Genomic DNA, 55181 nt, shown 5'->3' with positions numbered 1-55181 from the left:
CGCAGTGCGGCCTGCTCGGTGGTCTCGCCAGCTTCCATGAACCCGGCCGGCAAAGTCCAGGTGCCAGGGCGCGGCGGGATGGCGCGCTGGCACAGCAGGTACTTGCCATCACGCTCGATGATGCAGCCGGCGATGATCTTCGGGTTGATGTAGTGGATATAGCCGCAGCCGGTGCAGTGCAGGCGTTCGTGGGTGTCGCCTGTGGGAACGCCCCGGGCCAGTTCCGTGGTGCAGTGCGGGCAGTAGCGCGGGGCGTTGGGCATCGTCAGCGACCTATACGTGGTTCCTTCAGGGCCAGGGGCTCGACGATGTCGCGCACCTTGGTGTTGTCATCCTGCTTCTGGCGCAGGTAGTCCAGGGCCACCTTGGCGGCGGCGCGGACGTGGTCGACCGAGGCCTGGTGGGCAACCAGCGGGTCACCGCTCTTGATCGCCTCGACGATCTTTTCCATTTCGCGGTTGCTGGCGCCGCGTCGGTTCTCCTGCGACACCGAGGTGGCGCGCAGGTAGCTGATGCGCGCCTGCAACTGGCGCAGCTGCTGTGCCGCCACCTGGTTGCCGGAGCCTTCCAGCAGCACATCGTAGAAACCTTGTACCGAATCCAGCACCTGTTGCAGCTCGCCTTCTTCGAGGGCTTCGCGGTTGACCTCCAGCGCGCGTTCCAGGGCACGAATGTCCTTGGCCTTGGCGTTGAGGGTGAACAGCTGCACGATCAGGCCTTCGAGCACGCAGCGCAGCTCGTAGATGTCGCGGGCGTCTTCCAGGGTGATGATGGCCACGCGCGGGCCCTTGGCGTCGGCGAATTCCACCAGGCCTTCGGACTCCAGGTGGCGCAGGGCTTCACGCACCGAGGTGCGGCTGACGCCGAGGCGGTCGCAGAGGTCGCGCTCGACCAGGCGGTCGCCTGGCAGCAGGTGGAAGTTCATGATCGCGGCGCGCAGCTTGTCGAGCACGATTTCGCGCAGGGTAACGGGGTTGCGGTTGACCTTGAAGCTGTCGTCGAGTGGCTGGCGTTTCATCAAGTGCGCTCTTAAAGAGGCTGCCCGGCCGCAACCGCAACAGCACCACGAACCTGGGTGCTCCTTGCGTGGGTTCGAACAGCCCGGTGTTAACGGGTTGACTCCGCATCGGCTTCAGCGAACGCTTCGCGGGCCAGGCGGAAACTGTCCACCGCCGCGGGCACGCCGCAATAAATGCCGACCTGGAGCAGGATCTCGCGAATCTGTTCACGGCTCAGGCCATTACGCAAGGCGCCGCGAATGTGCAGCTTGAGCTCGTGGGGCCGGTTGAGCGCGGAAATCATGGCCAAGTTTATCATGCTGCGCTCTTTGAGCGACAAGCCTTCGCGGCCCCAGACGTGGCCCCAGCAGTATTCGGTGACCAGCTCCTGCAACGGCCTGGTGAAGTCGTCGGCGTTCTGGATCGAGCGGTTGACGTAGTCCTCGCCCAGCACCTGGGTGCGGATCTGCAGGCCTTGTTCGTACTTTTCATTGCTCATGGGCAGTACTCCGGATTTAAACAGGGTCTTTTGCGTTGGCTTCTTCGCGGGTGAACCCGCTCCCACAAGTACTGCACAGGTTTCAGCATCTGTGCGATCCCTGTGGGAGCGGGTTTACCCGCGAAGAAGCCAACGCCGAGCTCAAGGTCTATCAGCCCAAGGGCGGCAGGGCGCCCAGCTTGCCTTTGTGGTAGACCATCGGCGTTACCGGCTCGGCCGGCAGCACCAGGTTCTTCACCGCACCGACAATGATCGCGTGGTCACCGCCGTCGTACTCGCGCCACAGTTCGCACTCGATGATCGCCGTGGCCTTGGCCAGCAGCGGGTTGCCCAGTTCGCTCAGGTGCCAGTCGATGCCTTTGGCCTTGTCCTTGCCCTTGCCAGCGAAGGCATAGGCCTCGGCGGTCTGGTCGGCGGACAGCAGGTGAATCGCGAACTGCTTGCTGTCACGCAGGATGGGGTAGGTGTCGGAGGCGTAGTTGGGGCAGAACAACACCAGCGCCGGGTCGATCGACAGCGCGCTGAACGCGCTGGCAGTGATGCCGACGATGGCACCGTCGGCGTCGAGGGTGGTGACCACCGTGACGCCGGACGGGAAGGAGCCCATCACGTCTTTGTAGATGCCTGGTTCGATCATCTTGTGCTACCTCTTAGCGCATCACAAACGGGTCGGGCATCGGCGCGGTGGACAGGTTGATCCACACCGTCTTCAGCTCGGTATAGGCCAGCACCGAATCGATGCCGCTCTCACGGCCGTAGCCGCTGTTCTTGAACCCGCCGATCGGCGCCATGGCCGACACGGCACGGTAGGTGTTGACCCAGATGATCCCCGAACGCACGTCGCGGGCCAGGCGGTGGGCACGGCCCAGGTCGCGGGTCCAGATGCCGGCGGCCAGGCCGAACTGCGAGTCGTTGGCGATGGCCAGGGCTTCTTCCTCGGTCTTGAAGCGGATTACCGCGGCAACCGGGCCGAACACCTCTTCCTGCATGATGGTCATCGAATTGCTGTCGCACTCGAACAGGGTCGGCTCGTAGAACCAGCCGTCACCCTCGACCTCGGCACGCTTGCCGCCCATGTGCAGCTTGGCGCCTTCGGCCTTGGCCGCGGCCACCAGGCCTTCGACCACTGCCAGCTGTTGCGCGGTAGCCATGGGGCCCATTTCGCTGGCGTCGTCCTGCGGGTTGCCGATGCGGATACGCTTGGCACGGGCGATCAGGCGTTCGACGAACTCGTCGAAGATTTCGTCCTGCACCAGCAGGCGCGAGCCGGCCACGCAGCTTTGCCCGGAGGCGGCATAGATGCCGGCCACGGCGCCGTTGATGGCGCTGTCCAGGTCGGCGTCGGCGAAGATGATGTTCGGCGACTTGCCGCCCAGCTCCAGCGACAGCTTGGCGAAGTTCTCGGCGCTGCTGCGCACCACGTGGCGGGCGGTGGCGGCACCGCCAGTGAAGGCGATCTTGCGCACCAGCGGGTGACGGGTCAGCGCCGCGCCGGTGCTGGGGCCGTAGCCGGTGACCACGTTGACCACACCGGCCGGGAAGCCGGCCTCGAGGGCCAGGCGGGCCAGTTCGAGGATGGTCGCCGAGGCGTGCTCGGACGGTTTGAGCACGATGGTGTTGCCGGCGGCCAGGGCCGGGGCGAGCTTGATTGCGGTGAGGTACAGCGGGCTGTTCCACGGGATGATCCCGGCCACCACGCCGATCGGCTCGTGCACGGTGTAGGCGAACAGGTCGGGCTTGTCCAGCGGCAGGGTGCCGCCTTCAAGCTTGTCGGCAAGGCCTGCGGTGTAGTGGAAGAACTCTGGCAGGTAGCCGACCTGGCCGCGGGTTTCGCGGATCAGCTTGCCATTGTCACGGCTTTCCAGCTGGGCCAGGTGTTCCTTGTTTTCGGCAATCAGGTCACCCAGGCGACGCAGCAGCTTGCCGCGCGCGGTGGCGGTGATGCTGCGCCATTGCTTGCTGTCGAAGGCGCGCTGGGCGGCTTGCACGGCCAGCTCCACATCGGCCTCGTCGGCGTCGGGCAGTTGCGCCCAGGCCTGGGCGGTGGCCGGGTTGAGGCTGTCGAAGGTCTTGCCGCTCTGGGCATCGCGCCATTGGCCGTCGATGCACATCTGGAAACGAACGAGGGTCATGCAACAATCCCCTTGGCGGATTCGGTGAGGGTGCGGGCTTGCGCGAGGAAGTCCAGCAGCATCTTGTTGACTTCACGCGGTGCTTCCACTGGCATCATATGCCGTTGCTCGGCGAGGACCACGCTGCGTGCACCAGGAATGCTGGCGGCGAGCTGGCGGGTCATGGCCGGGGTGGAGCCCGAGTCGAGTTCGCCAGTGGCGATCAGCGTCGGTACCTGGATACTGGCCAGGTCGGCGGCGCGGTACATGTCCTGGGTGGCGAACAGCGAATAAGTGGTGTGGTAGCCCTGCGGGTCGTTGCTCGCCAGCACCTGGCGAATGGCGGCGACCTGCGCCGGGTTGGCAGCCTTGTATTCGCGGCTGAACCAGCGGTCGAGCGCGGCGTCGACGTTGGCGTCGGGGCCCATCTGCGCAGCCTGGGCGGCGCGGGCGATAACCCCGGCACTCTGCTCGGGGGTGCGGTTGAACACGCTGTTGAGCACTACCAGTGCCGCCAGGCGTTGTGGGTAGCCGAGGGCGAACGCCCGGGCGACCAGGCCGCCCATGGAGAAGCCGATCACGGTGGCTTGCGCGATCTGCAGGTGGTCGAGCAGTTCGGCGAGCTGGGCGGCATAGCCTTCCAGGCCGATGTCGGCGGCTGGCAGCGCGCTCTGGCCGTGGCCGAGCATGTCGTAGGCGATGACGCGGTAGTCATTGGCCAGGCCAACGAACTGACCGCCCCACATTTCCTTGTTCAGGCCCACGCCGTGGATCAGTACCACGGGTTGGCCCTGGCCGACGGACAGGTAGCTGGTGCCGGCGGGTGTGCGTTCAGCGACAGGCTGAATCATGGAGGGCGCTCCTTGAAGGTCGGGCGCGGCGGGTAAGCACGCCACGCCCCGGCCCGTCTTGGTTGTTGTTATTGAGCGTTGGCTTTTTCGGCAGCCAGTTCTTCCAGGTCGATGTAGCGGTTGCCGATGCGCGGGTGCAGGCGGCCACCGTCGGAGGCGCCCAGGACCACGACGATTTCATCGGCGCGCGGGGCGTCTTCGATCTGCATTTCCAGGGTGATGTAGTGCGAACGCAGGCCTTCGTCGTCCTTCTGCATCATCGGGATCTGGATCGAAGTGCCCGGGCCACCGCGCTTGTTGGTGAAGCTCAGGTAGCTCTTGGCCTGTACCGCTTCGCGGTAGTGGTTGCCGAAGCGCAGGGTGTGGATTACTGCCGAGGCGTGTTCGATTTCGCCGTCGGCACCAACGACTGCGGCCTTGCCGTAGGCTTCGATCTTGTCGGCGCCGCCGATGGCTGCGGTCAGGCGCTCGACCATCAGGGCACCCAGGTCCGAGCAGTTGGCACGGATTTCCGGCTTCAGATCTTCAACAAAACCGCGCCCGGCCCATGGGTTCTTGATCACGACGGCCAGGCCGACCATGGTCACCGGCTTGTCGGTGGCCTTGCCGCCTTCGATGCGGGTCTCTTCGGAGTAGGTGACGATCTTGCGGATTTCGAAACTCATGGGTGGCTCCTGGTGAGGGTTATCAGCTCTTGTTGTCTGATGGTATACCATAATATTTGTTGTGCAAGAGGCGGCTGGAAATTTCTCTTGCGGGGGGACGAAAGGTGGGCTGATGCCTTGATTTTTGTGCTGTCTGTACCGGCCTCTTCGCGGGTGAACCCGCTCCCACAGGTACCCCACAGGTTTCATGGTCTGCGCCATACCTGTGGGAGCGGGTTTACCCGCGAAGAGGCCGGTACAGGCAACGGATCAATACTCAAAAAAAAGCCCGCTCACGCGGGCCACAGGGCCCACGGGAGCGGGCGTGTCCCGCAATGCTTCAGGTAATGGGAAATCAGGCGAACGCCGGCACCACTTCCTTGATGAACAGCTCCAGCGATTTCTTCTTCTCGGCGTGGGGCAGGCTGTTGTCGCACCAGAAGCTGAACTCGTCGACGCCGAGTTCCTGGTAGTACCTGATACGCGCGATGATCTCTTCCGGCGTGCCGATCATGGTGTTCTTGCGGATGTTCTCCAGCTCGAACGCCGGCACTTCGGCGAACTTCGATTCCGGGCTTGGCTCGAGGAAGCCGTTGACCGGGGTGGTCTTGTTGCCGAACCAGGCATCGAAGGTGCGGTAGAAGCGCGAGATGGCCTGGGCGCCGACTTTCCAGCCTTCCGGCTCAGCCGGGCTGTGCACGTGGGTGTGGCGCAGCACCATCAGTTGTGGGCGCGGCACGCCCGGGTTGTTGTCCAGGGCGGCCTGGAACTTGTTCTTCAGGTCCAGCACTTCCTCGTCACCCTTCATCAGCGGGGTGACCATGACGTTGCAGCCATTGGCCACGGCGAAGTTGTGCGAGTCCGGGTCGCGGGCGGCGATCCACATCGGTGGGGTGGCGTTGAATGGCTTCGGCACGCTGGTGGAGGTCGGGAACTTGTAGACTTCGCCGTCATGGGCGTAGTCGCCTTCCCACAGCTTGCGCACCACCGGCACCATTTCGCGCAGGGCCTTGCCGCCGTCGGTGGCCGGCATGCCACCAGCCATGCGGTCGAATTCGAACTGGTAGGCGCCACGGGCCAGGCCCACTTCCATGCGGCCGTTGCTGATCACATCGAGCAGGGCGCATTCGCCCGCCACACGGATCGGGTTCCAGAACGGCGCGATGATGGTGCCGGCGCCCAGGCGGATCTTGTCGGTGCGCGCAGCCAGGTAGGCCAGCAGCGGCATCGGGCTTGGTGAGATGGTGTATTCCATGGCGTGGTGTTCGCCGATCCACACGGTGCTGAAACCGCCGTTCTCGGCCATCAGGGTCAGTTCGGTCAGGTCTTCGAACAGCTGGCGGTGGCTGACCTGTTCATCCCAACGTTCCATGTGCACGAACAACGAAAATTTCATGGGGCTTTCCTCAACGCTTGAAAGGGGCTGGCGCCTGGCAGGGTTGGCGCCAGCGGTCTCGATTCAGAACAGGCTTCAGGCAAAGGCCGGCAGGCTGGCCATTTTGCCGCGGCAATACACCATCGGCCGTGGCGCCTCTGCAGGGACGATCAGGTTGTGCACCTTGCCGACCATGATGGCGTGATCGCCACCTTCATACTCGCGCCACAGTTCGCATTCGATGACCGCGGTGGCACCGGCCAGGATCGGGTTGCCCAGTTCGCTCAGGGACCACTCGATACCGCTGGCCTTGTCCTTGCCCTTCTTGGCGAACGCGTAGGCTTCGGCCTGCTGTTCACCGGACAACAGATGAATGGCGAAGCGCTTCTGCCTGATCAGCACGGGGTAGGAGTCGGAGGTGTAGTTGGGGCAGAACAGCACCAGCGGCGGGTCCATCGACAGGGACGAGAAGGCGCTGGCGGTCAGGCCGACGACCGAGCCGTCGTCGTCCTGGGTAGTGATGACGGTAACGCCGGACGGGAAGGAGCCCAGAACCTGCTTGTAGATGGTTGCGTCGATCATCTGGTGTACCTCTATAGGGCTGCGGTGGTCCGCGGTTTTTATCGTTGATGTGTCTGATGGTATACCGTAATACCTATTTTGCAAGCGGAATTTTCAAGCAAGGGTATTGCGCGATGAACGGCTCAAGCCCACGTATGCCGTGGGTTTGAGCGGTGTGGCGGTTTGCCGCAGGGCTTGCGCGAGCGGATCAGTGGCCGTTTTTTCCTACGGATCAGTGTTGTCAAAAGTTTGGAATACCATAATATGGTCCGCAGCTGAGAGGCCGCCTAGATGCGGTTTCCTTACAAAGATAAAAACGACCTTTCGAGCTGAATCCTATGTCCCAACCGTCGTCGCAACACCAGTTTGTCGAGAATCACACGGTCGATTACGTTCCACCTGCCGAGCGCCACGGGAAGGCGCGCGACCTGTTCACCCTCTGGTTCAGTACCAACATCGCGCCACTGCCCATCGTCACCGGCGCCATGGTGGTCCAGGTGTTCCACCTGAACCTGTTGTGGGGCTTGGTCGCCATCGTGCTGGGCCATCTGGTCGGGGGCGTGGTCATTGCCCTTGCCTCTGCGCAGGGACCGCAGCTGGGCATTCCGCAGATGGTGCAGAGCCGCGGCCAGTTCGGCCGCTACGGTGCCTTGCTGATCGTGTTCTTCACCGCGCTGATCTATGTCGGCTTCTTCATTTCCAATATTGTCCTGGCGGGCAAGACCATTCACGGCATTGCCCCGAGCGTGCCGATGCCGGGCGCGATCGTGATCGGTGCGCTGAGTGCCACCGCCATCGGCGTGATCGGCTACCGTTTCATCCACATCCTCAACCGCATCGGTACCTGGGTGATGGGTTCGGCGCTGCTGGCCGGCTTCATCATGATGTTCGCCCAGGAACTGCCGGCCGACTTCTTCAGCCGTGGCGCGTTCAACCTGTCGGGCTTCATCGCCACCGTGTCGCTGGGCACCATCTGGCAGATCAGCTTCTCGCCGTACACCTCCGACTACTCGCGCTACCTGCCGCGTGAAGTGGGCATTGCCAAGCCGTTCTGGGCCACCTACTTCGGCGCTACCCTGGGCACCATCCTGTGCTTCAGCTTTGGTGCGGTGGCGGTGCTGTGCGTGCCGGAAGGTACCGATGCGATGGATGCGGTAAAGCAGGCCACCGGCTGGCTGGGCCCGATCCTGATGGTGCTGTTCCTGCTCAACATCATCAGCCACAACGCGCTCAACCTGTATGGTGCGGTGCTGTCGATCGTGACCGCGATCCAGACCTTCATTGCCGAGTGGACACCGAGCATCAAGGTGCGGGTGGTGCTGGCTGGGGTGATTCTGGTGGGCTGCGGCATGGTGGCGCTGAATGCATCGGCGGACTTCATCGGCCAGTTCATCGGTTTGATCCTGGCGCTGCTGCTGGTGCTGGTGCCATGGGCGTCGATCAACCTGATCGACTTCTACCTGATCAAGAAGGGCCAGTACGACATCGCCTCGATCTTCAGGGCCGACGGCGGCATCTATGGCCGCTTCAACCACCACGCGATCATTGCCTATGCCTGCGGCATCCTGGTGCAGCTGCCGTTTGCCAATACGTCGCTGTATGTGGGGCCGTACTCCAATATCGTCGAAGGGGCTGACCTTTCGTGGCTGTTCGGCCTGCTGGTGACGGTGCCGCTGTATTACTGCCTGGCGACCCGGGGCAAGGCTGCCGAGAAGGCGGGGCGGGTCGTGAGTGTGAATGACTGATAGAGCGTTGTTGCTGTAACCGGGGCTGCGTTGCAGCCCATTCGCAGCACAAGGCTGCTCCTGCAAGGGAATCACGATGCATGTAGGAGCAGCCTTGTGCTGCGAATGGGCCGCAACGCGGCCCCGGCTATTTCAGCTCAAACCTTGAACTGCGCCACCAGGCCATTCAGGTCCACCGCCAACCGCGACAGATCCTGCGCCGCCGCACTGGTCTGGTTGGCCCCCGCCGAGGTCTGCATCGCCAGGTCGCGGATGTTCACCAGGTTGCGGTCCACCTCCCGCGCCACCTGCGCCTGTTCCTCCGAGGCGCTGGCAATCACCAGGTTGCGCTGGTTGATCGAGGCTATCGCCTCGGCAATCACCTCCAGCGCCTGACCGGCGCCTTGCGCCACCTCGAGCGTGCCGCTGGCGCGGCCCTGGCTGCTGTGCATCGCCGTCACCGCCCGCTCGGTACCGTTCTGGATACCGGCAATCATCTGCTCGATCTCTGCGGTCGACTGCTGGGTGCGGTGGGCGAGGGCGCGTACCTCATCGGCAACCACCGCAAAGCCACGGCCCGCCTCGCCGGCGCGGGCCGCTTCGATGGCGGCATTCAGCGCCAGCAGGTTGGTCTGCCCGGCAATCGCGCCAATCACGTCCAGCACACGGCTGATCTCGTTGGCATTGTTGGCCAGCTGTTCGATCTCGGCCGAGGTGCCGGTCACGTCAGCCACCAGATGCTGGATGGAAGCCAGCGCCTGGTTGACCCGGTCGCGGCCATCACGGGTGGTCTGGTCGGCACCCTTCGAGGCGTCGGCGGTGCTCACGGCGTTGTTCGCCACTTCCTCGACCGCCGCAGTCATCTGGTTGACCGCGGTGGCCGCCTGGTCGATCTCCGCGCTTTGCTGGTGCAGACCGCGGCTGGTGTCTTCGGTGACGGTGTGCAGTTCCTCCGAAGCCGAGGCCAACTGGTCGGACGAGGCGGCGATCTGGCGGATGGTGTCGCGCAGGCTGCCCTGCATGCGGCCCAGGGCGCGCAGCAGCAAGGCAGGCTCGTCGCGGCCGACTACACGGATGTCCTGGGTCAGGTCGCCGGTCGCCACGCGTTCGGCCACGCTCACTGCATCGGCCAGCGGCACGACGATGCTGTGGGTGAGCACGGTGGCAAGGGCGACCAGCGCCAGCATGATCACCAGCAGCGAGACAATGATCGCGATGAACGCCTCGTCAGCCACGTCGCTGCTGCGCTGCGAGGCTTGTTCGGCACCTTTGCCGTTGTAGGCGATCAGCGCCGCCATGGCTTGCATCATGCTGTCGGCGCGCTGGCTCAGAGGGCCGGTGATCTGCTGCTTTGCGTCTTCCATGCGGCCAGCAGCAATGTCCTGCAGCACGCGTGTCTGCAGTTCGAGGTATTGCTGGTGCGCGCTATCGAAGGTGTCGAACAGGGCGCGGTCATCGGCGGCGGTGATGGTGCCTTGGTATGCCTTCAGGCCATCCTTCATCTTGGCATTGGTATCGTCGAGCAGCTGCAGGTTGCGGTTGCGTTCGCTGGGGTTGTTGTCCAGTGCGGTACGCAGGGTGAGGGCGCGGGAGCGGCCAAGATTGCTGCTGATCTCGCTCAGTGCCACCACGGCGGGCATCCAGTTGACCCGGATTTCGTCCGTGGCCTTGTCCATCTGCCGGGTTTCGTAAAGTGCGGCAAGGCCCATGAACAGGACCAGGATGCCCAACAGGGCGAACACGCAGGCAGCGCGAATGCCGATCTTCAAATTCCTTGATTGCATGACATGCTCCTTGATGGTGGCGTGCAGGCCTCAGGAGCTTGGGCGGATGGCCGGGTCACCGGAAGTGGCGCCAGGCTCTGGAAGCGCTGCGGATTCAGTTGTGTGCCTCACCTCTTGATTTCTTTTTGTCTTGAATGATGCCATATGGCCATCATTCTCGAAAGGTCATTTCATGTCATGACACTAATTGACAAAACCGCCATCAGGCGGCGGTTTTGTCAGGTTTATGGTCAAGCGATCGCGATCAGCGGGTCGGCAGCGGCCAGTGCCAGGGCGCGATCGGCCGCTGGCGGGTAGATCCATACCGAGTTGATCTGGCGCTTGAGGTCTTTGCCTTCCTGGCCATGCAGTTTCAGTTCGCGTTCCCAACCCTCGCTGTAGGCCGCGCCCCATTCGCCCAGGTCCAGGCAAGTGACGTACTTGGGCTGGCGGTACAACACCGGCTGCAGGCCGAGCAGGTCAGCCGCTGCGTTGTTGCCGGAGTGGCGGCCCATGGGGATGGCGTGCTGGCAGGTCATCAGGGCGTGGTTGCCCAGCTCGTCCACAGCGGCCCAGGCGGTGTCGCCCGTGGCGTACACATGGTCCTGGCCCAGCACCTTCAGGTGGTCGTCCACTTTCAGCCGGCCGAAGTTGTCACGCTCGCCGGCAACCTGTGCAGTCAACGGGCTGGCCTTGACGCCAACGGTCCAGATCACGGTGTTGCTGGCGATATGGTCGCCGTTGTCCAAGGTAACGCCACCGGCATCGACGGCCACCACCGAAGCCCCGGCCTTCCACTCGACCCCGGCCTGTTTGCAGGCGGCGATGATCGACGGCGTGATACCCGCGCCCAGCGCCGCGCCAACGTGCGCACCGCGGTCGACCACCACCACCCGCAATGCTGCACTGGCGCCAAGGATGGCACGCAGGCGGGCAGGCATTTCCGTGGCCGTTTCAATACCTGTGAAGCCACCACCGCAAACCACCACAGTGTTGCGTGCGGGCGAAGCGGGCAGGGCGGCCAGGCCGACCAGGTGCTGTTCCAGGCGCATGGCCGATTCCATCTGGTCGACATCGAATGCATGTTCGGCCAGGCCAGGCACTGCCGGGCGTGCGACCTGGCTGCCAGCGGCGAGGATCAGGCGGTCGTAGGCGATCTGTTGGCGGTGCCCCTGGGCGTCGGTGTAGCTGACGCTGCGCCCTTCGGTATCGATGCTGTCGGCGTTGCCCGGAATGAAATGAATGCCCACGGCTTCGAACAGCTCGCCCAGCGGGGCCTTCATGCCGTGCACGTCGGCCTCGTAGAAGCGTGGGCGGATACGCAGTTCAGGCTGCGGAGCAAGGACGCTGATGCTGATGTCGGCACGCTGGGCCTGATCGAGCAGGCGCGCAGCGCTCAGGGCGCTCCATACACCGGCAAAGCCGGCACCGATGATGAGGATGTTCGAGTTCATGAAGGTGCTCCGCAAGGTTCGAAAGGGGGCTTCGAGGGCGGGTTGTGTGCCTCTCGAGTAACTACGACTGTATTGATCGTAGTTTGTGCCTGCAAGTCTTTTTTTCAGAAGGGCGACACTTCGCACCGCCATTTCCTGGCCGGAACAGCCGTATTTACTGGAATAAATGGATGAAAGCGGCCGGCCGTCGGCAGCTGCGCACTTTGCGGAGCAGGTACTACAGGCGTATCATTTGCGACAAGATTGGTCGGAGATAGATATGTCGCTCTACAGTGCTGGCGTCGAATACGGTATCCATTGCCTGCTGTTCCTGGTGGACGAGCGGGGCGACTCGCGCGAGTCCAGCGTGCGCGACCTGGCCGAGTTGCAGGGGGTGCCCCAGGAGTACCTGGCCAAGGTCTTCACCAAGCTGGCCCGTGCCGGGCTGGTGGCTGCCACCGAGGGCGTGCGCGGTGGCTTCCGGCTGGCGCGGCCGTCGGATGAAATCACCGTGCTGGATATCGTCAATGCCATCGACGGGCCGAAGAAGATCTTCGACTGCCGCGAAATTCGCGAACGTTGCAGCCTGTTCGAGGGTTCGCCGCCGGCTTGGGCGACCGAGGGCATGTGCGCGATCCATGCGGTGATGCTGGGAGCGCAAAAGCGCATGGAAGAGGCCCTGGCGCAGCAGACCATCCTTGACTTGGCGCGGCGGTTCGGGCGCAAGGCGCCGGCCGAGTTCGGGCAGAAGGTCAATGCGTGGATGGGTGAGCGGCGGGAGGGTAAAGGGGCAGGAGATATTCCGCTCACCGAGGTCTGAATTGTCGCCCGCGCTGGCCTCTTCGCGGGTAAACCCGCTCCCACAGGTACCCCACAAGTTTCAGAGATTGTGATACCCCTGTGGGAGCGGGTTCACCCGCGAAGAGGCCAGTGCAGGCTAACGCCCTTCATGCTGCCGCCGATACGCCCCCGGCTGCACCCCCACCGCCTTGGCAAACGCCCGGGTAAACGCCGCCACCGACTGATACCCCACCTGCGCCCCCACCTGCTCCACGGTATGCCCCGCCCGCAGCAACTGGCTGGCATGGCGCATGCGCAACGCCAGCAGTACTTGCCCAGGCGACTGTCCGGCCAGTTCGTTGAAACGCTTGAAAAACGCCGACCGCGACAACCCCGTGCAGGCGGCCATGCTTTCCAGCGTCCACGCATGCCCCGGTTGCTCGATCAACTGCTCCAGCAACCCGGCAAACGCCGGTTGCCGGGCGAGGGCGACCAGCCCGCCCAATGGCTGCTCGGCATGCACCTGTTGGCGTAGCACATACAGGAACAACAAGTGCGTCAGCCGCTCCAGCAACGTCTGTGACGGCCCGGCGGCGCGCCGGCATTCCTCCAGAATGAGCTCGAACAACGCCCGCGCTGCATGGCCGGCCGGTTCATCGGCGCGTAGCAATATCCAGTCGGCCAGGCCGTCGACGATCAGCGCCGACAAGCCCGGCCTGAAGTGGAAGAAACCACATACCAGCCCCACGCCATCGACCGCGTCGACGTCCATGGCCTGCATCTGCTGGCGCGGCTGGGTGCAGGCACTGGCCGGGTCCTGGTCGCTGGCCAGGCGATAGCCGAGGTCGCGCAACAGGAACACCGCATCGCCGGCCTCCAGGCGCAGTGCCTCGGGCTGGCCGTCGATGTGCAGCCAGCAATGCCCTTGCACCACCAGGTGGAAGCTGGCCCTGCCCATGCCTTCGGTGCTGGCGTGCCAGCCGCCGCAGTAGCGGCCTACATGGAACAGGCTGGCATCGAGCTCCAGGCCCTCTAATAACCAATCGACAAGGTGGCTGGATGAAATCATCTAATGCAAAGACTCTAGAGCAAGGAAAGGCGACTGATGAATATGGAGGGTAGTTCTTATAACCAACAGACTGTAGTGACACCCATCAAAGGAGACTACTCCATGTCCGCGCGCATTACTTTACACACGCTGCAAAGCGCCCCGGAAGCGGCCCGCCCGTTCCTCGAGAACGCGCAGAAGAATTCCGGCTTCATCCCCAACCTGCTGGGCGTGCTGGCCAATGCCCCGGCGGCGCTGGAAACCTACGTGACCGTTTCGGCACTCAACGGCAAATCCGAACTGAGCCTGGCCGAGCGTGAAGTGGTGCAGCTGATTGCCGCCACCCAGCATGGCTGCGACTTCTGCGTGGCCGGCCACACGGCCGTGGCCCTGAACAAGGCCAAGCTGCCGCAGGAGGTGGTCGATGCCCTGCGTGCCCGTGGCGAGCTGCCCGATGCCCGTTATGAAGCCCTGGCCGCGTTCGCCCGCGAAGTCATCGCCACCCGTGGCAATGTCAGCGAGGACACTTACCAGGCCTTCCGCGCCGCCGGCTTCAGTGAAGGCAACGCCCTGGAGGTGATTCTGGGCGTAAGCCTCGCAACCCTGTGCAACTTTGCTAATGTGTTCGCCCAGACGCCGCTCAATGACGAGCTCGGCAAGTACCGCTGGCAGCCATCTGCATAGACCCTGTTTGCTAGCGGCCATGATGCGGTCGTTGTAGGAGCGGCCTTGTGCCGCGAACGGGCCGCACAGCGGCCCCGGCGTCCCAAAAGGAGCAAGACCATGCAAGATTGTGCATTTCGACACTGGCTGGATGCCAATGCCGAGGCCATTGACCGGGGCCACTGCGAGCCGCAGCTGGTACTGGCGCAAATCGCCGAATCGCAGCTGCTGCGCGTCGGTGTCGACCCGGCCCTGGGCGGCACGGGCGGGCAAGTGACCAACGCGGTCGAGGCCATCGCCGCAATCGCCAGCCGCTCGCTGGCAGCGGCGTTCGTCTGCTGGGGCCAGCGCGCCTTCATCGAATACCTGCTGCACAGCCCCAACCAGCCCCTGCGCGAGCACCTGTTGCCGCGCCTGCTGACTGGCGAACTGGCCGGCGCCACCGGGCTGTCCAACGCCATGAAGTTCCTGTCCGGCATCGAAGCGTTGCAGGTGCGCGGCCGCCCGGCAGCCGATGGCTGGCAGCTGGAAGGGCGCCTGCACTGGGTGACCAACCTGCGCAAAAGCGGCTTCGTGGTGGCTGCGGCTATCGAAGACGAAGCCGGTGGAGCACCGTTCGTGCTGGCCATTCCATCCGACGCGCAGGGCCTGGAGCGTTCCGACGACCTGCAACTGATGGGCCTGCAGTCGAGCAACACCGCGGCACTGGCCTTCCACCAGGTGCAATTGCAGCGCGGCTGGTTGCTGCACGAAAATGCCCGCGAGTTCCTGCCTCGGGTACGCCCGGCTTTCCTGGCGCTGCAGTGCGGCATGGCCATTGGCCTGGCGCGGCGGGCACTGGCGGAAGTGCAGGCACACCTGCATGGCCGTGCATCCTTCCTCGACGAAGCACGCCAGGTGCTCGGCGAGCGCCTGGAAAACACCGTGAGCGAGCTCAAGCAGGGCCTGCTCGATGGCCGCTTCCAGCAGCAGCCGGCAGCCTTGTTCAAGCTGCGCATCACCCTGGCCGAAAGCGCTGCCGACGCCGTACAGCTAGAGTTGCAGGCCAGTGGTGGCAAGGCTTACCTCAGCGAGTACGGTGAAGGCTTTGCCCGCCGCTGGCGCGAGTCGGCCTTCGTGCCGATCGTCACGCCCAGCCTGGTGCAACTGCGCGCCGAACTGCAACGCCAGGCGGGCGCGGCATGAGCCCAGTGTTGCTCGAAGCCCGCGACATCAGCCTGGGCTACCCGCGCGAGGGTGGCTGGCAGGCGGTGCTGGCGCAGTTCGACCTGCAACTGGCCCCCGGCGAAGTGGTGACCATCCTCGGCCCCAGCGGGGTCGGCAAGTCCAGCCTGCTGCGGGTTCTGGCCGGCCTGCAGCAGCCCCGCGGTGGCAGCGTGACCCTGCACGGCCAACCGCTGCAAGGCCCGCACCCACGCCTGGCGGTGGCCTTCCAGGACCCCAGCCTGTTGCCGTGGTTGAACCTGGAAAAGAACGTCGCCTTCGGCCTGGACTTTGCCCGCCAGCCAAAACTTGCCGCCGCCGAACGGCGCGCGCGCATCGACCATGCGATTGCCGCCGTGGGCCTGGCCCATGCCCGCGGCCAGTACCCGGCGCAGTTGTCTGGCGGCATGGCCCAGCGCACCGCGCTGGCCCGCTGCCTGGCCCGCCAGCCCGAAGTGCTGTTGCTCGACGAGCCGTTCGGCGCGCTGGATGAAGTGACCCGGGCCGACATGCAGCAACTGCTGCTGCAACTTATCGCCACCCACAACACGGCGGCGGTGCTGATCACCCACGATATCGACGAAGCCCTGCTGCTCTCCGACCGGGTACTGCTACTGGGCAACCACCCAGCGCACACCCTCGGCCAGTGGCACATCGACCTGCCGCAACCACGGACGCAGCGGGTCGAGGAGCTGGGCGCCTTGCGCATCGAAATACTCAAAACCCTTCGGCGGGCAAGCCGCACAGTCGAACCTACTCCAACCCCATTGCCCTCGGAGGCTGTCCATGTGCATGGATGACTGCTGTTCCTCTTCTTCGCGTCGCGATTTCCTCAAGCTCGGCGCCATGCTCACGGCTGCCGGTGCACTGCCGTTGCTGTCGAGCCTGCAGGCCCGTGCCGCCGCCGAGCCCGACGCGCCAGTGCGTATCGGCTATCTGCCAATCACTGACGCCACGCCGCTGCTGGTCGCGCACAACAACGGCCTGTTCGAGGCCGAGGGCATCAAGGTCGAGCGCCCGGTGCTGCTGCGCAGCTGGGCCCAGGTGATCGAGGCGTTCATCTCTGGCCAGGTCAATGTCATTCACCTGCTGTCGCCGATGACCGTATGGGCCCGTTACGGCAGCAAGGTGCCGGCCAAGGTGGTGGCCTGGAACCATGTGGGCGGTTCAGGCCTGACCGTGGCCCCGGATATCAACGACATGAAGCAGCTGGGCGGCAAGACCGTGGCCATCCCGTTCTGGTACTCGATCCACAACGTCGTGCTGCAACAGATGCTCAACGACAACGGCCTGACCCCGGTGTCGAAGCCGGCCAATGCGCCACTGGCCGGCAACGAAGTCAACCTGTTGGTATTGCCGCCATCCGACATGCCGCCGGCGCTGGCCAGCAAGCGCATCGCCGGCTATATCGTCGCCGAGCCATTCAACGCCCTGGCCGAGAACCTCAAGGTCGGCCGGGTGCAGCGCTTTACCGGCGATGTGTGGCGCAACCACGCCTGCTGTGTGGTGTTCATGCACGAGCACGACCTTAACAACCGCCCGGAGTGGTCGCAGAAGGTAGTCAACGCCATCGTCAAGGCCCAGCACTGGACCCGTGACCACCGCGCCGAGGCCGCTGCATTGTTGTCCAAAGCCGGCCCCAACAAGTACACCCCGCATGAACCAGCAGTGCTTGGCAAAGTGCTGGCCCCGGCCGCGGAGGACCGTGCCGGTTACATTGCCAGCGGCGCCATTCGCCACCAGCAGTGGGACGAAAAGCGCATCGATTTCCAGCCTTACCCGTTCCCCAGCTACACCGAAGAACTGGTCAAGCGCCTGAAAACCACCCTGATCGAGGGCGATAACGCGTTCCTGGCCGGCCTGGACCCGGCACATACCGCCCGCGATCTGGTCGACGACCGCTTCGTGCGCAACGCCATCGCCAGCGTTGGCGGGCCGTCGGTGTTCGGCATCGCCGATAACTTCGAGCGTAGCGAGGAGTTCGCGGTCTGATGCGCACGCATGTCGTTCATGCCGGCCTGGGGCTGGCCGGGTTGCTGGGTTTGTTGCTGTTGTGGTGGGCCGGTGTCGCGCTGTTCGGCCAGGCCGATGGCTTGTCGGCACGCTTTTCGCCAGCAGCGACCCTGGCCAGCCTGATCGAGTTGCTTGGGCAGGGCGAGGTGTACGGGCATATCTGGGTCAGCCTCAAGCGTATCCTGGTCGGGCTGCTGCTGGCGCTGCTGATCGGCGTGCCACTGGGCTTGCTGGTGGGCAGCTACCGGCACCTGGAGGCGGCGACCACGCCGGCGTTCCAGTTCCTGCGCATGATCTCGCCGCTGTCGTGGATGCCGGTGGTGGTGATGCTGATGGGCGTGGGGGACCAGCCTGTCTACTTCCTGCTGGCATTTGCTGCGTTGTGGCCGATCTTGCTGAACACGGCGGCCGGGGTAAGGCAGCTGGACCCGCGCTGGTTGCAGTTGAGCCGCAGTTTGAGCGCCACGCGCTGGGAAACCTTGTGCAAGGTGATCGTGCCCGGGGTGATCGGCCATGTGCTGACCGGCGTGCGCCTGGCCATCGGTATACTGTGGATCGTGCTGGTGCCGTGCGAAATGCTCGGGGTCAGTGCTGGGCTGGGGTACTTCATTCTCGATACCCGCGACCGGCTGGCGTATTCCGAGCTGATGGCGATGGTGCTGTTGATCGGGGTGCTGGGGTTCGTGCTGGATGCCCTGGCGCGTGGGCTGCATCGGCGTTGGGTGCATGGCTGACGGGCCGTTGCGGCTTCTTCGCGGGTAAACCCGCTCCCACAGGGATATCACCGGGCCTGTGGGAGCGGGTTTACCCGCGAAGAAGTCCTTGGATCAATGCACGGTCTTGCGCTGCCGTACACACTCCTGCGCCTGAGCGGTCAGTTCGTCCAGCCGCTCATCCCGCATCTGTTCCGCTTCGATCATCGCATCCTCACCCTGCTGGTTGAGCAGGTAGGTATGGATCTGCATCACTTCCGCCGTCTGGTAGATCGGCGCAATATCCAGTCGCCCGATCAGCGCGCCGCTAGCCTGGCCGGTACTGCTCATCAGTACCTGCGGCCCGTTGGCGGCCACCACCTGCATGCCCATCGCTTCGAACCACGGTACCTGGCCGGCGAAGGCATTCAGCTCGACGCAGGCATGGCGTGCCTGCAGGTCGCCCAGCAGGGCGCGGGCGATGCCCTGGCGACGATGGCTGGCGCGCACGGCCAGGAATGCCAGGGCGCACGCCTGTTCATCGTCCTCGGCCGGCAATGACAGCGCAAAACCCAGCAACTGGTCTGGCGCCTCGGCGTCCAGCGCCAGGGTCAGCGCCACGGCCAGGCCGCGGGTGCCGTCCAGCGCTTGCAGGTACTGGTGCACCTCCATGCCGACGCCGTACTGGTACAGCGGGTACAGCGGGTTGTCGGCGCTGATTGCGACGCTGCTCAGTTCGCCAACGTGGTGGATCACCAGTTCGCGGATCTGGTTCTGGAAAGATTCAGGCGGCACGCTGTCGAGGCGGCTCAGGATGAACATCGGGGGGTGGGCTCCGGCGGGTAGATGGACGGCCCGCGCCATGCGGGCGCGGGCTGTACAGTCTAACCGGTTTTGTCGGTCAGCCTTGTACCTGCAATGCACCGAGCATCAGGTCGAGGTTCTGCACCGCCGCACCGGAAGCACCTTTGCCGAGGTTGTCGAACACTGCGGTCAGCAGCACCTGGCCATGCTCAGGGTTGGCGTAAAGCGCCAGGCGCAGGTCGTTGCTGTCGTTCAACGCCTCGGGGTCGAGGTTCGGCGCTGCGCCGTGCTGGTGCAGGGGCATCAACTGGACATGGCGGGCACCCTGGTAGTGCTGCTGCAGACAGGCCTGCAGCTGTTCGGCACTGACCTGGCCGGGCAGCAGGCGCAACTGCAGCGGGATGCTCAGCACGATGCCCTGGCGGTAGGCACCGTAGCCGGGCATGAACATCGGCCGCGCCGACAGCCCGGCGTGCTGCTGGATCTCCGGCACATGCTTGTGCGCCAGCTCCAGGCCGTACAGTTGCAGGGCCGGGGTTTTGCCGGCGGCGGGCTGTTCATGCCGTTCGACTGCGGCGCGGCCACCACCGGAATAGCCGGAGATGGCGTGGATGTTCAGCGGGTAATCCGCTGGCAACAGGCCGGCCTTGACCAGTGGGCGCAACAGGGCGATGGCGCCGGTAGGGTAGCAGCCGGGGTTGCTGACGCGCTTGCTGTGCGCGATGCGCTCGGCTTGTTGCTCGTCGAGCTCCGGCAGGCCATAGACCCAGCCTGGGCTGGTGCGGTGCGCGGAGCTTGCGTCGATCACCCGCACCTGCGGGTTATGGATCGCCGCCACGGCCTCGCGGGCGGCATCGTCGGGCAGGCACAGCAGGGCGATGTCGGCGCTGTTGATTGCCTCGCGGCGCCGTTGCGGGTCTTTGCGTTCGGCTTCGGGCAGGGTCAGCAGGCGCAGGTCGCTACGGCCTTGCAGGCGGGCATGAATCTGCAGGCCGGTGGTGCCTTGGTCACCGTCGATGAAGACAACAGGGGTGTGCATGGTCAAAGTCCGGTCGGGGAGGGATGGCCTATGTTCGCTTTTGGCTTTGGTAAAGAAAATTTGAATATGATGATCGACATGTTCATCTTTTCTGAATGAGTTTGGCCCATGCGCGAAATCAGCCTCGACCGCCTCCGCACCCTGGTGGCCATCTCCGACCTGGGCTCCTTTGCCGAAGCCGCTCGCCAGCTGAACCTGGCACCGCCCACCATCAGCCTGCACGTGGCCGAGCTGGAGGCGCGCATCGGCGCCCCGTTGCTTACCCGCACTCGCGGCCAGGTGCGGCCCACGGCCATCGGCGAAACCCTGCTGGCACGTGCCCGCCGCCTGCTGGCTGACGCCGACCTGGCGTTGGATGAAGTGCGCCGGCAGGTCGAGGGCCTGACCGGCCGGGTACGCCTGGGCGCTTCCACCGGTGCCATCGCGCACCTGCTGCCGCAGGCGCTGGAGCACCTGCGTACGGTGCACCCAGGGATCGATGTGCAGGTACAGGTGCTGACCTCCCAGGCTTCGTTGGCGCGCCTGCGCGAGGGCACGCTGGATATCGGCCTGGTGGCCTTGCCACAGGTGGCCGGCAAAGGGCTTGCGGTTACGCCCTGGCGGCGCGACCCGATCCTGGCCTACGTGCCGGCCGACTGGCAGCCGCCGGCCAGGGTCACGCCGGCCTGGCTGGCGCAGCGGGCGTTGATCCTCAACGACAGCAGCACCCAGCTTTCGCGGGTGACCGGTGAGTGGTTCGCGGCCGCGGGCTTGTACCCCGAGCCGCGAATCGAGCTGAACTACAACGATGCGATCAAGAGCCTGGTCGGGGCCGGGTATGGGGCGACGCTGCTGCCGCAGGAGGGGGAGGCGGCCGAGCTGGACCGGCGCATTGCCCGCCGGCCGTTGCGGCCGGGGTTGTGGCGGCAATTGGGTATTGCTTGCCGGGAAGGGCAGATGGAGCGGGCCACGGGGTATGTGTTGCAGGCGTTGGAGCGGTTGCGCCAGTAGGGGGCTGCTGTGCAGCCCATCGCCGGCAAGCCAGCTCCCACAGGGACCCCACAATGTTCAGGCCTGTGGTGATCCTGTGGGAGCTGGCTTGCCGGCGATTGGGCCGCAAAGCGGCCCCTGGGTCACCCCCGCTCTCGCGCCCGCACCGCAGTCACTGTCTCCCCGCCAACCCCCCAGTTATCGGTCGGCACCTCCTCGATCACCACAAAGGTACTGGCCGGCGGCTTGCCCAGCACCTGCTGAAGCATGTGGGTCGTCTGTTCGATCAGCTGGCGCTTGTGCTCAGCGCTCACGCCTTCATCGGTCACGCGAATATGGACATAGGGCATGGTTGCTCGCTCCTCGGTTCAATGCCAGATGCCAGCGGTGCTACCGCCATCCACCGGCAGGATCACGCCGCTGACGAAGCGTGAGTCGGCCAGGTACAACACTGCATCCACAACATCCTGTGGCAAGCCGGTGCGGCCACTGGGCGACAGCGCGCCCATGCCTTGGGTGTTGCCACCATGCAGCGGTGTATCGATGATCCCCGGCGCCACGGCATTCACCTGCACGCCGCTGGCTGCAAGTTCCAGGGCCAGTCCTTTCACCGCCTGGTTCAGGCCACCCTTGACCAGTACCGGCAGCAGGGCCGGCACGCGGGTGTCCGGTTGCAAGGCGATGGAGGCGGTGATGGCGATGATCTGCCCATGCCCTTGCCTGGTCATGATCCGCGCGGCCTCCTGGGCCGGGTAGAAGAAACCCTTGAGGTTGGTGCCGACCAGGGCGTCGACATCCGCTTCGCTGTAGTCGGCAAATGGCTTGGCAATGAAGATGCCGGCGTTATTGATCAGCAGGTCGACCCCGCCAAAGGCTTGCCCGGCGCTGGCGAACAGGCGCTGCGCCGTGCCCGGTTCGGCGATGTCGCCAGCCACGCCGATGAAGCGCGATGGGTTGCCGAGGCGGGCGGCGGCTTGCTCAAGGCGGGCCTGGCTGCGGGCATTGCCGACCACGTTGTCGCCGCGTTCGAGGAAGGCCTCGGCCAGGGCGAAACCCAGGCCGCTCGAGGCCCCGGTAATGATGACGGTGCGTGGCGTGTTCATGTGCATGATCTCCAGTGAAGTGAGCCATGGGCTCGGTGTGAAGCCACTGTAGGTTGCAATCAGTACTTGAAAAATGGGGCGCGGGGCATTTCAATCGATACATCATGTAATCAATCAGGCCGTCATGACCCGCCATTTCGATGATCTGCAACTGGGCAGCCTGGAGCTGTTCTGCCTGGCCGCCGACAGCGGCAGCTTCACTGCTGCGGCCACGGAGGCCGGTGTTACGCCGGCGGCGGTCAGCCGCAGCGTGGCGCGCCTGGAAGAGCGCCTGGGCGTGCGCCTGTTCGTCCGCACCACCCGGCAGATGCGCCTGTCCGCAGCCGGCCAGGCCTATTACCAGCAATGCCGGCAGGCACTGGGGCAGCTGGTGGAGGCCGAGCGCCAGGTCACCGGCGGGCAAGTCGAGCCGAGTGGTCGGCTGCGCATCAGTGCACCCACACCCTATGCCCACCACCGGCTGTTGCCGCTGCTGCCGCGGTTTCGCCAGCGCTACCCAAAGGTGCAGGTGGATGTGCATGTCAGCAACCGCAACGTCGACTTTGCCGAGGAACCATTCGACCTGGCCATTCGTGGCCGCGAGCCGGCCGATTCACGGTTGGTGGCGCGTCGCCTGGAAGATGCCGAACTGGTGGTGGTGGCTACGCCGGGCTACCTGGCCCGTGCCGGCACGCCACGAACACCACACGACTTGCTGCAACATGAGTGCATCCAGTTCGAACTGCCCAGCAGTGGCCGCCACCCACCATGGAGCTTTCGCCAGCAGGGCCGGCAGGTGGAGATCGAAACCCAGGGTGGGTTCACCTGCCTGGGCGACTTCCTCGCCACCGCCACGCTGGTGCGCCATGGCGGCGGGCTGATGCAGGCTTACCGCTTTACCGTGCAGGATGCACTGGCCAGTGGCGAACTGGTGGAAGTGCTCGCCGAATTTGGCGGCACTTCGCGGCCGTTCATGCTGATCTACCCCCAGGCTCGGCACATGCCGCTGCGGGTGCGGGTGTTCATCGATTTTCTGTTAGCCGAGGGAGCATGGTCCCCGGGTTGAGGCGAGGCGCCGGGGCGTATGGCCGACTATGCTGTTTGCTGCGTCGAGCCAATGTCATCTCGACGACCCTTCAGGTTTTCCAGGAGAACGCTCCATGAAATCCACGAAATGCATACCTTTGCTGGTGATTGCCTCGGTCCTCAGTTTTGCCGCACACGCAGACCCGGCGAGCAACTGTGCGGCCAAGATCAAGGAACTTGAGGATTTCGACAAGGCCAGTGGCCAGGCAATGCATGGCGGCATGGCCCATGACTTCAAAGTCCACCTGCAAAATGCCAAGGATGCTCAGGCCAAGGGTGATATGACTCAGTGTCAGGCCTCGGCGGACCTGGCCAAGACCATTTACAACAAAGCACGTAGCAGGTAAGCCCTTACTGGCCCCTTCGCGGGTAAACCCGCTCCCACAGCATCTCCATCAGGCTCAAGGCCAGCGCGGTACCTGTGGGAGCGGGCAAGCCCGCGAAGAGGCCAGTACAGGAAAGCCCAGTCAGAACCAGCGATCGTTTTTCCGGCGCCCACGGGTCAGCGCCGGCAGGATCAGCCCCGCCAGCAAGCCCGCGCCGGCAATGCTGCCGCCATACACCATGTAGCGCATCATCACCTGCTTGTTCTCGTCCCCCAGGCGCGCCTGGGTATCGCGCAGCTGCGACTGGCTCTGGTCAAGCTGCTCATTCAGCGCCTTGTTGCGTGCTTCCAGTTCGTCTATCAGCTTCTTGCGTGAATCGAGGGTTTCCTGCATGCCCTGCACGCGGTTCTTCCAGCTGTCGTCGATGTTCTTCAGCTGCCCGGTCAGGTCCGCGACCTGGGCATCTAACTGCGGCAGGCGTTCGCTCTGGCCTGGCACCGACTGCAGGTCGTTGCTGAGAATCCATACCAAATCGCCGTTCTGCCCGCGCACCTGGCTGTAGTTGCCCTGGGTGCCGATCAGGGTCAGCTTCTGCCCGGACTTGAGCGTACCGACAATGCGGTGGCCATCGGTGGGGCCGCTGCGCACATAGGTGCTCAGGCTATCGCTGACCCAGCGTGCATCGCTGGCAGGCTCTTCGGCGTGCACCGGCGCGGCAAGGGTCACCAGGCTGGCGATCAGGCCGCCGCGCAGGGCAGTGAGGGCGGAAGCAGTTAGGCGGGAATCGGGCATGTTGGGTCTTCGCTGAAACAGGACAAAAGTAGGCCCGGTGACTGGGCCGATGAACCGGTCGGTGGGTTGACCGTCAGCGAAAGACCGTTTTTTGGTAAGCGGGTTCACTACCTGGTGTCGGAAATGTCTGCAGGATGTTGCAGCGACCCATCCGGCAACTCGGGCTAGACTCATAGGCTCACACTCTTTCATGGAGCAAGGCCATGACTGCCAGGAACACCGTCTGCCTCTGGTACGACAACGACGCCGAGGAGGCGGCGAGCTTCTACGCCAGGGTCTTTCCCGACAGCAAGGTAGTAGCCCTGCACAAGGCGCCGAGTGATTACCCGTCGGGCAGGGAGGGCGACGTGATCACGGTGGAGTTCACCGTCATGGGGATCCCCTGCGTGGGGCTCAATGGAGGTAAGGCCTTCACCCATTGTGAGGCATTTTCATTCCAGGTCAGCACCGAGGATCAGGCAGAGACCGACCGCTTGTGGGATGCCATCGTCGGTAATGGCGGCGAGGCCAGCGTCTGCGGCTGGTGCAAGGATAAATGGGGGATTTCGTGGCAGATCACCCCGCGCATCCTCATCGAAGCCATCGGCCACCCCGACCGGGCGGCGGCCAAGCGGGCGTTCGAGGCGATGATGCAGATGGGCAAGATCGATGTGGCCAGGATAGAGGCGGCGTTGAAGGGCTGACCGCGCCGCCTGCTTCGCGGGTGAACCCGTTCCCACAGGTACAGCGCAAGCTTGCGGCTCACGCTGTGCCTGCGAAGGGCTGCGCAGCAGCCCCGATCTCACAGGCTTGCCCAATCAGTTGCCGGTCACTTCAGCCTCTGCCGACGTCGGTTTGGCCGAAGCCTTCTTCTCCTGCACCACAATGTAGAACTCTTCGCCATGCTTCACCGCGCCATACAACACGGCCTTTTCGATCAGTTCGTTGCCGCGCAGGTGGCGCAGCATCATCGGGTCCTTGCGCAGGTCGCGGTACAGCGCCAGGCAAAGCAGCACCATCACCACCACGAACGGCAGGGCCACGACGATGGTCAGGTTCTGCAGGCCGGTCAGCGCCTCACCAGGATCGCGCGGGTCGCCGATTGCCAGCATGATCGCCGCCACCGTACCGGTCAGCGCACCCCAGAAGATCACCGTGCGCCGTGATGGCGTGGTAGTGCCGTGTTCGGACAGCGTGCCCATCACCAGCGAGGCCGCATCGGCACCGGAGACGAAGAAGATACCCACCAGAACCATCACCAGCACGGATGTCGCCGAGGCCAGCGGGTAGCTGTCCAGCAACTGGTACAACGCGTGGTTGCTGTTGACCGTGCCATTGGCCAGCTGGAAGGCGCCTTCGCGCAGGGCTTCGATACTCGCGCCGCCAAAGATGGTGAACCACACAAGGCTGACCAGGCTCGGTACCAGCAGCACCCCGGTAACGAACTGGCGGATGGTGCGGCCGCGGCTGATGCGGGCGATGAACATGCCCACGAACGGCGTCCAGGAAATCCACCAGGCCCAGTAGAACACGGTCCAGCCGGCCAGCCAGCTGTTCATCTGTTCACCGCCGCTGGCATTGGTGCGGGCCATCATTTCAGGCAGCATCTTGACGTAGATGCCAATCGAGGTTGGCAACAGGTTGAGCATCAGCAGGGTCGGGCCGACCATGAACACGAACACCGCCAGCACCAGCGCCAGCACCATGTTGGTGTTGGACAGCCACTGGATACCCTTGCCGATGCCCGACACCGCCGAGGTGACGAAGGCGATGGTCAGCAGGGTGATGATCGAGATGTAGAACAGTTTGCCGGGGCTTTCGATCCAGCCGTTGTATTCCAGGCCACCAGCGATCTGCAGCGCGCCCAGGCCCAGCGAGGCCGCCGAACCGAACAGCGTGGCGAAGATCGCCATCATGTCGATCAGGCGGCCGAGCGGGCCGTTGGCATGCTTGCCGATCAACGGCCGGAAGGCGGCGGAGATGAGCTGCGAACGGCCGCGGCGGAAGGTGCCATAGGCAATTACCAGACCGACGATGGCGTACATGGCCCAAGGGTGCAGGGTCCAGTGGAACAGCGTGGTGGCCATGGCCACCTGCATCGCTTCGCTGGACTGCCCGGCGGTCGTCGCTGGTGGTGGCGACACATAGTGCGACAGCGGTTCGGCAACGCCGAAGAACATCAGGCCGATGCCCATGCCGGCGCTGAACATCATCGCCACCCAGGACACCGTGCGGAATTCTGGCTGCTCGCCATCACGGCCCAGCGGGACCCGGCCGTAACGACTGGCGGCCAGCCACAGCACGAACACCACGAACAGCGAGGAAGTAAGCACGAAGAACCAGCCGAAGTTGAGTATGACCCAGGATTGCGCGCTGGAGGCTCTGCTGGCGAGGCTGGCCTGGTTGAGGAAGCCCCAGAGGACGAAAGCGATTGCCAGGAGGCTGGTGAAACCAAAGACGATCCAGTCAAGCTTGCCCTCGAAATGCCGGTCCTGGCGTGCTTCTGCGGTTTTCGAGGGGTCCGTCACGCCAAGGTCGAGCGTTTCGGTGATGTGTTCCTTTGCCATGAATGATGAGGCCCCTTTTCGGCTTACCTGCTGGTGCAGGCTTGTAGTTGTGTGGGCGACCGAGTTCGATGACTGTCTCGGCGAGGAGATTGCTGGCGCGATTATCCTGCGCACGAAACGGCGGCTCCTGTCCCGATAACGCCTCGGGGCGTCCATTACGCGACCTGCCAAATACTTTTAGTTCTGGGGGGGATGACCCTTTCTGCTTCGCGTTCTGGTACCCTGATGGGCATTCCCCGGGCCTGCACATCCGAGCACCGTAGAAGCGCTGCTGCTTGTGGACCTGGCCGTACCAGGAAACGGAGATTCGTCCAAATGGCCACTGACCGTGTGAGCCTGATTCACTTCGATAAATTGAGCATGAGCCCTGCCGCTGCCGATCGGTTCCAGAAAGCCCTCGACGCGCTGGAAGCGCTCAAGCTGCAGGACCGTTACGTGTATCTCATCGCTCCTTATCTGGGTGATATCGCTGATGCCTCCGACCGCGATCAACTGGCCACCGCCGTGGAGCAGGGCTTGCGCGTGGTCGACGAGCTGCTGGCTGCCCGATCGGTCAGCAAGGTCAAGGCCGAGGAAGTGCGCCAGGTGTTCCACAGCGCCGCCGAGCGCGCGCAGGCAGAATTGCCTGGCTGAGTGGCGGCATGGCCAAAGACATCGACAACCCCTGCGTCTCGCTGTGCCAGCTCAATAGCGAGCTGTGCGTGAGCTGCGGTCGTACCCGTGAGGAAATCCGCAAATGGCGGGGCATGAAGCGCCCCGAGAAGATGGCCACCGTGCAGCGGGCGGCAACGCGGATGAAGGCTATCGCCAAGAAGGCGGCCAAGCGGCAGAATGCCGACTGAACCTGCGCCTTTTGCGCGCGGCCTTTCCTGACTGTCTGACGAGCCTGAAATGGATTCTCACTCGCTGTTCGCTTTTACCCTGGTCGCTGCAATCGCGATCGCCAGCCCTGGCCCAGCCACACTGATGGCCATCAACAACAGCCTGGCCCATGGCCAACGCAGCGCGATCTGGTCGTCGCTGGGCAATGGCTCGGGCCTGTTCTGCCTGTCGGCAGCCGCCATGCTGGGCTTGGGGGCGCTGCTGGCCAGTTCTGAAGTACTGTTCAACGCCGTGAAGATCCTGGGGGCGGGCTACCTGTTCTACCTGGGGGCGCGGCAATTGCTGAAAAAGAGCCCGATGCTGGTGCAGGGCGCCGCAGAGGGTATGACCAAGGCCCGGCCCACGCCGCTTAAACTTTACAAGTCGGCGTTTCTCACGGCAGTGACCAACCCCAAGGCGACCATGTTCTTCACCGCACTGTTCCCGCAGTTCATCGACCAGGGGGCGGCCCTGCTGCCGCAGTTCCTGATCCTGACCGGGATATTCGTAGCATTGTCGCTGGTTTCGCTGAGCCTGTATGCCGCGCTGGCGGCACGGGCCAAGGGCGTGCTGACCCGGCCGTCGCTGTCGCGCTGGGTGAGCAGGGTGGTGGGCACGACCTTCATCGGTTTTGGCGCGGCGATCCTGGCGATGCGCCGGCAGGGGGCCTGAAGACCGAGGGGCGCTCCCCTGACCGATGAAAGGCCAACCTGATGGCCATACATGGTCCAGACTATCTGCAGCACGCACAGATGGGTGCTGCAGTCGACCACAGGATGTGGCAGCCTTTGGCCACCGCTCCGGGTCTGCGGATGTTACATGTGCCGAGGGTTGTCGATGATCGAGCGCTGCTTTCGCCACGCTTTGCTGCTGTTGTCGTGCCTGCTGCTGCCGCTGGCGGCGGTAGGGCACGAGGAATGCCGGCGGCTGACTGCCACCGGCAACCCGGAGTACCCCCCCTACCTGTGGCGCGACCCGCAAAACCCCCGGCAACTGATCGGTGCCAATGCCGACCTGCTCAAGTACCTGGGCAAGCAACTGGGGCTGGAAATCGAGGTGGTCTATGGCGGGCCTTGGTCGCGCGCCCAGGAAGAGGTGCGCACGGGCCGGATCGACCTGATGGCCGGGTATTTCCTGACCAAGGCCCGTCAGCAGCAGATGGACTTCATTGCCCCGGCATTCCTGCATACCCCAAGCGTTGTCTGGGTGCGCCAGGACAATACCTTTGCCTACCGGCAATGGGCCGACCTGAAGGGCCGCAAAGGCGGCACGCTGGTCAACAACAGCCACGGCCAGCAGTTCGACGATTACGCCCGGGCCAACCTCACCCTCGAAGCGGTACCCGGTGCCAGGCAGGCATTCGAGAAGTTGATGCACAAGCGCAGCGATTACGTGGTGTACGAACAGTATCCCGGCTTGGCGCTGACGCGCACCTTGGGGATTGCAGACACAGTACAGGTGCTGGAGCCACCGATATCCAGCGAAGGGCTGTACCTGGCGCTGTCGCATGACTCGCCCTGTAACCAGCCGAAGCTGCGTGAGGCGCTGGCGAGGGAGATGGAAAAGATCGTTGCCGGGGCGTTGCCGGAGCAGCTGTTGCAGCAAAACCTGGAGCGGTGGCAATAAATTGCAGCCTGGTATGCGGTCCCTTGTAGGAGCGGCCTTGTGTCGCGATGGGGCGCGCAGCGGCCCCGGCTATATCTGCGGCGAAGCTGAAAACAGGGGCCGCTTCGCGCCCCATCGCGACACAAGGCCGCTCCTACAGGGGCTGCACCAGCTGCTTGGCTTCCTTGGCCTGGGTCACGCTGACCGCGCCGGGCAGGCTGACATTGTTCTTCGCCGCAAGGATCTCGGCCATGACGCTGACGGCAATTTCGGCTGGGGTCTTGCTACCGATATAAATGCCGATCGGGCCGTGCAGGCGCTGCAACGACGCTTCGCTTTCACCAAAGTGTTCGATCAGCCGCTCGCGGCGCAGCTGGCTGTTGCGCCGTGAGCCGATGGCACCGATATAGAACGCCGGGCTGTGCAGGGCTTCGAGCAGGGCCAGGTCGTCCAGCTTGGGGTCGTGGCTGACAGCGACGATGGCGCTGCGCAGGTCCGGGGCGAAGGCGCGGACCACGTCGTCCGGCATGCCGGCCAGGTGGTTGACGCCGGCAACGTTCCAGCCTGCCGTGTACTCGGGGCGCGGGTCGCACAGTGAAACGCTGAAGCCATTGAACAGGGCCATGGTCGCCAGGTATTCGGCGAGCGCGCCGGCACCGATCAGCAGCAGGCGGTAGCCGGGGCCCAGGGTACTGAGCATGTGCCGGCCATCGAAGCTGAACAGTTCGGGCGTGTTGGTGGCGGTGAGGCTGGCTTTGCCGCTGCCCAGGTCGAGCCCACGGCGTACCAGGTTGCCGCCGTCGAGGCCGGCGAGCAGTTGCTCGAGATGTGGCAGCGACGGGGCGAATTCCAATACCAGTTCGAGGGTGCCGCCGCAGGGCAGGCCGAAGCGGTGGGCCTCGTCGGCACTGACGCCATAGCGCACCACCTGGGGCAGCCCGCCGGGCATGCCGGGGCCGCCGTAGGCGCTGGTGTAGCGGTGAATGAGGTCGTCCTCGATGCAGCCGCCAGAGACACTGCCGACCACACGGCCATCGCTGCGCAGAGCCATCATCGAGCCAACCGGGCGAGGGGAGGAACCCCAGGTGCGGGCGACCGTGGCGAGCAGGGTGCAGTGGCCGGCGGCGAGCCAGTCTCGGGTGGTGCGCAGGACCAGCAGGTCGATGCTTTCCATGGGGACTCCATTAAACCTGATGTTCAAGGGGGGTGTGTGCCGGCCTCTTCGCGGGTGAACCCGCTCCCACAGGTACTGCACAGGTCTTAGGAGCGGTGCAAATCCTGTGGGAGCGGGTTCACCCGCGAAGAGGCCGGCACAGCCACCAAATTCAGCGCATATGCAAAATGATCGGGCTACTACTGGCCGGGTCGGTATGCCCGCGCAACTTGCCCACCGCCTGCGCATTCACCGCGCCACCCTTGTTGCCCCAGGCGCTGCGCACGAAACCCAGCACATCGGCAATTTCCTGGTCACTCAGTTGCTCACGGAAAGCCGGCATGCGATAGGCATCGGGCAACCCGGCCGTCACCACCCGCTGCGAACCATTGAGGGTGATATTGATCGCCGATGCGTCTTCCCTGGCCAGTGCCGAGGTGGCGCCGGCCAAGGGTGGCATCCATTCGGCCTGGCCCTTGCCGTCCAGGCCGTGGCACGACGCACAGCGGGTTGCATAGGTATGCGCCCCAGGCCTGTCGAGCCACGCTGGCGTCGATTCGGCCTGGTACTGCCACGGCGCACCGTCGCGTTGCGGGTCGCCGGGTAGCGACTTCAGGTAGCGGGCAATGGCGGCCAGGTCCTCGTCACTCATGAACTGCGTAGAGTTGTTGAACGCCTCGGTCATCGAGCCGAATACCACCGCATGCCGGTTGCGTCCGGTCTTGAGGAACTGCGCGATCTCGGCCTCGCTCCAGCGCCCCAGCCCGGTGTTGGGGTCGGCACGCAGGCTCGGTGCATACCAACCGTCGAGCAGGGCACCAGCAAGGAACGGCTTGCCGCTGTCATCCAGGGCCTTTTCGTTGAAGGCCAGGCCGCGCGGGGTATGGCAGCTGCCGCAGTGGCCAGGGCCCTGGACGATGTAGGCACCGCGGTTCCACTGTGCATCCTGCCCGGCATGCTCGGCGTATGGCGTGGTGGCGGCGAACAGGCCGTTCCACACGGCAATGGGCCAGCGCCAGTTCAGCGGCCAGGGAATGTCGCTGGCAAGGTTGGCTTGCTGCACGGGTTGCACGCCGTGCATGAAGAAGGCGTACAGCGCCTTTACATCGTCATCGCTGAGCTTGGCGTAGGAAGGGTAGGGCATGGCCGGGTACAACCGCCGGCCACCCGGCGCGACGCCCTGGCGGACGGCACGGTCGAAGTCGGCCAGGCTGTAGTCACCGATACCGGTGCTGCGCTCGGGAGTGATGTTGGTGGCGTGGATCGCGCCCAGCGGGGTGGCCATTTCCAGGCCGCCGGCGAACGGTTTGCCGTCGGGCAGGCTGTGGCAGGCCACGCAGTCGCTGAGGCGGGCTACGTACTCGCCACGGCTGACCAGCGCCGGGTCGGCAGCGGTGGTCTGCGCATCGGCAAATGGCGAGGTGGGCTCGCGGGTGACGTACCAGGCCAGCAGGCCTGCCGCGACCAGGCACGGCAGTGCCAGCCAGCAAGCGGTTCTTGCGAAGCGATGGGTCATGGGGCGTCCTTGTGTGCTCAGCTGAAGGTATGGCGGCTCAATGGCAGGCTGCGCACGCGCTGGCCGGTGAGCTGCGCGACTGCGTTGGCCACCGCCGGTGCCACCGCGGGCAACGGTGGCTCGCCGATACCGCCCATCTTCGCCCCGCTCTCGACAATGCGCACATGCACCCTGGCCATCCGCGATGGCGGCAGGATCGGGTACAGGTCGTAGTTGCGCGCGCGCGGCTTGCCATCCACGTACACCGCTTCTTCCAGCAGCGTCTGCGACAGGCCCAGGGCGACGGCGCCGTTGACCTGATGCTCGATGATCGCCGGGTTGACGATGCTGCCCGGGTCGATGGCCTGCCAGATGTCGTGCACCTTGACCTGGCCGTTCTCGATCGACACCTCGGCAATGACCGCTGCCTCCGAGCCGAACGGCGAGGCCATGGCCACGCCACGTGCTCGCTTGCTGCCGTCCTCGGCGGTGAACGGCCCACGCTTCCAGCCGCCGGAAAGCTCGGCGACGGCCTGCAACAGGGTGGTAAGGCGCGGGTTGTCGCGCAGCAGGTGCAGGCGCAGTTCGAACGGGTCCTTGCCGCCTTTGTCGGCCAGTTCGTCGAGGAACGACTCATAGAAGAAGTCGTTCAGCGAGTTGCCCACCGAGCGCCAGTAGCCGAGCATGGCCGGGCCTTTCACGTAGATCTGCGCGATGCGCTTGTTGGCGATCGCGTAGGACTTGCCCGACAGCCCTTCGAGCGCGGTCGGGTCGAGCTTCTCGCCTTGCTTGCCAGCGATGGCTTCGGTCGGGCCTTCGGTGGCGCTCACTGCTTCGAGGGCCACCGGCAGGCCGTCGGCATCCAGCCCGGCGCGGAACTTCACCACGGCGACCGGGCGCAGCACATCGCGGAGGAATTCTTCCTCACGGCTCCAGATGAGTTTCACCGGCCGGCCGACCGCCTTGGCCAAGGCAATGGCCTGGGGGTAGGGATTGGCCGAGTCGTACAGGAAGTGGCGACCAAAGAAACCGCCCAGCAACGGCGAGTGCAAGATGATCTGCGCCGGGGCCAGGCCGGTGCGCTTGGCAATGTCGTCACGGAACATGTCTGGCGCCTGGTTGGGCAGCCACACTTCCAGGGTGCCGTCCGGGTTGAAGCGCGCCAGTGCCGACGGCGGTTCCAGCTGGGCGTGGTTGAGGTACTGGTTGTGGTAGGTTGCCTCGACTTGGGTCTTGGCACTGGCCAGCATGCCGGCCACATCGCCCTGGTTTTCGTCGTCGCGCGCCGGGCCCGTGACCGTGGCCAGGTGTTCGCGCCAGCCATCGCTGGAAAAGTCGGCCGGCATCGGCCGTACCGGGCTGTCGGCCGCGGGCTCCTTCCAGTCCACCTGGATGGCTTCGACCGCGCGCTTGGCGTGCCACCAGCGTTCGGCAACCACGGCCACGGCGCCAGGCAACTGATGCACCGAATGCACGCCCTTCATGGCCTTGACCTGGTCTTCGTTGCGCAGGCTGCCGACGGTCATGCCCAGGCGTGGCGCGTGCTGCACGGCAGCGTGGAGCATGCCGTCGACTTTGATATCGATGCTGTACACAGCCTTGCCGGTGGACTTGTCGTAGGCATCCAGGCGACGTACCGGTTTGCCGATCCAGCGAAACTGGCTGGGGTCGCGCAGCTTGACGCTGGCCGGGTCCGGCACCGGCAGGTCCATGGCACGCCCGGCCAGCTCACCGTAGGGGATGGAGCGGCCAGTCGTGGTATGTTCTACATGACCCGGTGTGGTGGAGAGTTCTTCGACCGGCACGCCCAGCTGCTCGGCGCCCGCCTGTAGCAGCATGGCCCGGGCGAGGGCGCCCAGGCGGCGCATGGTCGGGTAGCTCATGCGCACCGACATGCTGCCGCCGGTGATGCGCATGCCGTTTTCCATCACTACATAGGCTTCTCCGGGCGGCGCGCTGTCGACCACGAAATTGGCCGGGTCGACGTCCAGCTCTTCACCAACGATCTGCGCCATGGCGGTGAAGGGGCCTTGGCCACCTTCCATGAACGGGCTGAGCAGGCGTACTTTGCCGTCCGGACGGATCTCCAGAAACGCCGGCACCTGGGTGCCGCGCTCCGGGGTTGCTGCGGCGGCTGCCTGCACGCGGGCCGACCCCATGGGCAGGCCGAAACCCAGCACCAGAGCACCGACAGCCGTACCGGCAAGAAAGCGCCGACGCGACAGGTTGACCGTTTCGCCCCGTTGCAGCTTCAGCAGTTCGGCGGGGGTATCGACTGGTGTGTTCATCAGGCCTTCTCCCCTTGGGCCAACTCATGCATGGCGACATGGATGGCATTGTAGGTACCGCAGCGGCACAGGTTGACCATGGCTGCTTCGATCTGTGCGTCACTGGGCTTGGGCGTATGCTTGAGCAGCGCCGTGGCCGCCATTACCTGACCGGACTGGCAGTAGCCGCACTGGGCCACCTGGTGCTCGACCCAGGCCGCGACCACCCGTTTGCCGACGGCATCGGCCTCGATCGCCTCGATGGTGGTCACCTCGCGTCCGACCACGCCGGCCACCGGGGTGACGCAGGCGCGCACCACGTTGCCGTCTACCAGCACCGAACAGGCGCCGCACTGGGCCAGGCCGCAGCCATACTTGGTGCCGGTCAGCCCCAGGTCATCGCGGATCACCCATAGCAGGGGCGTGTCGGCGTCTGCCTCGACCTGGTAGGTCTTCTGGTTGATGCGTAGTTCCATGGTTCACCTGCCCGTCAACGGTTGCTGTCGCTTGGTTTCTTCTGAGTGGGGAGTACGGTGCTCCCCAGTGCAGAAACGCTAGCACAGCGAGGTGACCGCTGGTCTGCTGGCGGGGCAGGTTCAGAGGATCAGGCAAGCAATTCGGTGGAATACGCAAGTCTGTACCGGTCCTATCGCCAGCAAGCCGGCTCCCACCTCGACCGTATCGACCGCAAGTCATGTGCAGTTCCTGTGGGAGCTGGCTTGCCGGCGATAGGGCCGGTACAGGCAAACAGGACTTCCGGCAGAAAAACCCGGATAATGCCGGCCAATTTCGTTTTGCACGCTTAAATCACGGTAATCCCGCATGGAAATCAAGGTCAATTTTCTCGACAATCTCCGTCTCGAAGCCAAGTTCGATGACTTCACGGTGATCGCCGACCAACCGATCCGTTACAAGGGTGATGGCTCGGCGCCGGGGCCGTTCGACTATTTCCTGGCGTCTTCGGCCTTGTGCGCGGCTTACTTCGTCAAGCTGTACTGCCAGACCCGCGACATCCCCACCGAAAACATTCGCCTGTCGCAGAACAACATCGTCGACCCGGAAAACCGCTACAACCAGGTCTTCAAGATCCAGGTCGAGCTGCCCGAGGACATTTCCGAGAAGGACCGCCAGGGCATCCTGCGCTCCATCGACCGTTGCACGGTGAAGAAGGTGGTGCAGACCGGCCCCGAGTTCGTGATCGAAGTGGTCGACAACCTCGATGCCGATGCCCAGGGCCTGCTGATGCCGGTGGCGGACACCAGCACTTACATCGCCGGCAAGGACCTGCCGCTTGAGCAGACCATCGCCAACATGTCGGGCATCCTCGCCGGGCTGGGGATGAAGATCGAGATCGCCTCGTGGCGCAACATCGTGCCCAATGTGTGGTCGCTGCATGTGCGCGACGCCCAGTCGCCGATGTGCTTCACCAACGGCAAGGGCGCGACCAAGGAGGCCGCGCTGGCCTCGGCGCTGGGCGAGTTCATCGAGCGCCTTAACTGCAACTTCTTCTATAACGACCAGTTCTGGGGCGAGGACCTGGCCAACGCGCCGTTCGTGCACTACCCGAACGAGCAGTGGTTCAAACCCGGCCCACGCGATGCGCTGCCGGCCGAGATCCTCGATGAGTACTGCCTGGCAATCTATAACCCGGACGGCGAGCTGCGTGGCTCGCACCTGTACGACACCAATTCGGGCAACACCGCGCGCGGTATCTGCTCGTTGCCGTTCGTGCGCCAGTCCGACCAGCAGGTGGTGTACTTCCCGTCCAACCTGATCGAAAACCTGTTCCTCAGCAACGGCATGAGCGCCGGCAACACCCTGGCCGAGGCGCAGGTGCAGTGCCTGTCGGAAATCTTCGAGCGCGCGGTGAAGCGCGAAATCCTCGAAGGCGAGCTGTGCCTGCCGGATGTGCCGCAGGAGGTGCTGGCCAAGTACCCGGCCATTGTCGCCGGCATCCAGGGCCTGGAGGAGCAGGGCTTCCCGGTGCTGGTCAAGGATGCGTCGCTGGGGGGCGAGTTCCCGGTGATGTGCGTGACCTTGATGAACCCGCGCACCGGCGGCGTGTTCGCCTCGTTCGGTGCCCACCCGAGCCTGGAAGTGGCGCTGGAGCGCAGCCTCACCGAACTGCTGCAGGGCCGCAGCTTCGAAGGCTTGAACGACCTGCCGCAACCGACCTTCGAAAGCCACGCGCTGACCGAGCCGAACAACTTCGTCGAACACTTCATCGACTCCAGCGGCGTGGTGTCGTGGCGCTTCTTCAGTGCCAAGGCCGACTTCGAGTTCGTCGAGTGGGACTTCTCCGGCCACGGCGAGGATTCCAACGTGCAGGAAGCCGCGACCCTGTTCGGCATCCTCGAAGACCTGGGCAAGGAAGTGTACATGGCGGTGTACGACAACCTCGGCGCCACCGCCTGCCGCATCCTGGTGCCGGGTTACTCGGAGATCTACCCGGTCGAGGACCTGATCTGGGACAACACCAACCGCGCCTTGTCGTTCCGCGCCGACATCCTCAACCTGCACAGCCTGGACAACCGTTCCCTCAAGCTGCTGCTCAAGCGCCTGGACAACTGCGATGTGGATGACTACACCACCATCACCACGCTGATTGGAGTGGAGTTCGACGAGAACACGGTGTGGGGCCAGCTGACCATTCTCGAGTTGAAGTTGCTGATCTGCCTGGCGGTACAGCGCTTCGAGGAAGCCAAGGAACTGGTCGAGGCGTTCCTGCAGTTCAACGACAACACCGTCGAGCGTGGCCTGTTCTACCAGGCGCTGAACGTGGTGCTGGAAGTGCTGCTGGACGATGAACTGGAAATGGACGACTACGAAGCCAACTTCCGCCGCATGTTCGGTAACCCGCGCATGGACGCGGTGCTGGGTTCGGTAGACGGCAGCGTGCGCTTCCATGGCCTGACCCCGACCAGCATGAAGCTCGAAGGCCTCGACCGCCACCTGCGCCTGATCGAAAGCTACAAGAAGCTGCACGCGGCCCGGGCCAAGTTCGCCTGATAGCTGACAGGTATTCTTTCCCTCGCAGAACAAGCCTTGTGGGAGCGGCCTTGTGTCGCGAAAGGGCTGCGTAGCAGCCCCAGGATTTCTGCGGTGACGCGAATATTGCTGGGGCCGCTGTGCGGCCCTTTCGCGACACAAGGCCGCTCCCACAGGGGTAGCATGAGCCAATAGAGCTCATAGGTCTTTCATCGCTGGTGTTTACACCAAATCGATCTTGCTTCACCGCTTATTATTTCTTGCCGCTTCGCCTGCCAGGCGCGTAGCGTTTTGTTCCCATCCCCTGAATCCATGGCGCGTTGACCGCCAGAAGGACCTCGGCCGCGCACGACAAGAAGGCGCAGACCATGAGCACCCCTTTGGATACCAATGCCCTCAAAGCCCGCCAGCAAGCTGCATGGGCCAGTGGCGACTACGCGGTAATCGGCACAACCCTGCAACTGGTTGGCGAGCGCCTGGCAGAAGCCTGTGACCTGCGCTGGGATGAGCAGGTACTGGACGTCGCCGCCGGCAACGGCAATGCCACCCTGGCCGCCGCCCGGCGCGGTTGCCGGGTCACTTCCACCGACTATGTGCCCGAACTGCTCAAGCGCGGTGAAGAACGGGCGCGGGCCGAGCACCTCAACGTGGTGTTCCAGACTGCCGATGCCGAAGCCTTGCCGTTTGCCGACGGCACCTTCGATGCCGTGCTTTCCACTTTCGGCGTCATGTTTGCCCCCGACCAGGCCCAGGCTGCGCGCGAGTTGGCTCGAGTGTGCCGGCCCGGCGGCCGCATCGGGCTGGCCAACTGGACCCCGCAAGGCTTCGTCGGGCAGATGTTCAAGACCCTCGGGCGGCACGTACCGCCACCAGCCGGGGCTCTACCGCCCTCGCGCTGGGGTGATGAAGAGCAGTTGCGCGGGATGTTCGAGGGCGCGCTGGGCGAATTGAAAGTCAACCGCCAGCACTTCAACTTCCGCTATCGCTCGGCGGCGCATTTCATCGAGGTGTTCCGCACCTGGTACGGGCCGGTGCACAAGGCGTTTGCCTCGCTGGAACCGGAGGCGGCGGAGGCGCTGGAGCGGAATCTGACGCAATTGTTGAATGAAAGCAATGTGGGGGGCGAGTCGTCGTTGGTGGTGCCGAGTGAATACCTTGAAGTGGTGATCATTCGAGGTTGAACCCACGGGCCAAGCGCTCAATTCTTGCACTTGGCCATCACCACCTGGCAAGTCTTCGGTGTGCCCCCTGACCGGCTTGCATAGCGCACGCAGTTGTTCAGCGATTTTTGCCGGGCAATACTCAGCGTATTGCCCCACGCGAGGCCGCCTTCGCCGGTGGTGGGCACGGCTTTGGCGAAACAGTTGGAGCCTGTTGCGGGCGTCGCATACCGGACCTTGCCGGCTTTGCTGGAACAGCCGGCGGTGAGCGCCAGGCTGAAGGCGAGCAGTGTGGCCAGCGTCCATGATGCGTAGGGGCGAGTCGGTTTACTGCTCATAATGCTTTCCTTACCGAGGGCAGGACTCTGCAATTGCGAGCAAGGTGCTGTCCCTGTGGGGGCGGGTTTATCGAGGTGATAAACCGCCGCGAACACCGGCAAAGCCGGTGCCATGCACTGTGCAGGATATTGCATTCAAGCGAAGCGGTGAACGCTTGCGTTGCACCAGATAAGCAGCGCAAGGCCTTTGCACCCTGGCAAGGCCTTGCGCCTGGCGCAATGATCAGAACCGGTAGTTGAAGCTGGCTTCCAGCGTACGCGGTGCACCCGGGGTGATCAGGTTCACCGAACCGTGCGCGGAGGCATAGTAGTCGCGGTCGAACACGTTCTTCAGGCGCAGCGCGGCATCCCACTGCGGCACGCTGTACAGCAGCGCGGCGTCGAAGGTGGTGTAGCCCGGCATCACCACCACGTTGTCGAGTGCGGTGTAGCGCTCGTCGACGTAGTTGGCGCCGGCGGCCACCCGCCATTGCGGGGTCAGGGTACGCACCAGCCAGACGTTGGCGCTGTTACGCGGCGTCAGGGTAGGGGTCTGGCCTTCGTTGGCCACGCCGTTGGTCTTGCTGTTGGACTTGGTGATTTCGGCATCCAGGTAGGCGTAGCCGGCGTAGATCTGCCACTTGTCCGTGAGCTGCCCGCTGACGGTGGCTTCGAAGCCGTCGGTGCGCTGTTCGCCGGCCAGCACGGTCAGGTTGGGGTTGGCAGGGTCGGCGGTTTTCATGTTGGTGCGCTCGAGGCGGAATACCGCTGCGGTCACCGACAGGCGGCTGTCGAGCAGGTCCCATTTGGCGCCGATTTCGTAGTTGGTGGTTTCTTCCGGCTCCAGGTGCTGGTTGGTCGGGCTGACCGCGAACACTTCGCCCGAAGGCTGGTAGCTGCGGCTGACCGACACATAGTAGGACTGGATGTTATCCGGTTGGTAGACCAGGCCGGCACGCGGGCTCCAGGTCTTGTCGGTACGGTCGAGGTCCACGTTCTGCGCGCGGTCATCGTCGTATTCCTGGCCAAAGATGTCGTAACGCACACCGACCAAGGCCTTCCAGTGTTCGTTCAGTTCGATCATGTCCTGCACATACAGGCCAGTGGTCTGCTGGAAGTTGGTGCCTTTGGACGACAGGTTGGCGGCATGTTCCGGTACCGGCACCAAGGCGTCGCGGTACACCGGCACCTGGGCCACGTTGTTCTGGCTCAGCACTCGCTGGTGCTTGTCCTGGAAGCCCACTTCCACGCCATACAGCAGGTTGTGCTGCATACCGGCAAGCTGCGCCTGTTGCTTGAGCTCGGTCTGGTTGAACACGCCGTACTCGTCGCGGGCGACGTTGCCGCGGTTGAGCTTGACCAGCAGTTCGCCGTTGGGCGCGGTGACGAATCGCGTCGGGCTGCTGTCGGCCAAGGTGTTGTTGCGGTCCAGGTCGTAGCGGTAGTAACGGCTGGTGTTGGTCAGGGTGAAGTCGTCATTGATGCGGTAATCAAGGCTCGCAGTCAGCGAGAACACCTCGCTGCGGGCGTAGTCCTGGTCGGCATCGCCGGAGCCGAAGCGCTTGTCGCGGTCCACATCTACCGGGCGGTTGCCAAGGGCAGGGATACCAAAGTCGATCAGGCGCTTGTCGTACAGGTAGGTGGCGCCCAGGTTCAGTTCCAGGTCGTCGGAGAGGCGGAAGTAGGCCGATGGCGCGATGGCCTTGCGGTCGATGTAGCCATCGTCGCGGAAGGTGTCGCTGTCCTCGAAGGCACCGGTCACGCGGTAGGCCTGGTTGCTTTGCGGGTCGGCCCAGCCGGTGTCGAACTGGGTGCGGCGCTTGCCTTCGCTGTCGAAGCTCATGCCGACTTCACGCTTGGGCGTGAAGCTCGGCTTCTTGCTGATGCTGTTGATCAGGCCGCCCGAAGAGCCACGGCCGTACAGCACGGCGGCAGGGCCCTTGATCACCTCGACCCGCTCGATGTTGGACAGGTCACGGAAGTACAGGGCGTCGTCGCGCACGCCGTCGATGTACATGTCGCCAATGGCGCTGAAGCCGCGAATGGTCACCTGGTCGCGCTGGCCGTCGCCGTTGGACAGGCCGACGCCGGGCACGTTCTTCAACACATCTTCCATGGACTGCGCGCCCTGGTCCTTGATCACGCTTTCGGGCACGACGTTGACGGTTTGCGGGATGTCGCGCAGCGGGGCGTCGATCTTCATGGCGCTGCGGCTTTCGCTGGCCTTGTAGCTTTGCTGCTCGTAGGCGCTGGTGACGGCAGTGGCGGGCAAGGCGAGGGAACCCTGCGATTCAGGTTGAACGGCCGCATGAACAGCAGGCACAACCAGCAGGCCCAGCATGGAAATGGATGCTGGGGCAACAGACTTTTTTGCCATTACAGGTGACTCTTTGTTGTATTTGGAGGTCACGAATAGTAATGATTTGTAAATGTAAATCAAGTGTAAAGAATTCGCATTTGCTGTTGCAAGGGTGCGGATGGCGGAAAAGCGACGAGATGCGTCGCGGGAAAAGAGGGCCGGCAAGGCGGCAGGTAACGGCTATGCTTGTTGGCGCGTGAGCATTTCACGCACCTATCCGGTCTTGATTACATGGAAGCAGGCCTATGAATCCGATTCGTTCCCTCGTTCGTGCCGTTGCCCTTGCCACTCTGGCGTCCACCGCCAGCTTCACGGTGCAGGCGGCCGGTATTCCCATTGGCAGCGAGGCGCTGGAGAGCCACGTCACCACGCAGGTCACGGCCATCGACCTGGCCAACCGGCAGGTCACGGTGAAAGGCCCTGATGAAAAGAAGGATGTGACCTTCCAGCTCACGGAAAAGGCCAAGGCGCTGCCTAACCTCAAGGTGGGTGACCAGGTCGACATTTACGTGACCCGTGCGGTGGCCTATGTGCTGAATCCCGAAGTAGGCGGGGCGCCGAAGGCGACTGAAGAGTCCGGTACCATCCGCGCCACGGCAGACAACCCCAACCCGGGTGGCGAGGCATTCCGCCAGGTCAAGGTCACGTCACAGATCAAGAAGATCGACCTCAAGGCACATGAGGTGAGCCTGCTGCCGCCGGAGGGCAAGCTGCAGGTGGTCAAGGTCGAGAACCCTGACCTGCAGGCACGCATGAAGAACCTCAAGGTCGGCCAGACGGTCGACGCGATCTACACCGAAGTGCTGCGCGTCGAAACCTCGCGCTGACCATTCATTGGCGCAGTCCAGGTAGCGCGTTGCTCTCGAGGTTGTCGCGGTAACTGTGGGAGCGGCCTTGTGTCGCGAAAGGGCCGCATCGCGGCCCCCGGATTGATGCGCAACAGTTGAAATTGCTGGGGCTGCTTTGCAGCCCATTCGCGACACAAGGCCGCTCCCACAGAGATCGCGCCAACTTCTGGAATTTGAGCAAGACAGTTGCTCCCATAGATACGGCTCAGGCTTCACTGCGCGGCACCTGTGGATCGTGTATCCATGTGGTGAATAAAGTACGTGCACACTTTCGATTTCCATGGATAAAGGGAATTTTCCGATCATTGCCTGAACATATGTCACGAATGAGGACTGCCATGTTCAGCAAGACCTTGTGCCTTCTGGCGCTTCCCTTTGCCCTGGCGTTGCTTGCCGGTGCCGTGCTGCCGTTCCAGGCTGCGGGTAATGCCGCCGTAGGTCGGGCGCTGGGGCATTGGTTGTGGGGCGCGTTCACGTCATTGACGGTTAGTTCGCTGGTGGTGATCGTCGCGTTGCTGGTCCTGAGGGTGCCGGCGCCGGACATGGGCAAAGCCCTGCAGGGGCCCTGGTGGCTGTGGGTTGGCGGTGTGCTGGGGGCGCTGTACGTGGCCGGTGCCGCTGCGCTCACCCCCAGGCTGGGCGCAGCGGGTTTCCTGGTGCTGGTGGTGGCAGGGCAGATCATCACGGCGGTGGTCGCAGACCACTTCGGAGTGATGGGGCTGGGGGGCAAGCCGCTCAACCTGGCCAGGTTGGCAGGTGTGCTGCTGATCCTCTGCGGCGTGCTGCTGGTGCAGGGCACCTGGGCAGCAGGCACGCCGGCCAGTGCCACTGCTGTGGTGAAACAGCCGGAAGGCTGATCAGCGCCCCGGCTGGCTGCACGCCCACACGGTCTCCCGCAGCCAGCGATGCCCGGGGTCGTCGTCCTTGCGGCTGTGCCAGGCTTGCTGGTAATCGAACGAAGGAATCGCCAGTGGCGGCTCGAACCGGCGCAATGCCCTGTGCTGGTGCAGCGAGCCCACCGCGCGGCTGGCCACGGTCAGGATCAGGTCGGTACCGGCCAGCACATCCACCGCCGCACTCCAGTGCGGCAAGGCCAGGGCAATCCGCCGACGCAGGCCTTGCGCGGCCAGGGCGCGTTCGATTTCATCGAAGGCATCCGGCTGCATGGCCATCAGCACATGCGGACGGGCCAGCCAGTCGTCCAGGGCCAGGCCGCCGCTGGCCGGCAGCACCTGGCGGTCGGCAACGCTGATGAAGCTGTCGGTGAACAGCGGCTGTGCAGTGATGGCCAGGGGCAGGTCGGGGAAGATGCCCAGGGCCAGGTCCAGTTCACCATCGAGCAACTGCGCCAGCATGGTTTCGCGGCTGGCCTGGCTGATGGCCAGGTCCACCCCGGGCGCGACCTGGCGCAGATGGCGCAGCAGGGGTGGCAGGATGATCCGCGAGGAATAATCGGACAGCGAGAGCCTGAAGCGCCGCTGGGCCTTGGCCGGTTCGAACTGTGGGGCAGCCAGCAGGCCGTTGAGGTTGCCCAGGGCGTCGTGCAGCGGTTTGGCCAGCGATTGGGCGCGAGCGGTCAAGGCCATGCGGCCGTTCTGGCGCACCAGCAAGGGGTCGTCGAAGTGCTTGCGCAACTGCGCCAGGGCGTGGCTTACCGCCGGTTGGCTGCGGTGCAGGCGCAGGGCGGCGCGAGTCACGTGCTTTTCGGTCAGCAGGGCGTGCAGGGCGAGCAGCAGGTTGAGGTCGATCTTGCGTAATTCATCCATGGTGCGAATGGTCTTGGCCATCTCCTACGGTTTTGATCAGCTTAACAAATACCCAAAGCTGGCGCGGTCCCTGTAGGAGCGGCCTTGTGTCGCGATGGGCCGCGCAGCGGCCCCGACAAACTTTGCTCGAAGCTGAAAACCTGGGGCCGCTTCGCGCCCCATCGCGACACAAGGCCGCCCTACAAGGACCGTGTCAGTCGTTGGGGTTATACTCGCAACCCGTTTCATGGGGGTCCCTGCTGCAAGGGGTGCAGAAATCATCTGCATCCCGCCTGATTGTTCAACTTTTGCTGCCTGTTTAGCCTGACTCGAACACCCATCCAACAGGATTCGATCATGGCTACCCGCATCGTTCTCAACAGCACCGGCAGTGCCGATGTCATGCATCTTGAACACTTGCAAGCACAAGCCCCTGGGCCCGGCCAGGTCTGGCTGGAGCAGACGGCCATGGGGGTCAACCCGCTCGACTTGTTGCAGCGCAAGGGCGGCGCCCCTCTGGACCTGCCTTCCGGGCTGGGGCTGGAAGGGGCTGGGCGGGTCGCTGCCGTCGGCGAAGGGGTACATGACGTGCAGGTGGGTGACCGGGTCGCCTACGCCATGGGCCCGGTTGGCGGTTACGCCAGTGGCCGCCTGTACCCGGCCGAGCGTCTGGTCAAGCTGCCGCCTCAGCTGGATGACCAGGCCGCCGCCGCCGTGCTGTTCAAGGGCATCACCGCGCAGTACTTGCTGAAGACTACCTATGCCGTGGGCCCCGGTAGCCAGGTGCTGTTGTACGGTGCCGCCGGTGCCTTGGGCCAGCTGATGGCGCCCTGGGCGAGGCACCTGGGGGCGACGGTGATCGGCGTGGTATCACGCCCGCAGAGCGTGGCAAGGGCGCAGGCAGCGGGTTGCCACCATGTGCTGGTGTTCGACGCTACAACCTTGGCCGGCCAGGTCCGCGAGCTGACCCAGGGCCAGGGCGTGGACGTGGCCTATGACTGTGTCGGCAAGGTGTCGCTGCAAGCCTCGCTGGACAGCCTGCGGGTGCGTGGCTTGCTGGTGTCGTTTGGCGGCACCTCCGGCGCGCCGGCGGCCATCGAGGTTGCCACGCTCAACGCCAAGGGCTCGCTGTACCTGACCCGGCCGTCGCTGGCGGCACACACCCGCACGGTCGACGAGTACCAGCAGCGCGCCGACGATGTGCTGGCGGCGGTCGCGGAGGGTATCATCCAGCCTCGGGTCTGGCGTCGCTACCCGCTGGCCGAAGCGGCCAGGGCCCACGGGGACCTGGAGCAAGGGCTGTCGGAGGGCGCGCTAATCCTTACTGCCTGATCCCTGACCCACAGCCTTGTGCCGAGCCTTGCCATGGATGCCTTCGACAGCCGCCGCGCCGATGAACTTGCCACCTTGCTGGCGCTGCACGAACAGGGCTCGTTTGCCGCTGCCGGGCGCCAGTTGGAGCGCCATCCCACGGTGCTGTCCAAGCGCCTGAGTGCACTGGAGATGCGCCTTGGCATTCGCCTGGTGGAGCGCAGTACGCGGCAGTTGCGTTTCACCGATGAAGGCGAGCGGCTGGTGGCCAAGGTGCGCGAGGCCAACCGACTGATAGCAGAGGCCGAACAGGAAGCTGCCGAGGGGGCGGTGGCGGTACGCGGGCGCCTGCGCCTGGCGCTGCCGGCAGCCATGGGGCGGCGCTGGTTGAGCGCAGTGCTGGCTGATTTCGTGCTGGCCCACCCGCAGGTGATGGTGGAGGCCGAGTATGCCGATCGTTTCGTTGACCTGATCGGCGAGGGTTTCGACGCCGCCATCCGTATTGGCGAGCTGGCCGACAACCGCCTGGTGGCCAGAAAACTGTGCGATCATCGGCGCATCCTGTGTGCGTCGCCCGAATACCTGGCCCGGCATGGCGCACCTGTGCATCCGGAGGACCTTGCCGGGCATGACTGTTTGGGTTTCAGTGGTTTGCGAAGCTTTCCCGAATGGCGACTGATGAGTGGCGGGCAGCAGGTGAGTGTCAAGGTTGCCGGCAGCCTGCGCAGCAATGACAACGAAGCGCTGCTGGAGGCGGCGCGACGTGGCGTTGGCATCCTGGCGGGAGGGGACTGGCTGATGGGCGAGGACCTCGCCGCCGGGCGCTTGGTGCGGGTGCTGCCGCAATGGCAGCTGGATGTGGCGGCAGGCATTTACCTGGTACGGCCGACCGCGCGCCTCAACAGTGCTGCCCTGACGGCTTTCAAGGCATGGATGGAGGCACGCTTCGAGGCCGGTGCACCCTGGCGGCGATAGAATTGCACATAACTAATTGAATTGGCAGGGACCCTGTGGCAGCGGCTTTAGCCGCGAACACCGGCGTAGCCGGTGCCATGCACCACGTTGGATTCTTCGCGGCTAAAGCCGCTCCCACAGGGTACGCGGGCAATCGTTATCGTCTTGCTACAGCATGCTGCACGCACTGCTCGTAATAGGTCTGCTTGATCGCTGCCGGCTTGATCCGCGAACGGCTGTTGTAGGTCTGTTCGGTAATGCCGAAGGCGGTCATGCGCATCCACGGTTTGGGGAATTTGCGTGCCTGCAGCTTCTTGCGCGTGGCATACAGGGTTACCCCGGAAAGCTTGGCCTGCTGGGCCTCGGCGGCTATCTGCGCACCCCAGCCGCAGGTGTGGCGATCGTTCTGGCTCAGCGCCCGTGCCTGGGCGCCGAAAGCGAGCGTGGCCAGCAGGCAGCCGGCCATCGTTGCTAGAAGTACTCGCATGTTGCTGTCCTAAGCATCTGAAGGAAAACGAAGTTTGCCTTCACAAGCAGGCACTGGGGGCCAGCAATTTGCCGTCAGATCATGGTCGCTGACCATCGACTGATGGCATGCAAGCCGAGAGAATAAATACCGCACTGCGAGTATGTGATCGTACAACTGCTTGCGCTATGATGAGCGCTGTCTTTCAAGGTGAAATACAGGGCAATGACAGAGCAGCAGGTACAGGCAAAGACCCGGCGCAAGCCGCGCAGTCTGGCCCAGGAACTGGTCACGGTGCTGACCGAGCGCATTCGCAGCGGCCAGCTCAAGCGCGGCGACAAGCTGCCGACCGAATCGCAGATCATGGCCGAAGAGGGAGTCAGCCGCACGGTGGTGCGTGAAGCGATCTCGCGGCTGCAGGCCGCCGGGCAGGTCGAGACCCGCCACGGCATTGGCACTTTCGTGCTGGACGCACCGGCTGCGGGTGGTTTCCGCATCGACCCGGCGACCGTGGTCACCCTGCGCGAAGTATTGGCGGTGCTGGAATTACGCATTGCCCTGGAGATCGAATCGGCGGGCCTGGCGGCGCAGCGGCGCAGCGATGAAGAGCTGGCCGGCATGCGTGCGGCGCTGGACGAACTCAACGAAGGGGCTGCCCACGCCACGGATGCGGTGTCGGCGGATTTCCAGTTCCACCTGCGCATTGCCCAGGCCAGCGGCAACCACTACTTCGCCGACATCCTCAACCACCTGGGCACCAGCATCATCCCGCGTACCCGGTTGAACTCGGCGCGGCTGGCCCATGATGACCAGGCGCACTACATGAGCCGGCTGATGCACGAGCATGAGGCGATCTATGAAGCCATCGCCCGGCGTGATGGCGAAGGGGCGAAGATGGCCATGCGCATGCACCTGAGCAATAGCCGGGAGCGCTTGCGTCAGGCGCATGAAGAGGCCGAGGCGCAGGGGGCCTGAGGCTTTCGTCGCCTGTACCGGCCTCTTCGCGGGCGCGCCTGCTCCCACAGGGATCACCTTGAGCTTGAGCCCTGTGGAGCCACAGCCAAAAGAAAAGCCCCGCCATGCGCGGGGCTTTCTGGTTTCAACGGGCGATCAGATCGCCCCGTCACTCCACTGCCCATTCACCAGCCGGCGCAGCCCCAGCGGGTTACCGTCGCGCAATGCCTCGGGCAACAGCGCCTGCGGGTAGTTCTGGTAGCACACCGGGCGCAGGAAGCGGTCGATGGCCAGGGTACCGACCGATGTACCGCGCGCATCCGATGTGGCCGGGTAAGGCCCGCCGTGCACCATCGCATCACACACCTCGACACCGGTCGGATAGCCATTGACCAGGATCCGCCCGACTTTCTCTTCCAGCAGCGGTACCAGCCAGGCGAAGGTCTGCAGGTCTTCCGGCTCGCCGATCAGGGTCGCGGTCAGCTGGCCGCGCAGGCCGAGCAGGGCGGCGCGCAACTGGTCGTTGTCCTGCACTTCCACGGCAACGGTGGTCGGGCCGAACACTTCTTCCTGCAGCAGCGGGTCAGATTCCACCAACAGGCGGGCATCGGCCTTGAACAGCTGGGCGCGCGCCTGGCTGCCTGCCTGCGCTTGGCCGGCCAGGTGCTCGATACCGGCATGGGCGTGCAGGTGCTCCAGGCCTCCGACGTAGCTGCGCAGGCCACCGGCATTGAGCATGGTCTGGCCGGCCTGCTGGCCCAGGTGCTGGCCAAGTTCGGTCAGCAGTTGGCTGTACTGCGGCGACTGCAGGCCGATCACCAGGCCCGGGTTGGTGCAAAACTGGCCCGCGCCCAGGCACACCGAACCGGCCAGCTCACGGGCGATGGCTTCGCCACGCTTGGCCAGGGCGCCCGGCAGGATGATCACCGGGTTGATGCTGGACATCTCGGCGAATACCGGGATCGGCTGCGGGCGCTCGGCGGCCATGCGGCACAGGGCGTCACCGCCTTTCAGCGAGCCGGTGAAACCGACGGCCTGGATAGCCGGGTGCTTGACCAGCCACTCGCCGACGCCGCCACCGAACACCATGTTGAACACGCCCTTGGGCATGCCGGTGCGCTCGGCGGCGCGCTGGATGGCACAACCGACCAGGTCGGCGGTGGCCATGTGGCCGCTGTGGGCCTTGAACACCACTGGGCAACCGGCAGCCAGGGCCGCAGCGGTATCGCCACCGGCGGTGGAGAAGGCCAACGGGAAATTGCTGGCGCCGAACACGGCCACCGGGCCGACGCCGATGCGCATCTGGCGCAGATCCACGCGCGGCAGGGGCTGGCGCTCGGGCAGGGCCAGGTCGATGCGAGCACCGAGGAAGTCACCACGGCGCAGCACCTGGGCGAACAAGCGCATCTGGCCGCTGGTGCGACCGCGCTCGCCCTGGATACGGGCAGGGGGTAGGGCGGTTTCACGGCAGACGATGGCGACGAAGGCGTCGTCCAGTTCGTCTATCTCGGCGGCAATGGCGTCGAGGAATTCGGCGCGCCGCGCCGGGGCCAGCTGGCGGAATTCGGCGAAGGCGGCGGCGGCGGCCTTGGCGGCCTGGTCCACCTCGCTTTCGGTGGCCTGGGCGAAGCTGTAGGGCAGGGCCTCGCCGGTGCTGGCGTCCAGGCTCTGCAGGCGCTGTGAGCCAGCGGCGCTGCGCTGGCCGGCGATGAAGTTGTGGCCGAGGATTTCAGGCATGGGGTGCTCCTCTAGAGAGTAGTGAAGGAAGAGAACGTGTTTGAGGCGTTTGCTCGGTCCCTGTGGGAGCGGGTTCACCCGCGAAGCAGGCAACTCGGTGTATGGCACCGGCTTTGCCGGTGTTCGCGGGTGAACCCGCTCCCACAGGGGCCGCGTTGCACTGTTGAATTGGGCAAGCCGTTGGCATCAGGTAATCGGTGCCGGGTTGAACAGGGTTATGTCGTTGTGCAAGCGATGCTGTTCGGCCCAGGTCTGCTTGCGACCGCTGGCAACGTCCAGGTAGTAGTGGAACAGTTCCCAGCCCAGCTCCTCGATGGTCGAGCGGCCGCTGGCGATGCGCCCGGCGTCGATGTCGATCAGGTCGGGCCAGCGCTGGGCCAGCTCGCTGCGGGTGCAAACCTTGACCACTGGCGCCATGGCCAGGCCGTACGGGGTGCCGCGACCGGTGGTGAACACATGCAGGTTCATGCCGGCAGCCAGTTGCAGGGTGCCGCAGACAAAGTCGCTGGCCGGGGTGGCGCAGAAGATCAGGCCTTTGCGGTTGACCCGTTCACCCGGGCCGAGCACGCCCTGGATAGCGCCGCTACCGGACTTGACGATCGAGCCCAGAGACTTCTCGACGATATTCGACAGGCCGCCCTTCTTGTTGCCCGGCGTGGTGTTGGCACTGCGGTCGGCGGCGCCTTGCTGCAGGTAGCGGTCGTACCAGTCCATTTCGCGTACCAGGGCGTCTGCGACCTGCTGGTTTTCCGCCCGCGAGGTGAGCATGTAGATGGCGTCGCGCACTTCGGTCACTTCAGAGAACAGCACGGTGGCGCCGGCGCGTACCAGCAGGTCGGCGGCATAGCCCAGCGCCGGGTTGGCGGTGATGCCCGAGAAGGCATCGCTGCCGCCGCACTGCATACCCAGGATCAGTTCGCTGGCCGGCACGCTTTCGCGGCGGCGCTGGTCGAGTTTCTTCAGGCGGGTTTCGGCCAGTTCCATGATCTGTTCGATCATTTCCACAAAGCCCAGGCTGGCGTCCTGCAGGCGGTACAGCCACGGGTCGCTGAGGTCCACTGACGGGTCGTTGTCATGCATCACCTGGCTGGCCTGCAGCTTTTCGCAGCCCAGGCTGATAACCAGGGCTTCGCCGCCCAGGTTGGGGTTGCGCGCCAGGTTGCGCACCGTGCGGATCGGGATGTAGGCATCGCGCGCATTGATCGCCACGCCGCAGCCATAGCTGTGGGTGATGGCCACCACGTCATCGACATTGGGGTACTTGGGCAGCAACTCGCTGCGAATGCGCTTGACCGCATGCTCCAGCACGCCGGCCACGCACTGCACGGTGGTGGTGATGCCGAGGATGTTGCGGGTGCCGACGGTGCCGTCGGCGTTGCGGTAGCCTTCGAAGGTGAAGCCTTCGAGCGGCGGCAGCGGCTGCGGGACGGCGTCGCAGCGTGGCAGGCTGTCCAGCTCCGGCGCGGCCGGCATGGCCAGCTGGCTTTCCTGCACCCAGCTGCCCTGGCGCAGGTCTTCCAGCGCGTAACCGATGATCTGCCCGTAGCGGCGCACCGGTTGGCCCTTGGCGATGGCCACGGTGGCCACCTTGTGGCTCTGTGGCACGCCCTCGACCAGGGTCAGGCCGTCGGTGAAGCGGGCGCCTTCGCCCAGGCCGCCATCGTTGACCACCACCACGACATTGTCGTCATCGTGCAGGCGGACGTAGCGGGGCGAGTCGGAATGTTCGATCAACTGCATGTTCGGGCCCTACTTGTCAGGTTTCTCAGGCTTTTGTACATCCGCCCGCGGCGGGGGTGGCCGACGCGGGCGTGTTCACTCAGTGGTGCGAGCCGGCCAGTTTGCTGCCGGCCGCGGGCTCGGCGTCAGGCTTTGGGCTTTCACGCAGCTCGATGCGCTTGATCGGGCCAACAATCACCAGGTAGCTGAACACCGCTACCAGGGCGTTGGCGCCGACATACACCAGGGCCCACTTGAACGAACCCGTGGCGCTGATGATGTAGCCGATGACGATCGGCGTGGTGATCGAGGCGATGTTGCCGAAGGTGTTGAACAGCCCGCCCGACAGCCCGGCGATCTGCTTCGGCGAGGTGTCGGCGACCACCGCCCAGCCCAGTGCACCGATGCCTTTGCCGAAGAACGCCAGGGTCATGAAGCCGACCACCATCCACTCAGCGTCGACGTAGTTGCAGAACACCATGGTGGTCGACAGCAGCAGGCCGCAGACGATCGGCAGTTTGCGCGAGAAGGTCAGCGAGTTGCCGCGGCGCAACAGCCAGTCGGAGATCACCCCGCCCAGCACGCCACCGATGAAGCCGCAGACCGCCGGCAGCGAGGCGATGAAACCAGCCTTGAGGATGGTCATGCCGCGCTCTTGCACCAGGTACACCGGGAACCAGGTGAGGAAGAAGTAGGTGATGGCGTTGATGCAGTACTGGCCCAGGTACACGCCCAGCAGCATGCGGCTGGTCAGCAGTTGCTTGATGTAGCCCCATTTCGGGCCGTCGTTGCCGCGCTTCTGGTCCATGTCCACCAGGCCACCGTTCTGCTCGATGTGCTCGAGTTCGCCTGGGCTGATGCGTGGGTGTTGGCGCGGGTTGTAGATGGTCTTCAGCCATACCATGGAGAACACGATGCCCAGCGCGCCCATGACCACGAACACATGCTCCCAGCCGAAGCTGAACACGATCCAGCCCATGATCGGTGCGAACAGTGCGGTGGCGAAGTACTGCGCCGAGTTGAAAATGGCCGAGGCGGTGCCGCGTTCCTGGGTCGGGAACCAGGCCGCGACGATGCGCGCATTGCCCGGGAATGACGGGGCTTCGGCAAAACCGACCAGGAAGCGCAGGGTGAACAGGGTCACCACCGCCCAGGCAACCGGCAGGCCACCGACAAAGCCCTGCAGCAGGGTGAACAGCGACCAGGTGAAGATGCTGAAGGCGTAGACGTTCTTGGAACCGAAGCGGTCGAGCAGCCAGCCACCAGGAATCTGGCCAGCCACGTAGGCCCATCCGAAGGCGGAGAAGATGTAGCCGAGGGTCACGGCATCGATGCCGAGGTCTTTCTGCAGGCTGGAGCCCGCGATTGCAATGGTGGCGCGGTCAGCGTAGTTGATCGTGGTCACCAGGAACAGCATGAACAGGATCAGGTAGCGCACATGCGTCTTCTTCGTCGCTTGCATGCTGGAGTACTCCCACTATTTATTTTTGTGCGGGCTCACGAATTGTAACCGGAGTGGGGCTGGCCCACTCCGGGCGCGGCATCTGGCAGGCCGCGGGCGGCGCTTACTGCGGGCCCATCTTGTCCATCAGCGCGGCGAGTTGTTCGTACTCTTCGGCGGTGAGGTCGGTAAGCGGAGTCCGCACCGGGCCAGCGTCGTGACCGGCGATCCTGGCGCCGGCCTTGACGATGCTCACGGCGTAGCCGGCCTTGCGGTTGCGGATGTCCAGGTACGGCAGGAAGAAGTCGTCGATCAGCTTGGCCACGGTGGCGTGGTCGTCACGGGCGATGGCGTTGTAGAAGTCCATGGCGGTCTTCGGCACGAAGTTGAACACGGCGGAGGAGTACACCGGCACGCCCAGGGCCTTGTAGGCAGCAGCATACACCTCGGCGGTCGGCAGGCCACCCAGGTAGCTGAAGCGGTCGCCCAGGCGGCGACGGATCGACACCATCAGCTCGATATCACCCAGGCCGTCCTTGTAGCCGATCAGGTTCGGGCAGCGCTCGGCCAGTTTTTCCAGCAGGTCGGCGTTCAGGCGGCAGACGTTGCGGTTGTAGACGACTACGCCGATGTTCACTGATTTGCATACCGCTTCGACATGGGCGGCGACGCCTTCCTGGCTGGCTTCGGTCAGGTAGTGCGGCAGCAGCAGCAGGCCTTTGGCACCCAGGCGCTCGGCTTCTTGCGCGTATTCGATGGCCTGGCGAGTGGAGCCGCCGACGCCGGCGAGGATGGGGACCGACTTGGCGCAGGTGTCGACGGCGGTCTTGATCACCTGGCTGTATTCGCTGGCGGCCAGGGAGAAGAACTCACCGGTGCCGCCGGCGGCGAACAGGGCGCTGGCGCCGTAAGGGGCCAGCCATTCCAGGCGCTTGGCGTAGCCAGCGGGGTTGAAGTCGCCCTGGGCGTTGAAGTCGGTGACCGGGAAAGACAGCAGGCCGTGGGAGAGGATGGATTTGAGTTCTTGTGGAGTCATTGTTGTTGGCATCCTGTGGCGCTTGGGTGAAGGGTGTTGTTATGCGTTGGAGGTAAGTTATCGTACAACTTGTACGATGACTAGTCCCTTGGGGAGATTTTTTTGTGGAGGGGGGCAGAAGGAGTGTTGTGGCCTGTGCCGGCCTCTTCGCGGGTAAACCCGCTCCCACAGGTACCGTGGCGCGCTTAAAGATGCGGAGATTCCTGTGGGAGCGGGTTTACCCGCGAAGAGGCCGGCACAAGGAACAACAAGAGATGCCCGATACCCAGATGGCAGACCAGCTGCGATCAGTCATCGTATCTCTAGGCGGGGAAGAAAAAAGATCGCGGAGACAGGCACAAGCCCGCCGCCCGTTTCCACGGGAAGTGTTCTGGGACCAGCAGAGGGTGACCGGGAAAACGGGGGCGGCCTTGCGCCGCCCCGCGATCAAAGCAGAGGAAAGCTAGGGTCAGGCAGCGTGCTGGCGCTTGATTTGCGCCTTGCGTACCTGGGCTCGGCAAGCATCACCGAAAGCCTGGAAGATCTTGATCGAGTCCGGGTTCTTCGCCGCTTGCCACTCCGGGTGCCACTGCACGGCGAACAGGAACGGCGAAATGCTCGGGGCATGGATCGCCTCGACCAGGCCGTCTTCGGCATGGGCGATGGCCTCGATACCGGCACCGAGCTTGTGCAGCCCCTGGCCATGCAGCGAGTTGACGCGAATCTCGTCGGTACCCAGGGTGTCACGCAGCCAGCTGTCCGGCTTGATCTTCACGCCGTGTACCTGGGCGTATTGCACCTCGACCGGGTCTTCCGGGTTTTCCCGGTGGTCATTGAAGCCAGGCTCGGCGTACACCTTCTGGTAGATGTCGCCACCCAGGGCCACGTTGATTTCCTGCATGCCGCGGCAGATGCCGAAAATCGGCAGGCCACGCTTGATCGCGGCCTTGACCAGCGGAATGTCGAACAGGTCGCGGTTCTGGTCCTGGCCTTTGCCGGGGGTTTCGTTCTCCTGGCCGTACAGGGCCGGGTCGATGTTGCTGCCGGCGCCGGTCAGGTACACGCCGTCGGCCATGTCCAGATAGGTCTCGAGGTCCTCGATGCCGCAGCAGGTGGGCACCAGCACCGGGACGCAATCGGAGAACTCGACCAGCGGGGTGATGTATTTGTGGGTCATGACCTGGTAGTCATGGCCTTTGCGCTCTTGGCTGCCCATGGTCATCAGGACGACGGGTTTGCGCAGGGAGGGTTGCTTGTTGCCAATGTTGCTGTTGGACATATGTCACCTTGGGACAGGTTCGGCCTGTCGTTGTTGTGCAGGTGCACGGCGCGGGGCCATGGGTGCGACCTGTAGCCCCGAGCACTGCCGGCTCGTCGGAGGCGACGATTCCGGTCGGGGCTTGTAGATAGCTTGCCAGAGCCGTTCGATATGTCAAACGACGGAGCAGGGCTTGATGGCAGGGAATGCGCCGGTTTTTGGGGGCTGAAACCGATGCGGGCCTGTGGTGGCGTGGGTTTGGCGGGAGGTAAGGTCAATAATATTTAACGATGCAGTTGGGTCTTTGCAGCGGTGCAATGATGGTGTTGCCTGTTCCGGCCTCTTCGCGGGTAAACCCGCTCCCACAGGATTACCTTGGCCTTCAGGACCAATGATGAACCTGTGGGAGCGGGTTTACCCGCGAAGAGGTCGGAACAGGTCTCAGTGCAGTATCTGCGCCAGGAACCCCTTGGCCCGCTCGGTACGCGGCTGGTTGAAGAATACCTGTGGCGGGCTGTCTTCGATG

The 55181-nt window shown here is 64.3% G+C and carries 53 protein-coding genes and 1 pseudogene (1 of these 54 running past the window's edge); 22 read left to right on the top strand and 32 right to left on the bottom strand.

Translation table 11 applies throughout. The features are described from left to right. The 9 genes from J5M58_RS18560 to J5M58_RS18520 all read right to left on the bottom strand — a co-directional run. Window positions 1-263, bottom strand: the start of a protein-coding gene (locus tag J5M58_RS18560) for an NUDIX hydrolase (protein ID WP_112252638.1). It extends 301 nt beyond the left edge of the window; only the first 263 of its 564 coding nucleotides appear in the window; its start codon is at window positions 261-263; the stop codon falls past the left edge of the window. Between the two features lie 2 nt (window positions 264-265). Next, window positions 266-1018, bottom strand: coding sequence for a GntR family transcriptional regulator (locus J5M58_RS18555; RefSeq protein WP_085623601.1), 753 nt, complete (start codon window positions 1016-1018; stop codon window positions 266-268). 89 nt (window positions 1019-1107) lie between these two features. Continuing rightward, on the bottom strand, window positions 1108-1497 hold the full coding sequence (locus J5M58_RS18550; protein ID WP_207879046.1) for a carboxymuconolactone decarboxylase family protein: 390 nt from the start codon (window positions 1495-1497) through the stop codon (window positions 1108-1110). 151 nt (window positions 1498-1648) lie between these two features. Further along, window positions 1649-2134 (bottom strand): flavin reductase family protein, encoded by a 486-nt coding sequence (locus J5M58_RS18545; RefSeq protein WP_207879043.1) that lies wholly within the window; start codon window positions 2132-2134, stop codon window positions 1649-1651. Between the two features lie 13 nt (window positions 2135-2147). Next, window positions 2148-3629 (bottom strand): aldehyde dehydrogenase, encoded by a 1482-nt coding sequence (locus J5M58_RS18540; protein WP_112252636.1) that lies wholly within the window; start codon window positions 3627-3629, stop codon window positions 2148-2150. Further along, window positions 3626-4459, bottom strand: coding sequence for an alpha/beta fold hydrolase (locus J5M58_RS18535; protein WP_112252635.1), 834 nt, complete (start codon window positions 4457-4459; stop codon window positions 3626-3628). The genes J5M58_RS18540 and J5M58_RS18535 overlap by 4 nt, the downstream gene beginning before the upstream one ends. A 68-nt stretch (window positions 4460-4527) precedes the next feature. Then, complete coding sequence (locus J5M58_RS18530) at window positions 4528-5124, bottom strand: amino acid synthesis family protein (protein WP_003258678.1); 597 nt, start codon at window positions 5122-5124, stop codon at window positions 4528-4530. A gap of 334 nt (window positions 5125-5458) precedes the next feature. Continuing rightward, window positions 5459-6499, bottom strand: a complete 1041-nt coding sequence (locus tag J5M58_RS18525; protein WP_112252634.1) for an LLM class flavin-dependent oxidoreductase — start codon at window positions 6497-6499, stop codon at window positions 5459-5461. Window positions 6500-6574: 75 nt separating this feature from the next. Next, complete coding sequence (locus J5M58_RS18520) at window positions 6575-7060, bottom strand: flavin reductase family protein (protein ID WP_112252633.1); 486 nt, start codon at window positions 7058-7060, stop codon at window positions 6575-6577. 317 nt (window positions 7061-7377) lie between these two features. Between J5M58_RS18520 and J5M58_RS18515 the strand changes: the two genes are divergently transcribed. Beyond that, window positions 7378-8784 carry a cytosine permease gene (locus tag J5M58_RS18515; RefSeq protein ID WP_207879041.1) on the top strand — a complete coding sequence of 469 codons (1407 nt, stop codon included), beginning with the start codon at window positions 7378-7380 and terminating at the stop codon, window positions 8782-8784. Between the two features lie 137 nt (window positions 8785-8921). Here the strand turns inward: J5M58_RS18515 and J5M58_RS18510 are convergent, their stop codons facing one another. Both J5M58_RS18510 and J5M58_RS18505 read right to left on the bottom strand, forming a co-directional pair. Beyond that, complete coding sequence (locus J5M58_RS18510) at window positions 8922-10547, bottom strand: methyl-accepting chemotaxis protein (protein WP_112252630.1); 1626 nt, start codon at window positions 10545-10547, stop codon at window positions 8922-8924. 230 nt (window positions 10548-10777) lie between these two features. Beyond that, window positions 10778-11980, bottom strand: a complete 1203-nt coding sequence (locus J5M58_RS18505) for an NAD(P)/FAD-dependent oxidoreductase (RefSeq protein ID WP_112252629.1) — start codon at window positions 11978-11980, stop codon at window positions 10778-10780. A gap of 259 nt (window positions 11981-12239) precedes the next feature. Here J5M58_RS18505 and J5M58_RS18500 point away from each other — a divergent pair, with 259 nt between their 5' ends. Continuing rightward, window positions 12240-12779, top strand: a complete 540-nt coding sequence (locus J5M58_RS18500) for an Rrf2 family transcriptional regulator (protein ID WP_112252628.1) — start codon at window positions 12240-12242, stop codon at window positions 12777-12779. Between the two features lie 117 nt (window positions 12780-12896). Here the strand turns inward: J5M58_RS18500 and J5M58_RS18495 are convergent, their stop codons facing one another. After that, window positions 12897-13808: an AraC family transcriptional regulator gene (locus tag J5M58_RS18495; protein ID WP_112252627.1), complete on the bottom strand. Its 912-nt coding sequence runs from the start codon at window positions 13806-13808 to the stop codon at window positions 12897-12899. Window positions 13809-13910: 102 nt separating this feature from the next. On the opposite strand from J5M58_RS18495, the gene J5M58_RS18490 reads away from it, so the two are divergent. The 5 genes from J5M58_RS18490 to J5M58_RS18470 all read left to right on the top strand — a co-directional run bounded on the left by J5M58_RS18490 (window position 13911) and on the right by J5M58_RS18470 (window position 18400). After that, a complete protein-coding gene (locus J5M58_RS18490) occupies window positions 13911-14471 on the top strand; it encodes a carboxymuconolactone decarboxylase family protein (RefSeq protein ID WP_112252626.1) in 561 nt (186 codons plus the stop codon). A 99-nt stretch (window positions 14472-14570) separates the two neighbouring features. Continuing rightward, window positions 14571-15635 (top strand): acyl-CoA dehydrogenase family protein, encoded by a 1065-nt coding sequence (locus J5M58_RS18485; protein WP_112252625.1) that lies wholly within the window; start codon window positions 14571-14573, stop codon window positions 15633-15635. Then, complete coding sequence (locus tag J5M58_RS18480) at window positions 15632-16453, top strand: ABC transporter ATP-binding protein (RefSeq protein ID WP_054572569.1); 822 nt, start codon at window positions 15632-15634, stop codon at window positions 16451-16453. The genes J5M58_RS18485 and J5M58_RS18480 overlap by 4 nt, the downstream gene beginning before the upstream one ends. Next, window positions 16440-17645, top strand: coding sequence for an ABC transporter substrate-binding protein (locus tag J5M58_RS18475; protein WP_112252623.1), 1206 nt, complete (start codon window positions 16440-16442; stop codon window positions 17643-17645). The genes J5M58_RS18480 and J5M58_RS18475 overlap by 14 nt, the downstream gene beginning before the upstream one ends. Next, complete coding sequence (locus J5M58_RS18470) at window positions 17645-18400, top strand: ABC transporter permease (RefSeq protein WP_207879039.1); 756 nt, start codon at window positions 17645-17647, stop codon at window positions 18398-18400. The genes J5M58_RS18475 and J5M58_RS18470 overlap by 1 nt, the downstream gene beginning before the upstream one ends. A gap of 93 nt (window positions 18401-18493) precedes the next feature. Here the strand turns inward: J5M58_RS18470 and J5M58_RS18465 are convergent, their stop codons facing one another. Beyond that, window positions 18494-19180 (bottom strand): GNAT family N-acetyltransferase, encoded by a 687-nt coding sequence (locus J5M58_RS18465; protein ID WP_112252621.1) that lies wholly within the window; start codon window positions 19178-19180, stop codon window positions 18494-18496. A gap of 79 nt (window positions 19181-19259) precedes the next feature. Beyond that, window positions 19260-20201, bottom strand: a complete 942-nt coding sequence (argC, locus tag J5M58_RS18460) for an N-acetyl-gamma-glutamyl-phosphate reductase (RefSeq protein WP_013973018.1) — start codon at window positions 20199-20201, stop codon at window positions 19260-19262. Window positions 20202-20309: 108 nt separating this feature from the next. Between argC and J5M58_RS18455 the strand changes: the two genes are divergently transcribed. Next, on the top strand, window positions 20310-21191 hold the full coding sequence (locus J5M58_RS18455) for a LysR family transcriptional regulator (protein WP_207879037.1): 882 nt from the start codon (window positions 20310-20312) through the stop codon (window positions 21189-21191). Between the two features lie 122 nt (window positions 21192-21313). On the opposite strand, the gene J5M58_RS18450 is transcribed toward J5M58_RS18455, so the two are convergent. Together J5M58_RS18450 and J5M58_RS18445 are read right to left on the bottom strand one after the other, a co-directional pair. Next, window positions 21314-21520 (bottom strand): 4-oxalocrotonate tautomerase family protein, encoded by a 207-nt coding sequence (locus J5M58_RS18450; RefSeq protein WP_063913650.1) that lies wholly within the window; start codon window positions 21518-21520, stop codon window positions 21314-21316. An 18-nt stretch (window positions 21521-21538) separates the two neighbouring features. After that, complete coding sequence (locus tag J5M58_RS18445) at window positions 21539-22273, bottom strand: SDR family NAD(P)-dependent oxidoreductase (RefSeq protein WP_207879035.1); 735 nt, start codon at window positions 22271-22273, stop codon at window positions 21539-21541. Window positions 22274-22397: 124 nt separating this feature from the next. Between J5M58_RS18445 and J5M58_RS18440 the strand changes: the two genes are divergently transcribed. Then, window positions 22398-23318 carry a LysR family transcriptional regulator gene (locus tag J5M58_RS18440; protein WP_207879033.1) on the top strand — a complete coding sequence of 307 codons (921 nt, stop codon included), beginning with the start codon at window positions 22398-22400 and terminating at the stop codon, window positions 23316-23318. 94 nt (window positions 23319-23412) lie between these two features. Continuing rightward, a complete protein-coding gene (locus J5M58_RS18435; RefSeq protein WP_196178189.1) occupies window positions 23413-23685 on the top strand; it encodes a hypothetical protein in 273 nt (90 codons plus the stop codon). 120 nt (window positions 23686-23805) lie between these two features. Here the strand turns inward: J5M58_RS18435 and J5M58_RS18430 are convergent, their stop codons facing one another. Next, the gene (locus J5M58_RS18430) at window positions 23806-24456 is read right to left on the bottom strand and encodes a TIGR04211 family SH3 domain-containing protein (protein WP_112252617.1); all 651 of its coding nucleotides are present in this window, start codon (window positions 24454-24456) and stop codon (window positions 23806-23808) included. Window positions 24457-24659: 203 nt separating this feature from the next. Here J5M58_RS18430 and J5M58_RS18425 point away from each other — a divergent pair, with 203 nt between their 5' ends. Further along, window positions 24660-25139, top strand: coding sequence for a VOC family protein (locus tag J5M58_RS18425; RefSeq protein ID WP_112252616.1), 480 nt, complete (start codon window positions 24660-24662; stop codon window positions 25137-25139). 114 nt (window positions 25140-25253) lie between these two features. Here the strand turns inward: J5M58_RS18425 and J5M58_RS18420 are convergent, their stop codons facing one another. Next, entirely contained in the window at window positions 25254-27002 is a 1749-nt protein-coding gene (locus J5M58_RS18420) for a BCCT family transporter (RefSeq protein WP_112252615.1), read from the bottom strand. Between the two features lie 315 nt (window positions 27003-27317). Between J5M58_RS18420 and J5M58_RS18415 the strand changes: the two genes are divergently transcribed. From J5M58_RS18415 to J5M58_RS18400, 4 genes are all read left to right on the top strand, one after another. Beyond that, window positions 27318-27635 (top strand): hypothetical protein, encoded by a 318-nt coding sequence (locus J5M58_RS18415; protein ID WP_112252614.1) that lies wholly within the window; start codon window positions 27318-27320, stop codon window positions 27633-27635. Between the two features lie 8 nt (window positions 27636-27643). Further along, a complete protein-coding gene (locus tag J5M58_RS18410) occupies window positions 27644-27844 on the top strand; it encodes a DUF1289 domain-containing protein (protein ID WP_112252613.1) in 201 nt (66 codons plus the stop codon). 49 nt (window positions 27845-27893) lie between these two features. After that, entirely contained in the window at window positions 27894-28535 is a 642-nt protein-coding gene (locus tag J5M58_RS18405) for a LysE family translocator (RefSeq protein WP_112252612.1), read from the top strand. Window positions 28536-28700: 165 nt separating this feature from the next. Further along, window positions 28701-29489, top strand: a complete 789-nt coding sequence (locus J5M58_RS18400) for an ABC transporter substrate-binding protein (protein ID WP_112252611.1) — start codon at window positions 28701-28703, stop codon at window positions 29487-29489. Between the two features lie 133 nt (window positions 29490-29622). On the opposite strand, the gene J5M58_RS18395 is transcribed toward J5M58_RS18400, so the two are convergent. From J5M58_RS18395 to J5M58_RS18380, 4 genes are all read right to left on the bottom strand, one after another. Then, a complete protein-coding gene (locus tag J5M58_RS18395; RefSeq protein WP_207879031.1) occupies window positions 29623-30642 on the bottom strand; it encodes an XdhC family protein in 1020 nt (339 codons plus the stop codon). Between the two features lie 151 nt (window positions 30643-30793). Beyond that, window positions 30794-32137 carry a cytochrome c gene (locus J5M58_RS18390; protein ID WP_207879029.1) on the bottom strand — a complete coding sequence of 448 codons (1344 nt, stop codon included), beginning with the start codon at window positions 32135-32137 and terminating at the stop codon, window positions 30794-30796. A gap of 17 nt (window positions 32138-32154) precedes the next feature. After that, complete coding sequence (locus tag J5M58_RS18385) at window positions 32155-34404, bottom strand: molybdopterin cofactor-binding domain-containing protein (RefSeq protein WP_207879027.1); 2250 nt, start codon at window positions 34402-34404, stop codon at window positions 32155-32157. Continuing rightward, window positions 34404-34859, bottom strand: coding sequence for a (2Fe-2S)-binding protein (locus tag J5M58_RS18380; protein ID WP_112252607.1), 456 nt, complete (start codon window positions 34857-34859; stop codon window positions 34404-34406). Before J5M58_RS18380 ends, J5M58_RS18385 begins: the two co-directional genes overlap by 1 nt. A 346-nt stretch (window positions 34860-35205) precedes the next feature. Between J5M58_RS18380 and J5M58_RS18375 the strand changes: the two genes are divergently transcribed. Continuing rightward, window positions 35206-37392, top strand: a complete 2187-nt coding sequence (locus tag J5M58_RS18375; RefSeq protein WP_207879025.1) for an OsmC domain/YcaO domain-containing protein — start codon at window positions 35206-35208, stop codon at window positions 37390-37392. A gap of 347 nt (window positions 37393-37739) precedes the next feature. Further along, on the top strand, window positions 37740-38552 hold the full coding sequence (locus J5M58_RS18370; RefSeq protein ID WP_112252605.1) for a class I SAM-dependent methyltransferase: 813 nt from the start codon (window positions 37740-37742) through the stop codon (window positions 38550-38552). A 17-nt stretch (window positions 38553-38569) separates the two neighbouring features. Here J5M58_RS18370 and J5M58_RS18365 read toward each other — a convergent pair whose 3' ends face one another. Continuing rightward, entirely contained in the window at window positions 38570-38869 is a 300-nt protein-coding gene (locus tag J5M58_RS18365) for a hypothetical protein (RefSeq protein ID WP_112252604.1), read from the bottom strand. A 223-nt stretch (window positions 38870-39092) separates the two neighbouring features. Further along, window positions 39093-41225 carry a TonB-dependent siderophore receptor gene (locus J5M58_RS18360; RefSeq protein WP_181457347.1) on the bottom strand — a complete coding sequence of 711 codons (2133 nt, stop codon included), beginning with the start codon at window positions 41223-41225 and terminating at the stop codon, window positions 39093-39095. A 227-nt stretch (window positions 41226-41452) separates the two neighbouring features. On the opposite strand from J5M58_RS18360, the gene J5M58_RS18355 reads away from it, so the two are divergent. Then, window positions 41453-42034, top strand: coding sequence for a hypothetical protein (locus tag J5M58_RS18355; protein WP_112252602.1), 582 nt, complete (start codon window positions 41453-41455; stop codon window positions 42032-42034). A gap of 359 nt (window positions 42035-42393) precedes the next feature. Beyond that, entirely contained in the window at window positions 42394-42912 is a 519-nt protein-coding gene (locus J5M58_RS18350) for a DMT family transporter (protein ID WP_112252601.1), read from the top strand. On the opposite strand, the gene J5M58_RS18345 is transcribed toward J5M58_RS18350, so the two are convergent. Next, complete coding sequence (locus J5M58_RS18345; protein WP_112253231.1) at window positions 42913-43821, bottom strand: LysR family transcriptional regulator; 909 nt, start codon at window positions 43819-43821, stop codon at window positions 42913-42915. A 336-nt stretch (window positions 43822-44157) separates the two neighbouring features. On the opposite strand from J5M58_RS18345, the gene J5M58_RS18340 reads away from it, so the two are divergent. Next, window positions 44158-45132, top strand: coding sequence for a quinone oxidoreductase (locus tag J5M58_RS18340; RefSeq protein WP_112252600.1), 975 nt, complete (start codon window positions 44158-44160; stop codon window positions 45130-45132). Between the two features lie 33 nt (window positions 45133-45165). After that, window positions 45166-46086 (top strand): LysR family transcriptional regulator, encoded by a 921-nt coding sequence (locus J5M58_RS18335; RefSeq protein WP_112252599.1) that lies wholly within the window; start codon window positions 45166-45168, stop codon window positions 46084-46086. 136 nt (window positions 46087-46222) lie between these two features. Here the strand turns inward: J5M58_RS18335 and J5M58_RS18330 are convergent, their stop codons facing one another. Then, window positions 46223-46552, bottom strand: coding sequence for a hypothetical protein (locus tag J5M58_RS18330; RefSeq protein ID WP_112252598.1), 330 nt, complete (start codon window positions 46550-46552; stop codon window positions 46223-46225). Window positions 46553-46756: 204 nt separating this feature from the next. Here J5M58_RS18330 and J5M58_RS18325 point away from each other — a divergent pair, with 204 nt between their 5' ends. Further along, window positions 46757-47506 (top strand): FadR/GntR family transcriptional regulator, encoded by a 750-nt coding sequence (locus J5M58_RS18325; RefSeq protein ID WP_112252597.1) that lies wholly within the window; start codon window positions 46757-46759, stop codon window positions 47504-47506. Between the two features lie 135 nt (window positions 47507-47641). Here the strand turns inward: J5M58_RS18325 and J5M58_RS18320 are convergent, their stop codons facing one another. From J5M58_RS18320 to glnQ, 6 genes and pseudogenes are all read right to left on the bottom strand, one after another. After that, on the bottom strand, window positions 47642-49222 hold the full coding sequence (locus J5M58_RS18320; protein ID WP_112252596.1) for an aldehyde dehydrogenase (NADP(+)): 1581 nt from the start codon (window positions 49220-49222) through the stop codon (window positions 47642-47644). Between the two features lie 186 nt (window positions 49223-49408). Further along, on the bottom strand, window positions 49409-50962 hold the full coding sequence (gene garD, locus J5M58_RS18315; RefSeq protein WP_112252595.1) for a galactarate dehydratase: 1554 nt from the start codon (window positions 50960-50962) through the stop codon (window positions 49409-49411). Window positions 50963-51041: 79 nt separating this feature from the next. Next, window positions 51042-52403 (bottom strand): MFS transporter, encoded by a 1362-nt coding sequence (locus J5M58_RS18310; protein ID WP_112252594.1) that lies wholly within the window; start codon window positions 52401-52403, stop codon window positions 51042-51044. 103 nt (window positions 52404-52506) lie between these two features. Continuing rightward, window positions 52507-53418, bottom strand: a complete 912-nt coding sequence (gene kdgD / locus J5M58_RS18305) for a 5-dehydro-4-deoxyglucarate dehydratase (protein WP_112252593.1) — start codon at window positions 53416-53418, stop codon at window positions 52507-52509. 448 nt (window positions 53419-53866) lie between these two features. Continuing rightward, window positions 53867-54676 carry a gamma-glutamyl-gamma-aminobutyrate hydrolase family protein gene (locus tag J5M58_RS18300; protein WP_015270696.1) on the bottom strand — a complete coding sequence of 270 codons (810 nt, stop codon included), beginning with the start codon at window positions 54674-54676 and terminating at the stop codon, window positions 53867-53869. 420 nt (window positions 54677-55096) lie between these two features. Continuing rightward, a pseudogene (glnQ, locus tag J5M58_RS28320) lies at window positions 55097-55181 on the bottom strand (glutamine ABC transporter ATP-binding protein GlnQ); the annotation flags it as partial.

It is taken from the genome of Pseudomonas sp. 32_A, assembly GCF_017490905.1.
GTDB lineage: Bacteria > Pseudomonadota > Gammaproteobacteria > Pseudomonadales > Pseudomonadaceae > Aquipseudomonas > Aquipseudomonas inefficax.
The sequence above is the reverse complement of the archived record's forward strand: the minus strand, read 5'-3'. Positions and strand labels throughout refer to the sequence as shown.

Coding starts and splice junctions, on each gene's coding strand:
- J5M58_RS18465 (WP_112252621.1), bottom strand. CDS start 19,180: ATGTTCATCCTGAGCCGCCTCGACAGCGTGCCGCCTGAATCTTTCCAG.
- J5M58_RS18470 (WP_207879039.1), top strand. CDS start 17,645: ATGCGCACGCATGTCGTTCATGCCGGCCTGGGGCTGGCCGGGTTGCTG.
- J5M58_RS18425 (WP_112252616.1), top strand. CDS start 24,660: ATGACTGCCAGGAACACCGTCTGCCTCTGGTACGACAACGACGCCGAG.
- J5M58_RS18395 (WP_207879031.1), bottom strand. CDS start 30,642: ATGGAAAGCATCGACCTGCTGGTCCTGCGCACCACCCGAGACTGGCTC.
- J5M58_RS18360 (WP_181457347.1), bottom strand. CDS start 41,225: ATGGCAAAAAAGTCTGTTGCCCCAGCATCCATTTCCATGCTGGGCCTG.
- J5M58_RS18385 (WP_207879027.1), bottom strand. CDS start 34,404: ATGAACACACCAGTCGATACCCCCGCCGAACTGCTGAAGCTGCAACGG.
- J5M58_RS18525 (WP_112252634.1), bottom strand. CDS start 6,499: ATGAAATTTTCGTTGTTCGTGCACATGGAACGTTGGGATGAACAGGTC.
- J5M58_RS18480 (WP_054572569.1), top strand. CDS start 15,632: ATGAGCCCAGTGTTGCTCGAAGCCCGCGACATCAGCCTGGGCTACCCG.
- J5M58_RS18355 (WP_112252602.1), top strand. CDS start 41,453: ATGAATCCGATTCGTTCCCTCGTTCGTGCCGTTGCCCTTGCCACTCTG.
- J5M58_RS18440 (WP_207879033.1), top strand. CDS start 22,398: ATGACCCGCCATTTCGATGATCTGCAACTGGGCAGCCTGGAGCTGTTC.
- garD (WP_112252595.1), bottom strand. CDS start 50,962: ATGCAGTTGATCGAACATTCCGACTCGCCCCGCTACGTCCGCCTGCAC.
- J5M58_RS18390 (WP_207879029.1), bottom strand. CDS start 32,137: ATGACCCATCGCTTCGCAAGAACCGCTTGCTGGCTGGCACTGCCGTGC.
- J5M58_RS18350 (WP_112252601.1), top strand. CDS start 42,394: ATGTTCAGCAAGACCTTGTGCCTTCTGGCGCTTCCCTTTGCCCTGGCG.
- J5M58_RS18370 (WP_112252605.1), top strand. CDS start 37,740: ATGAGCACCCCTTTGGATACCAATGCCCTCAAAGCCCGCCAGCAAGCT.
- J5M58_RS18535 (WP_112252635.1), bottom strand. CDS start 4,459: ATGATTCAGCCTGTCGCTGAACGCACACCCGCCGGCACCAGCTACCTG.
- argC (WP_013973018.1), bottom strand. CDS start 20,201: ATGCACACCCCTGTTGTCTTCATCGACGGTGACCAAGGCACCACCGGC.
- J5M58_RS18545 (WP_207879043.1), bottom strand. CDS start 2,134: ATGATCGAACCAGGCATCTACAAAGACGTGATGGGCTCCTTCCCGTCC.
- J5M58_RS18495 (WP_112252627.1), bottom strand. CDS start 13,808: ATGATTTCATCCAGCCACCTTGTCGATTGGTTATTAGAGGGCCTGGAG.
- J5M58_RS18530 (WP_003258678.1), bottom strand. CDS start 5,124: ATGAGTTTCGAAATCCGCAAGATCGTCACCTACTCCGAAGAGACCCGC.
- J5M58_RS18510 (WP_112252630.1), bottom strand. CDS start 10,547: ATGCAATCAAGGAATTTGAAGATCGGCATTCGCGCTGCCTGCGTGTTC.
- J5M58_RS18435 (WP_196178189.1), top strand. CDS start 23,413: ATGAAATCCACGAAATGCATACCTTTGCTGGTGATTGCCTCGGTCCTC.
- J5M58_RS18555 (WP_085623601.1), bottom strand. CDS start 1,018: ATGAAACGCCAGCCACTCGACGACAGCTTCAAGGTCAACCGCAACCCC.
- J5M58_RS18325 (WP_112252597.1), top strand. CDS start 46,757: ATGACAGAGCAGCAGGTACAGGCAAAGACCCGGCGCAAGCCGCGCAGT.
- J5M58_RS18455 (WP_207879037.1), top strand. CDS start 20,310: ATGCGCGAAATCAGCCTCGACCGCCTCCGCACCCTGGTGGCCATCTCC.
- J5M58_RS18310 (WP_112252594.1), bottom strand. CDS start 52,403: ATGCAAGCGACGAAGAAGACGCATGTGCGCTACCTGATCCTGTTCATG.
- J5M58_RS18330 (WP_112252598.1), bottom strand. CDS start 46,552: ATGCGAGTACTTCTAGCAACGATGGCCGGCTGCCTGCTGGCCACGCTC.
- J5M58_RS18300 (WP_015270696.1), bottom strand. CDS start 54,676: ATGTCCAACAGCAACATTGGCAACAAGCAACCCTCCCTGCGCAAACCC.
- J5M58_RS18345 (WP_112253231.1), bottom strand. CDS start 43,821: ATGGATGAATTACGCAAGATCGACCTCAACCTGCTGCTCGCCCTGCAC.
- kdgD (WP_112252593.1), bottom strand. CDS start 53,418: ATGACTCCACAAGAACTCAAATCCATCCTCTCCCACGGCCTGCTGTCT.
- J5M58_RS18410 (WP_112252613.1), top strand. CDS start 27,644: ATGGCCAAAGACATCGACAACCCCTGCGTCTCGCTGTGCCAGCTCAAT.
- J5M58_RS18340 (WP_112252600.1), top strand. CDS start 44,158: ATGGCTACCCGCATCGTTCTCAACAGCACCGGCAGTGCCGATGTCATG.
- J5M58_RS18540 (WP_112252636.1), bottom strand. CDS start 3,629: ATGACCCTCGTTCGTTTCCAGATGTGCATCGACGGCCAATGGCGCGAT.
- J5M58_RS18450 (WP_063913650.1), bottom strand. CDS start 21,520: ATGCCCTATGTCCATATTCGCGTGACCGATGAAGGCGTGAGCGCTGAG.
- J5M58_RS18485 (WP_112252625.1), top strand. CDS start 14,571: ATGCAAGATTGTGCATTTCGACACTGGCTGGATGCCAATGCCGAGGCC.
- J5M58_RS18380 (WP_112252607.1), bottom strand. CDS start 34,859: ATGGAACTACGCATCAACCAGAAGACCTACCAGGTCGAGGCAGACGCC.
- J5M58_RS18515 (WP_207879041.1), top strand. CDS start 7,378: ATGTCCCAACCGTCGTCGCAACACCAGTTTGTCGAGAATCACACGGTC.
- J5M58_RS18415 (WP_112252614.1), top strand. CDS start 27,318: ATGGCCACTGACCGTGTGAGCCTGATTCACTTCGATAAATTGAGCATG.
- J5M58_RS18505 (WP_112252629.1), bottom strand. CDS start 11,980: ATGAACTCGAACATCCTCATCATCGGTGCCGGCTTTGCCGGTGTATGG.
- J5M58_RS18365 (WP_112252604.1), bottom strand. CDS start 38,869: ATGAGCAGTAAACCGACTCGCCCCTACGCATCATGGACGCTGGCCACA.
- J5M58_RS18500 (WP_112252628.1), top strand. CDS start 12,240: ATGTCGCTCTACAGTGCTGGCGTCGAATACGGTATCCATTGCCTGCTG.
- J5M58_RS18375 (WP_207879025.1), top strand. CDS start 35,206: ATGGAAATCAAGGTCAATTTTCTCGACAATCTCCGTCTCGAAGCCAAG.
- J5M58_RS18445 (WP_207879035.1), bottom strand. CDS start 22,273: ATGAACACGCCACGCACCGTCATCATTACCGGGGCCTCGAGCGGCCTG.
- J5M58_RS18475 (WP_112252623.1), top strand. CDS start 16,440: ATGTGCATGGATGACTGCTGTTCCTCTTCTTCGCGTCGCGATTTCCTC.
- J5M58_RS18405 (WP_112252612.1), top strand. CDS start 27,894: ATGGATTCTCACTCGCTGTTCGCTTTTACCCTGGTCGCTGCAATCGCG.
- J5M58_RS18490 (WP_112252626.1), top strand. CDS start 13,911: ATGTCCGCGCGCATTACTTTACACACGCTGCAAAGCGCCCCGGAAGCG.
- J5M58_RS18320 (WP_112252596.1), bottom strand. CDS start 49,222: ATGCCTGAAATCCTCGGCCACAACTTCATCGCCGGCCAGCGCAGCGCC.
- J5M58_RS18520 (WP_112252633.1), bottom strand. CDS start 7,060: ATGATCGACGCAACCATCTACAAGCAGGTTCTGGGCTCCTTCCCGTCC.
- J5M58_RS18420 (WP_112252615.1), bottom strand. CDS start 27,002: ATGGCAAAGGAACACATCACCGAAACGCTCGACCTTGGCGTGACGGAC.
- J5M58_RS18335 (WP_112252599.1), top strand. CDS start 45,166: ATGGATGCCTTCGACAGCCGCCGCGCCGATGAACTTGCCACCTTGCTG.
- J5M58_RS18550 (WP_207879046.1), bottom strand. CDS start 1,497: ATGAGCAATGAAAAGTACGAACAAGGCCTGCAGATCCGCACCCAGGTG.
- J5M58_RS18400 (WP_112252611.1), top strand. CDS start 28,701: ATGATCGAGCGCTGCTTTCGCCACGCTTTGCTGCTGTTGTCGTGCCTG.
- J5M58_RS18430 (WP_112252617.1), bottom strand. CDS start 24,456: ATGCCCGATTCCCGCCTAACTGCTTCCGCCCTCACTGCCCTGCGCGGC.